General features: G+C 68.9%; 67 protein-coding genes and 2 pseudogenes (2 of these 69 cut by a window edge). 15 read left to right on the top strand and 54 right to left on the bottom strand.

The genetic code is table 11. From position 1 onward, the window contains the following. The 5 genes from ASG52_RS21215 to ASG52_RS21195 form a co-directional block, all read right to left on the bottom strand. Positions 1-263, bottom strand: partial view of a carboxymuconolactone decarboxylase family protein gene (locus ASG52_RS21215; protein WP_056247484.1) — the 5' portion only. The gene continues 355 nt to the left of window position 1, outside the view; the window shows 263 of its 618 coding nt (coding positions 1-263); its start codon is at positions 261-263; its stop codon lies beyond the left edge, outside the window. A 7-nt stretch (positions 264-270) separates the two neighbouring features. After that, positions 271-1701: a short-chain fatty acid transporter gene (locus tag ASG52_RS21210; RefSeq protein ID WP_056247482.1), complete on the bottom strand. Its 1431-nt coding sequence runs from the start codon at positions 1699-1701 to the stop codon at positions 271-273. A 91-nt stretch (positions 1702-1792) separates the two neighbouring features. After that, complete coding sequence (locus ASG52_RS21205; protein ID WP_056247480.1) at positions 1793-2467, bottom strand: metallophosphoesterase family protein; 675 nt, start codon at positions 2465-2467, stop codon at positions 1793-1795. 113 nt (positions 2468-2580) lie between these two features. Then, positions 2581-5211: an ATP-dependent chaperone ClpB gene (gene clpB, locus ASG52_RS21200; protein WP_056247478.1), complete on the bottom strand. Its 2631-nt coding sequence runs from the start codon at positions 5209-5211 to the stop codon at positions 2581-2583. Between the two features lie 226 nt (positions 5212-5437). Further along, positions 5438-6232 (bottom strand): MOSC domain-containing protein, encoded by a 795-nt coding sequence (locus ASG52_RS21195; RefSeq protein WP_056247476.1) that lies wholly within the window; start codon positions 6230-6232, stop codon positions 5438-5440. A 119-nt stretch (positions 6233-6351) separates the two neighbouring features. Here ASG52_RS21195 and ASG52_RS21190 point away from each other — a divergent pair, with 119 nt between their 5' ends. After that, entirely contained in the window at positions 6352-7128 is a 777-nt protein-coding gene (locus tag ASG52_RS21190) for an MOSC domain-containing protein (protein ID WP_056247474.1), read from the top strand. A 183-nt stretch (positions 7129-7311) separates the two neighbouring features. On the opposite strand, the gene ASG52_RS21185 is transcribed toward ASG52_RS21190, so the two are convergent. Next, positions 7312-7539, bottom strand: a complete 228-nt coding sequence (locus tag ASG52_RS21185; RefSeq protein WP_056247473.1) for a hypothetical protein — start codon at positions 7537-7539, stop codon at positions 7312-7314. Positions 7540-7772: 233 nt separating this feature from the next. On the opposite strand from ASG52_RS21185, the gene argB reads away from it, so the two are divergent. The 3 genes from argB to ASG52_RS21170 all read left to right on the top strand — a co-directional run bounded on the left by argB (position 7773) and on the right by ASG52_RS21170 (position 9951). Next, on the top strand, positions 7773-8669 hold the full coding sequence (gene argB / locus ASG52_RS21180) for an acetylglutamate kinase (protein ID WP_056247471.1): 897 nt from the start codon (positions 7773-7775) through the stop codon (positions 8667-8669). A gap of 104 nt (positions 8670-8773) precedes the next feature. Further along, positions 8774-9514 carry a pyrimidine 5'-nucleotidase gene (locus ASG52_RS21175; RefSeq protein WP_056247470.1) on the top strand — a complete coding sequence of 247 codons (741 nt, stop codon included), beginning with the start codon at positions 8774-8776 and terminating at the stop codon, positions 9512-9514. Next, positions 9511-9951 carry a metallopeptidase family protein gene (locus ASG52_RS21170; RefSeq protein WP_056247468.1) on the top strand — a complete coding sequence of 147 codons (441 nt, stop codon included), beginning with the start codon at positions 9511-9513 and terminating at the stop codon, positions 9949-9951. The genes ASG52_RS21175 and ASG52_RS21170 overlap by 4 nt, the downstream gene beginning before the upstream one ends. A 306-nt stretch (positions 9952-10257) precedes the next feature. Here the strand turns inward: ASG52_RS21170 and ASG52_RS21165 are convergent, their stop codons facing one another. Both ASG52_RS21165 and ASG52_RS21160 read right to left on the bottom strand, forming a co-directional pair. Further along, positions 10258-11502 (bottom strand): GGDEF domain-containing protein, encoded by a 1245-nt coding sequence (locus ASG52_RS21165; RefSeq protein WP_056247467.1) that lies wholly within the window; start codon positions 11500-11502, stop codon positions 10258-10260. Positions 11503-11616: 114 nt separating this feature from the next. After that, entirely contained in the window at positions 11617-11991 is a 375-nt protein-coding gene (locus ASG52_RS21160; protein WP_056247465.1) for a hypothetical protein, read from the bottom strand. A gap of 195 nt (positions 11992-12186) precedes the next feature. Here ASG52_RS21160 and ASG52_RS21155 point away from each other — a divergent pair, with 195 nt between their 5' ends. Continuing rightward, complete coding sequence (locus ASG52_RS21155) at positions 12187-12411, top strand: hypothetical protein (protein ID WP_056247464.1); 225 nt, start codon at positions 12187-12189, stop codon at positions 12409-12411. A 215-nt stretch (positions 12412-12626) separates the two neighbouring features. On the opposite strand, the gene ASG52_RS21150 is transcribed toward ASG52_RS21155, so the two are convergent. Next, positions 12627-12890, bottom strand: coding sequence for a hypothetical protein (locus ASG52_RS21150; protein WP_056247462.1), 264 nt, complete (start codon positions 12888-12890; stop codon positions 12627-12629). Positions 12891-13126: 236 nt separating this feature from the next. Between ASG52_RS21150 and ASG52_RS21145 the strand changes: the two genes are divergently transcribed. From ASG52_RS21145 to ASG52_RS21125, 5 genes are all read left to right on the top strand, one after another. Beyond that, positions 13127-13684 carry a thermonuclease family protein gene (locus ASG52_RS21145; protein ID WP_056247460.1) on the top strand — a complete coding sequence of 186 codons (558 nt, stop codon included), beginning with the start codon at positions 13127-13129 and terminating at the stop codon, positions 13682-13684. Between the two features lie 81 nt (positions 13685-13765). Beyond that, on the top strand, positions 13766-14470 hold the full coding sequence (locus ASG52_RS21140) for an SGNH/GDSL hydrolase family protein (RefSeq protein ID WP_056247459.1): 705 nt from the start codon (positions 13766-13768) through the stop codon (positions 14468-14470). A 214-nt stretch (positions 14471-14684) separates the two neighbouring features. Then, a complete protein-coding gene (locus ASG52_RS21135; RefSeq protein WP_056247458.1) occupies positions 14685-14912 on the top strand; it encodes a hypothetical protein in 228 nt (75 codons plus the stop codon). 191 nt (positions 14913-15103) lie between these two features. Continuing rightward, positions 15104-15397, top strand: a complete 294-nt coding sequence (locus tag ASG52_RS21130; RefSeq protein ID WP_056247645.1) for a hypothetical protein — start codon at positions 15104-15106, stop codon at positions 15395-15397. Between the two features lie 22 nt (positions 15398-15419). After that, entirely contained in the window at positions 15420-16352 is a 933-nt protein-coding gene (locus ASG52_RS21125; RefSeq protein ID WP_056247456.1) for an ABC transporter ATP-binding protein, read from the top strand. A 6-nt stretch (positions 16353-16358) separates the two neighbouring features. Here the strand turns inward: ASG52_RS21125 and ASG52_RS21120 are convergent, their stop codons facing one another. From ASG52_RS21120 to ASG52_RS21025, 21 genes are all read right to left on the bottom strand, one after another. Next, a complete protein-coding gene (locus ASG52_RS21120) occupies positions 16359-16823 on the bottom strand; it encodes an NUDIX hydrolase (RefSeq protein ID WP_056247454.1) in 465 nt (154 codons plus the stop codon). Between the two features lie 279 nt (positions 16824-17102). Beyond that, positions 17103-17567, bottom strand: coding sequence for a MarR family winged helix-turn-helix transcriptional regulator (locus tag ASG52_RS21115; protein ID WP_200945645.1), 465 nt, complete (start codon positions 17565-17567; stop codon positions 17103-17105). Positions 17568-17830: 263 nt separating this feature from the next. After that, positions 17831-18244, bottom strand: coding sequence for a 50S ribosomal protein L17 (gene rplQ, locus ASG52_RS21110; RefSeq protein ID WP_056247452.1), 414 nt, complete (start codon positions 18242-18244; stop codon positions 17831-17833). 234 nt (positions 18245-18478) lie between these two features. Further along, the gene (locus ASG52_RS21105; protein ID WP_200945644.1) at positions 18479-19516 is read right to left on the bottom strand and encodes a DNA-directed RNA polymerase subunit alpha; all 1038 of its coding nucleotides are present in this window, start codon (positions 19514-19516) and stop codon (positions 18479-18481) included. Between the two features lie 78 nt (positions 19517-19594). Next, the gene (locus ASG52_RS21100; protein ID WP_056247448.1) at positions 19595-20476 is read right to left on the bottom strand and encodes an MBL fold metallo-hydrolase; all 882 of its coding nucleotides are present in this window, start codon (positions 20474-20476) and stop codon (positions 19595-19597) included. 32 nt (positions 20477-20508) lie between these two features. Then, positions 20509-20898: a 30S ribosomal protein S11 gene (gene rpsK / locus ASG52_RS21095; RefSeq protein ID WP_003597118.1), complete on the bottom strand. Its 390-nt coding sequence runs from the start codon at positions 20896-20898 to the stop codon at positions 20509-20511. 171 nt (positions 20899-21069) lie between these two features. After that, positions 21070-21438: a 30S ribosomal protein S13 gene (gene rpsM, locus ASG52_RS21090; protein ID WP_056247446.1), complete on the bottom strand. Its 369-nt coding sequence runs from the start codon at positions 21436-21438 to the stop codon at positions 21070-21072. A gap of 285 nt (positions 21439-21723) precedes the next feature. Continuing rightward, the gene (locus ASG52_RS21085; RefSeq protein ID WP_056247444.1) at positions 21724-22326 is read right to left on the bottom strand and encodes an adenylate kinase; all 603 of its coding nucleotides are present in this window, start codon (positions 22324-22326) and stop codon (positions 21724-21726) included. 143 nt (positions 22327-22469) lie between these two features. After that, a complete protein-coding gene (gene secY / locus ASG52_RS21080; protein ID WP_056247442.1) occupies positions 22470-23819 on the bottom strand; it encodes a preprotein translocase subunit SecY in 1350 nt (449 codons plus the stop codon). A 114-nt stretch (positions 23820-23933) separates the two neighbouring features. Next, the gene (gene rplO, locus ASG52_RS21075; RefSeq protein WP_056247440.1) at positions 23934-24443 is read right to left on the bottom strand and encodes a 50S ribosomal protein L15; all 510 of its coding nucleotides are present in this window, start codon (positions 24441-24443) and stop codon (positions 23934-23936) included. A 13-nt stretch (positions 24444-24456) separates the two neighbouring features. Further along, the gene (rpmD, locus tag ASG52_RS21070) at positions 24457-24651 is read right to left on the bottom strand and encodes a 50S ribosomal protein L30 (protein ID WP_056247438.1); all 195 of its coding nucleotides are present in this window, start codon (positions 24649-24651) and stop codon (positions 24457-24459) included. Positions 24652-24663: 12 nt separating this feature from the next. Next, positions 24664-25242: a 30S ribosomal protein S5 gene (rpsE, locus tag ASG52_RS21065; RefSeq protein WP_056247436.1), complete on the bottom strand. Its 579-nt coding sequence runs from the start codon at positions 25240-25242 to the stop codon at positions 24664-24666. 92 nt (positions 25243-25334) lie between these two features. Next, complete coding sequence (rplR, locus tag ASG52_RS21060; RefSeq protein WP_056247434.1) at positions 25335-25697, bottom strand: 50S ribosomal protein L18; 363 nt, start codon at positions 25695-25697, stop codon at positions 25335-25337. A gap of 12 nt (positions 25698-25709) precedes the next feature. Then, on the bottom strand, positions 25710-26243 hold the full coding sequence (rplF, locus tag ASG52_RS21055; protein ID WP_056247432.1) for a 50S ribosomal protein L6: 534 nt from the start codon (positions 26241-26243) through the stop codon (positions 25710-25712). 16 nt (positions 26244-26259) lie between these two features. Next, the gene (rpsH, locus tag ASG52_RS21050) at positions 26260-26655 is read right to left on the bottom strand and encodes a 30S ribosomal protein S8 (RefSeq protein WP_056247430.1); all 396 of its coding nucleotides are present in this window, start codon (positions 26653-26655) and stop codon (positions 26260-26262) included. A 12-nt stretch (positions 26656-26667) separates the two neighbouring features. Continuing rightward, complete coding sequence (gene rpsN, locus ASG52_RS21045; protein ID WP_056247425.1) at positions 26668-26973, bottom strand: 30S ribosomal protein S14; 306 nt, start codon at positions 26971-26973, stop codon at positions 26668-26670. Between the two features lie 41 nt (positions 26974-27014). After that, the gene (gene rplE / locus ASG52_RS21040; protein ID WP_056247424.1) at positions 27015-27581 is read right to left on the bottom strand and encodes a 50S ribosomal protein L5; all 567 of its coding nucleotides are present in this window, start codon (positions 27579-27581) and stop codon (positions 27015-27017) included. Next, the gene (gene rplX, locus ASG52_RS21035) at positions 27574-27888 is read right to left on the bottom strand and encodes a 50S ribosomal protein L24 (RefSeq protein WP_056247422.1); all 315 of its coding nucleotides are present in this window, start codon (positions 27886-27888) and stop codon (positions 27574-27576) included. Before rplX ends, rplE begins: the two co-directional genes overlap by 8 nt. Beyond that, positions 27888-28256, bottom strand: coding sequence for a 50S ribosomal protein L14 (gene rplN, locus ASG52_RS21030; RefSeq protein WP_012253654.1), 369 nt, complete (start codon positions 28254-28256; stop codon positions 27888-27890). The genes rplX and rplN overlap by 1 nt, the downstream gene beginning before the upstream one ends. Positions 28257-28513: 257 nt before the next feature. Further along, entirely contained in the window at positions 28514-28759 is a 246-nt protein-coding gene (locus tag ASG52_RS27475) for a hypothetical protein (protein ID WP_156384063.1), read from the bottom strand. A gap of 185 nt (positions 28760-28944) precedes the next feature. Then, the gene (locus ASG52_RS21025; protein WP_056247420.1) at positions 28945-29184 is read right to left on the bottom strand and encodes a ribbon-helix-helix domain-containing protein; all 240 of its coding nucleotides are present in this window, start codon (positions 29182-29184) and stop codon (positions 28945-28947) included. A gap of 140 nt (positions 29185-29324) precedes the next feature. Here ASG52_RS21025 and ASG52_RS21020 point away from each other — a divergent pair, with 140 nt between their 5' ends. Beyond that, on the top strand, positions 29325-29597 hold the full coding sequence (locus ASG52_RS21020; RefSeq protein ID WP_056247417.1) for a hypothetical protein: 273 nt from the start codon (positions 29325-29327) through the stop codon (positions 29595-29597). Further along, on the top strand, positions 29594-29953 hold the full coding sequence (locus ASG52_RS21015; RefSeq protein ID WP_056247415.1) for a DUF6883 domain-containing protein: 360 nt from the start codon (positions 29594-29596) through the stop codon (positions 29951-29953). Before ASG52_RS21020 ends, ASG52_RS21015 begins: the two co-directional genes overlap by 4 nt. A gap of 130 nt (positions 29954-30083) precedes the next feature. Here ASG52_RS21015 and rpsQ read toward each other — a convergent pair whose 3' ends face one another. From rpsQ to ASG52_RS20920, 21 genes and pseudogenes are all read right to left on the bottom strand, one after another. Continuing rightward, complete coding sequence (gene rpsQ, locus ASG52_RS21010; protein WP_056247413.1) at positions 30084-30368, bottom strand: 30S ribosomal protein S17; 285 nt, start codon at positions 30366-30368, stop codon at positions 30084-30086. An 11-nt stretch (positions 30369-30379) separates the two neighbouring features. Further along, the gene (gene rpmC, locus ASG52_RS21005) at positions 30380-30595 is read right to left on the bottom strand and encodes a 50S ribosomal protein L29 (protein WP_056247411.1); all 216 of its coding nucleotides are present in this window, start codon (positions 30593-30595) and stop codon (positions 30380-30382) included. A 12-nt stretch (positions 30596-30607) separates the two neighbouring features. Further along, the gene (rplP, locus tag ASG52_RS21000) at positions 30608-31021 is read right to left on the bottom strand and encodes a 50S ribosomal protein L16 (protein WP_003597105.1); all 414 of its coding nucleotides are present in this window, start codon (positions 31019-31021) and stop codon (positions 30608-30610) included. Positions 31022-31051: 30 nt separating this feature from the next. After that, on the bottom strand, positions 31052-31798 hold the full coding sequence (gene rpsC, locus ASG52_RS20995; protein ID WP_056247409.1) for a 30S ribosomal protein S3: 747 nt from the start codon (positions 31796-31798) through the stop codon (positions 31052-31054). 10 nt (positions 31799-31808) lie between these two features. Next, the gene (gene rplV, locus ASG52_RS20990; RefSeq protein WP_056247407.1) at positions 31809-32192 is read right to left on the bottom strand and encodes a 50S ribosomal protein L22; all 384 of its coding nucleotides are present in this window, start codon (positions 32190-32192) and stop codon (positions 31809-31811) included. Between the two features lies 1 nt (position 32193). Further along, entirely contained in the window at positions 32194-32472 is a 279-nt protein-coding gene (gene rpsS / locus ASG52_RS20985) for a 30S ribosomal protein S19 (protein WP_003597098.1), read from the bottom strand. 5 nt (positions 32473-32477) lie between these two features. Next, positions 32478-33314, bottom strand: coding sequence for a 50S ribosomal protein L2 (gene rplB, locus ASG52_RS20980; protein ID WP_056247405.1), 837 nt, complete (start codon positions 33312-33314; stop codon positions 32478-32480). A 25-nt stretch (positions 33315-33339) separates the two neighbouring features. After that, positions 33340-33636 (bottom strand): 50S ribosomal protein L23, encoded by a 297-nt coding sequence (locus ASG52_RS20975; protein WP_003597094.1) that lies wholly within the window; start codon positions 33634-33636, stop codon positions 33340-33342. Beyond that, entirely contained in the window at positions 33633-34253 is a 621-nt protein-coding gene (rplD, locus tag ASG52_RS20970) for a 50S ribosomal protein L4 (RefSeq protein WP_056247403.1), read from the bottom strand. The genes ASG52_RS20975 and rplD overlap by 4 nt, the downstream gene beginning before the upstream one ends. After that, on the bottom strand, positions 34253-34996 hold the full coding sequence (gene rplC / locus ASG52_RS20965; protein ID WP_056247401.1) for a 50S ribosomal protein L3: 744 nt from the start codon (positions 34994-34996) through the stop codon (positions 34253-34255). The genes rplD and rplC overlap by 1 nt, the downstream gene beginning before the upstream one ends. A gap of 51 nt (positions 34997-35047) precedes the next feature. Then, positions 35048-35356: a 30S ribosomal protein S10 gene (gene rpsJ, locus ASG52_RS20960; protein WP_003597088.1), complete on the bottom strand. Its 309-nt coding sequence runs from the start codon at positions 35354-35356 to the stop codon at positions 35048-35050. 88 nt (positions 35357-35444) lie between these two features. After that, positions 35445-35580, bottom strand: a pseudogene (locus ASG52_RS28490) (EF-Tu C-terminal domain-related protein); the annotation flags it as partial. A gap of 1 nt (position 35581) precedes the next feature. Then, positions 35582-36451, bottom strand: a pseudogene (gene tuf / locus ASG52_RS27470) (elongation factor Tu); the annotation flags it as partial. A 1-nt stretch (position 36452) separates the two neighbouring features. Further along, positions 36453-36739: GTP-binding protein (locus tag ASG52_RS28485; RefSeq protein WP_502691097.1), on the bottom strand; the 287-nt coding region annotated here is incomplete at its 3' end. A gap of 57 nt (positions 36740-36796) precedes the next feature. Beyond that, positions 36797-38872: an elongation factor G gene (gene fusA, locus ASG52_RS20950; RefSeq protein WP_056247398.1), complete on the bottom strand. Its 2076-nt coding sequence runs from the start codon at positions 38870-38872 to the stop codon at positions 36797-36799. 60 nt (positions 38873-38932) lie between these two features. Continuing rightward, positions 38933-39403: a 30S ribosomal protein S7 gene (gene rpsG, locus ASG52_RS20945; protein ID WP_056247396.1), complete on the bottom strand. Its 471-nt coding sequence runs from the start codon at positions 39401-39403 to the stop codon at positions 38933-38935. A gap of 126 nt (positions 39404-39529) precedes the next feature. After that, entirely contained in the window at positions 39530-39901 is a 372-nt protein-coding gene (gene rpsL, locus ASG52_RS20940) for a 30S ribosomal protein S12 (RefSeq protein WP_004447775.1), read from the bottom strand. A gap of 398 nt (positions 39902-40299) precedes the next feature. Continuing rightward, positions 40300-43770 (bottom strand): SbcC/MukB-like Walker B domain-containing protein, encoded by a 3471-nt coding sequence (locus tag ASG52_RS20935; RefSeq protein WP_056247394.1) that lies wholly within the window; start codon positions 43768-43770, stop codon positions 40300-40302. A gap of 288 nt (positions 43771-44058) precedes the next feature. After that, positions 44059-45144 carry an alpha/beta fold hydrolase gene (locus tag ASG52_RS20930; RefSeq protein WP_056247392.1) on the bottom strand — a complete coding sequence of 362 codons (1086 nt, stop codon included), beginning with the start codon at positions 45142-45144 and terminating at the stop codon, positions 44059-44061. A gap of 76 nt (positions 45145-45220) precedes the next feature. After that, the gene (locus ASG52_RS20925; RefSeq protein WP_056247391.1) at positions 45221-45859 is read right to left on the bottom strand and encodes an alpha/beta hydrolase; all 639 of its coding nucleotides are present in this window, start codon (positions 45857-45859) and stop codon (positions 45221-45223) included. Positions 45860-46137: 278 nt separating this feature from the next. After that, positions 46138-47067, bottom strand: coding sequence for a VOC family protein (locus tag ASG52_RS20920; protein WP_056247390.1), 930 nt, complete (start codon positions 47065-47067; stop codon positions 46138-46140). A 111-nt stretch (positions 47068-47178) separates the two neighbouring features. Between ASG52_RS20920 and ASG52_RS20915 the strand changes: the two genes are divergently transcribed. Then, a complete protein-coding gene (locus ASG52_RS20915) occupies positions 47179-48132 on the top strand; it encodes a LysR family transcriptional regulator (protein ID WP_056247388.1) in 954 nt (317 codons plus the stop codon). 144 nt (positions 48133-48276) lie between these two features. On the opposite strand, the gene ASG52_RS20910 is transcribed toward ASG52_RS20915, so the two are convergent. Together ASG52_RS20910 and ASG52_RS20905 are read right to left on the bottom strand one after the other, a co-directional pair. Next, positions 48277-48918: a DUF4194 domain-containing protein gene (locus ASG52_RS20910; protein ID WP_056247386.1), complete on the bottom strand. Its 642-nt coding sequence runs from the start codon at positions 48916-48918 to the stop codon at positions 48277-48279. Positions 48919-48921: 3 nt separating this feature from the next. Beyond that, complete coding sequence (locus tag ASG52_RS20905; protein WP_056247385.1) at positions 48922-50340, bottom strand: Wadjet anti-phage system protein JetA family protein; 1419 nt, start codon at positions 50338-50340, stop codon at positions 48922-48924. A gap of 108 nt (positions 50341-50448) precedes the next feature. Between ASG52_RS20905 and ASG52_RS20900 the strand changes: the two genes are divergently transcribed. Continuing rightward, positions 50449-51123 carry an HAD family hydrolase gene (locus ASG52_RS20900; RefSeq protein WP_056247383.1) on the top strand — a complete coding sequence of 225 codons (675 nt, stop codon included), beginning with the start codon at positions 50449-50451 and terminating at the stop codon, positions 51121-51123. Between the two features lie 223 nt (positions 51124-51346). After that, positions 51347-51736 (top strand): hypothetical protein, encoded by a 390-nt coding sequence (locus ASG52_RS20895; protein WP_056247382.1) that lies wholly within the window; start codon positions 51347-51349, stop codon positions 51734-51736. Between the two features lie 60 nt (positions 51737-51796). On the opposite strand, the gene ASG52_RS20890 is transcribed toward ASG52_RS20895, so the two are convergent. Further along, positions 51797-52171, bottom strand: the final stretch of a protein-coding gene (locus ASG52_RS20890; protein ID WP_056247380.1) for an HpcH/HpaI aldolase/citrate lyase family protein. Its footprint extends 522 nt past the window's final position; the window shows 375 of its 897 coding nt (coding positions 523-897); its start codon lies beyond the right edge, outside the window — the gene reads right to left on this strand; it ends in the stop codon at positions 51797-51799.

Genomic DNA, 52171 nt, shown 5'->3' with positions numbered 1-52171 from the left:
GTGAACTCGCTGAGTTTCAGCGGGATCACGCTGTTGTAACGCAGGTACAGCCCCATGTTGCTGGCGTTGAGCATCAGTTGCGGGCTGCGCAGCAGCGGCACGAACGGCCCGAACACCGGCACCTTGCGCGCCGCCAGGAACTCCTCCGAGGCCTTGCGCTGCGCTTCGCTCTGCTGCGCGGCCGGGATGTCCAGCATCCGGTCCTGGGCCATCGCCCCCGTGGTTCCGAGGGCGAAGGCCAGCCCGATGAGCCCGTTGCGCATGATACCCTCAGCTCGGAATCACCGGCGGATGGTATTCCAGCGTGAAGGCCAGCGCCCAGAGCAGGAACAGCACCACCGGCAGGTGGACGACCAACTGCAAAAAGCTGAAGCCGACGATGTCGCGGGCCTTGAGGCCCAGGATGCCGAGCAGCGGCAGCATGAAGAACGGGTTGATCAGGTTCGGCAGGGCTTCCGCCGCGTTGTAGACCTGCACCGCCCAGCCGAGATGCACCTTCAATTCGTTCGCCGCCTGCATCACGTAGGGCGCTTCCAAGAGCCACTTGCCGCCGCCGGACGGGATGAAGAAGCCGAGCAGCGCCGAGTAGACGCCCATGGCGAGCGGGAACGAGCCTTGCGTGTTCAGCGACACGAAGGCGTGGGAGATCACGTGCGAGAGGCTGTCACCGGCGCCGTTCTTGGCGCCGGTCAGGATCGCCGCGATGGCGGCGTAGAACGGGAACTGGATCAGGATGCCGGCGGTCGCCGGCACCGACTTGCCCAGCGCCGCGAGGAAGCGCTTGGGCCGCCAGTGCAGCACGAAGCCGGTCATCAGGAACAGGAAGTTGTAGGTGTTGAGGCTGGAGATCGCAACCATCCAGTCCTGGCGCTGAAATTCCTGGATCAGCCAGCCCGCGGCGAGCAGGCCGATCAGCACCGTCAGGATCGGGGCGTGCTCCAGCCACTCTCCCGGCTGCTTCGGCGGCTCGACCGCCTGCTCCTCCTTGGTGACATCGACGCCGAGATCCTGCGCCGTCACCGCCGTATCCGGTCCCGGCGCCGAGGCGATGGCGATCACCGCCGAGAGGACGACGAGGATCGCCGTGATGAGCATCGACTGCCAGAGGAAGATCGTCTCGCTGAACGGGATCACGCCGGTGATCTGCAACAACCCCGGCGGCAGGCTTTTCGGATTGGCCTGAAGCTGCGCAGCGGACGAGGACAGGCCCATTGCCCATGTGGCGCCCAAGCCCAGATAGGCGGCGGCGCCGGCGGCGCGGTAATCCATCCGCAGGTCGGTGCGGCGGGCGAGCGCGCGGGCGAGCAGGCCGCCGAAGATCAGGCTGAGGCCCCAGGACAGGAGCGAGGACAGCATGGTGGCGAGCGCGACGTAGCCGATCGCGCCGCGGCCCGTCTTGGGCACCTGCGCCATGCGCTCGATCAGTGCCTGCACGGGGGCGGAGGTCGCCACCACGTAGCCGCCGATGGTGACGAACACCATCTGCATGGTGAAGGGGATCAGGCTCCAGAAGCCGTCGCCGAAGCTTTTGGTCACCGCCTGGACCGGCGCACCGTTGAGGAGCGCGGCGCCGGCTACGATCACCACCGCGATCGCCACGAACACGAAGGCATCGGGGAACCACTTCTCCGCCCAATCGGTGAAGCGCAGCGCGAGGCGTGCGAGCGCGCTGTCCTCGCGGCGTCGGCTCTCCGGCGTCATGATGGTCCTGTCCGCTTCCTCGGGCGCTCTTCGGGCGCCGACGGTCGAGGTATGCAGCGGAAGCGGGGGCGGCCTCAAGGGCGCGCGGGTTTCACCGGACCGGAATGCTCAAGATTTCCTCGGGGGGACCCTGCCGGCTCGAAAACACCCCCGCGGTCAGGGCATTGCCGTAGACCGCGCCGGTGTCGAGGTTGGTGCGGAAGCGCTTGCGCTCCGGCCCGCCGCGGGTCTGCGGCGTGTGGCCGTGGACGACGTGGCGGCCGAAATCGTGGTCCGCCGAGAGGAACGGCTCGCGCATCCACAGATGCACCTCGCGGTCGGGGTCCGGCACCTCGGCGTCCGGCCGGAAGCCGGCATGGACGTACCAGCGCTGCGCATCCGAATGCAGCGTCGGCAATTGCTCGACCCAGTCCAGCACGTCGCCGGGAATCTCTTCGGGGCCCGCCGCATCGAACGAGGTCAGCGTCGCCGCACCGCCATTGGCGAGCCAATGATCGAGGGCGCCGGGCTCCTGCAGCGTCTTCAGCAGCATCGCCTCGTGGTTGCCCATCAGACAGACCACGTCGTCGGGCTCGCGCCATTGCAGCTTGCGGAGCGTCTCGATCACCCGCGCGCTGTCGGGCCCGCGGTCGATGTAGTCGCCGAGGAACACAAGTTTTTTCGCGCGGCCCGCGGCGTGAGTGTCGATGCGCTCCAGCAGCGCGTCGAGCAGGTCGGCGCAGCCGTGGATGTCGCCGATGGCGTAGGTGAGCGTCTCGGCGGTCATGTGCCGGTTTTCGAGGGTATTCTTGTGCAGAGCAAGAGCCCTGACCGCCGCAAAGTGGAACGCCCCGGCACCTCTCGGCACCGGGGCGTTCCACATCGTAGCGCCAACGCGGATCAGTTCAGCAACACCCCCGCCGGCCGGCGCGCGCTGCCGACCACGACGCCGCCCACCGTCAGCCCGCCCGCGTCGACCCGCACCGGCACCGCCTCGCCGTCGTGGATGCGGCCGGAGAGCAGGGCCTCGGCGAGCGGGTCCTGCACGCTCTTCTGGATCACCCGCTTCAGGGGCCGCGCCCCGTAGGCCGGGTCGTAGCCCTTGTCGGCGAGCCAGGTGCGGGCCTCCTCGTCGATGTCGAGGGCGATCTTGCGATCCTCCAAGAGCTTGGCCAGCCGCCCGAGCTGGATGTCGACGATCGCCCCCATCTCCGAGCGCGCGAGGCGGTGGAACAGGATGATCTCGTCGACCCGGTTGAGGAATTCCGGCCGGAAGTGGTTTTTGACGACCCCCATGACCTCGTCCCGAACCGCATCGGTGTCCTGCCCCGCGGGCTGGTTCACCAGATATTCCGCACCGAGGTTCGAGGTCATGATGAGGAGCGTGTTGCGGAAATCGACCGTGCGGCCCTGTCCGTCCGTCAACCGCCCGTCGTCGAGCACCTGCAACAGGACGTTGAACACGTCCGGATGCGCCTTCTCGACCTCGTCGAACAGCACGACCTGATAGGGCCGGCGCCGCACCGCCTCGGTCAGCGCCCCGCCCTCCTCGTAGCCGACATAGCCCGGAGGCGCGCCGATGAGGCGGGCGACCGCGTGCTTCTCCATGTACTCGGACATGTCGATGCGCACCAACGCCGTGTCATCGTCGAACAGGAAGCCGGCGAGCGCCTTGGTCAGCTCGGTCTTGCCGACGCCGGTCGGGCCGAGGAACATGAACGAGCCGATCGGCCGGTTCGGGTCCTGAAGGCCGGCGCGCGCCCGGCGCACCGCGGTCGAGACCGCCTCCACCGCCTCGCGCTGGCCGACGACGCGACGCGCCAACGTCTCCTCCATCGCCAGCAGCTTCTCGCGCTCGCCCTCCAGCATCTTGTCCACGGGCACGCCGGTCCAGCGCGAGACGACGCCCGCGATGTGGGCCGGCGTCACCGCCTCCTCGACCATGCCGTCGCGCGAGACGGCGCTCTCGCCCGCCGCCTCGATCTCAGCCAAGCGCTTCTCCAGGCCAGGGATCAGACCGTAGGCGAGTTCGCCCGCGCGCTGGTACTGTCCCTGGCGCTGGGCCGCAGCGAGGTCGTTCCGCGCCTCGTCGAGCTTCTTCTTCAAGTCGGCAGCGGCCCCCAGCTTGTCCTTCTCGGCCTTCCAGCGGGCGGTGATCGAGGCGGATTGCTCCTCAAGGTTGGCCAACTCGCCTTCCAGCCGCACGAGGCGGTCGCGGGAGGCGGAATCCGTCTCCTTCTTCAGCGCCTCGCCCTCGATCTTCAGCCGCACGATCTCGCGATCGACGTTGTCGAGTTCCTCGGGCTTCGAATCGACCTGCATGCGAAGCCGCGAGCCCGCCTCATCGACGAGGTCGATGGCTTTGTCCGGCAGGAAGCGGTCGGTGATGTAGCGGTTCGAGAGCGTCGCCGCCGCGACGAGCGCCGAGTCCTGGATGCGGACGCCGTGGTGCTGCTCGTACTTCTCCTTGATGCCGCGCAGGATCGACACCGTGTCCTCGACGGTGGGCTCGGACACGAAGACGGGCTGGAAGCGCCGCGCCAAAGCCGCGTCCTTCTCGACATGCTTGCGGTACTCGTCGAGGGTCGTCGCGCCGACGCAGTGCAGTTCGCCGCGGGCCAGCGCGGGCTTCAGCAGGTTCGAGGCGTCCATGGCGCCGTCGGCCTTTCCGGCCCCGACCAGCGTGTGCATCTCGTCGATGAACAGGATGATCCGGCCCTCCGCCGCGGTCACCTCGGACAGCACGCCCTTCAGCCGCTCCTCGAACTCGCCGCGGTACTTCGCGCCCGCGATCAGCGAGCCCATGTCCAGCGCCAGCAGGCTCTTCTCCTTGAGCGATTCCGGCACGTCGCCGTTGACGATGCGCAGGGCCAGCCCCTCAACGATGGCGGTCTTGCCGACGCCGGGCTCGCCGATCAGCACCGGATTGTTCTTGGTGCGCCGCGACAGCACCTGGATGGTGCGGCGAATCTCCTCGTCGCGGCCGATCACCGGATCGAGCTTGCCCTCGCGGGCGGCCTCGGTGAGGTCGCGGGCGTATTTCTTCAGCGCGTCGTAGGCGTTCTCGGCGCTCGCGTTGTCGGCGGTGCGGCCCTTGCGCAAGGCATTGATCGCGCCGTTGAGCGAGGCCGCGGTGACGCCCGCCGCCGCCAGGATGCGGCCGGCCTCCGACTCCTTCTCGACCGCGAAGGCGAGAAGCAAGCGCTCGACGGTGACGTAGGAATCACCCGACTTCTCGGCGGCCTTTTCCGCGGTGTCGAACAGGCGCACGAGGTCGCGCGTCGCCTGCGGCTGCGCGGAATTGCCCGACACCTTCGGCTGCTTGGCGAGCCACTGCTCGGCCTGCGCCAGCGCGACCCGCGACTGGCCCCCGGCCCGGTCGATTAGACCGGCGCAAAGCCCCTCGGAATCGTCGAGCAGAACCTTCAGGAGATGGCCGGGCGCGAGCTGCGGGTTGCCCTCGCGGACGGCGAGATTCTGCGCCGCCTGGACGAAGCCGCGGGCGCGCTCGGTGTACTTTTCGAAATTCATTTGCGTGTCCTTCCCCGAATCGAAATTGTTCGCCCGCCTTCGCGGCACGAAAAGTCCGATGCGTTGCCCCGCGGGGTCGGCCCCGCCGGAGCACCGACGCTGTGCAAGCCGTCGGCGAGGGCTGAAGTGGGTGTTGCCTTTTCGTAACACAAGGGGCCACGGGCGACCTTGCGCGGTCGCACAGGGCGGGTCTGCACGCGCGGCAGGCCGACGGGATTTTTCGGTCTCAGGCGGCACCGGACAGGGGCGCCGGAGCGGTCACGGCATCGCCCGCGGTCACGTCGCCATCGGCCAGGACTTCGAGATAGATGCCGAGATCGACATGGCCGAAATGGCGCTTGAGGTCGCGCGGGAGGGTGGTGTGCCGCGCAGCGGTCGTCGGATCGACATCGACCGCGGCGCAGCGCGGCGTGCGGGCCAGCCCCCGGAAGCGGACGGCGCCGATGCCGACCTCCTGCCCGACCCAGTCCAGCTCGGCCCAGGGCGCGAGCCCATCGACGTAGATGTTGGCGCGAAAGCGCAGCGGATCGAGGGCCATGCCGACCCGCTCCTCCAGGGCGCGGACCGAGGCGAGGTTGACGAACGAGACCGCCCGCATGAAGGTCGGCGAGATCACGCTGCCGTCGGTGAACTTGTGCCCGTCGGCCCGCACCAGCCGCGGACGCCCCTTGGCGGCCGGGCCGATATAGGTCTCGAAGAACCGCTCAACGGCCTCACGTCCTGGATCGCTGGTGATGTCCTCCCGCAGCACGTCCTGCCCATCCTGCACGATCGTGAGCCGTCCCGTCTCCGGGTTGAGGCGGGTGCGCAATGCCGCCAGGGGCGCGTTACCGCGCAGCATCAGGAAGTAGCCCTTTTCGAGCGGCTCCGGCGCCTGCGGATCGAACGCCGTCGTGCCGAGCGCAAGCGCGTATTCGCGGTCATGCGCCAAGCCGGCCGCGCGACTGAGACTAAGCGCGGGCAGCGGCTCGGCCGAGAGCCCCTTCACGGGATAGCGGTACAGAGCGGTGACGTGTGCCATGCGAGCGGGTTCCCCAGGAAAGCTGCAGGCTCGCGGAACGGCGCGGCGGGCGCCATCCGCAGTTCGTCGTAGGTCGCAGCCGCTTGCCAAGCCCGGGCGAGCGGCTCTAGCCAGGGCGCATGACGACCGACACGCCGCGCATCGCCGCCCTCTACCGCTACCCCGTGAAGGGCCTGTCGCCGGAGGCGCTGGAGCGCGCCGAGCTGGAGACGAGCGGCTACTTTCCCGGCGACCGGCTCTACGCCATCGAGAACGGGCCCTCGGGCTTCAACGAGGTGGCGCCGCGCCACCTGCCCAAGGTCGCCTACCTGATGCTGATGCGCAACGAGGCCCTGGCGCGGCTGCGCACCCGCTTCGATGCGCAGACCCATCGACTGACCATCGAGGAAAACGGCGAAGAAGCCGTCTCGGCCGATCTGAGCACGCCGGAGGGCCGGGAGACGGTCGCCGATTTCATGAAGGGGTTCGTGCCGCACGAGCTGCGCGGCGCGCCGCGGGTGCTGGCCTCCCCGCCCGGCTACCGCTTCACCGACGCCCCCGACGGCTATGTCTCGCTCGTCAACCGGGCGAGCGTGCAGGCGGTCGAGGACATGGTCGGCGCTCCCGTCGATCCGCTGCGCTTTCGCGCCAACCTCTATCTCGACGGGCTGGAGGCTTGGGCGGAGAACGATCTGCTCGGCAAGGTTCTTGAGACGCCGGGCGGGGTGCGGCTGAAGCTGGCGCGACGCACGGTGCGGTGTGCGGCGGTCAACGTCGATCCCGAGACCGGCATCCGCGATCTCGCGATCCCGGCGGCGCTGTCGAAAAGCCTCGGCCACAGCGATTGCGGCGTCTATGCCGAGGTGCTGAACGGCGGCACCGTGCGGGCGGGCGAGGTTTTGCGCGTCGTGGGCTGAAAGCCGGACCGACGCGACGCTCTTCCCATCCTCACCCTCATCCTGAGGTGCGGAGCGAAGCGAAGCCTCGAAGGAGGGCTCCAGTCTGCTCGCGATCCCTGGAGGCCTCCTTCGAGGCCGCTTCGCGGCACCTCAGGATGAGGGGGATGGGTGGGAAGGCTCGGGCAAACGGGCCCAGTGCGCTCAGCCCCGGCGGCGCTGGCCGGCGCGGGCGGTGAGCCAGAGCGGCTCCGGCTCGGCGCAGGGCAGGAGCGCGGCGACCGCATCGAGATCGACGGCGTAGGAATCGGTCAGCTTGCGCCAGATGTCCGCGGAGGAGCCGGCGCCCTGGCCGAGGCGCTCGACGGCGCGGGCGATCAGGCCGGGATTGGTGAGGCTGGGACGCGGCTCCGGAAGGTCGGCGTTGAGCATGGTGTGTCACCCCCTGGTGACAGACTCGATCATCGGCGCGACGTGGTTAACGAACTGTTGCAATCGGTCCCTAGGCGTTCACGACTTCGTGGCCTGCAACCGGCTCCGTTCGGTGGCTTTCGCACCGCGGGCGGGCTGGGCTAGAAGCCGGTCGCGAATCCGATGGGGCGTGCCTCTCGCGGCAGAGCGTCCTTTTCCGCGGGACACCAGACTGAAGGGCAACGAGCGAGCCGATGACCGATCCGCTGCCGAACGTGCACGTGCGCGCCGAGATCCTGACCCAGGCGCTGCCCCACATGCAGCGCTACGATCAGGAGATCGTCGTCATCAAGTACGGCGGCCACGCCATGGGCGACCCGGCCGCGGCCGAAGACTTCGCCGAGGACATCGTGCTCCTCGAGCAATCCGGCCTGAAGCCGATCGTCGTGCACGGCGGCGGGCCGCAGATCGGCCGGATGCTGGCGCGGCTCGGCATCGAGTCCGAATTCAAGGGCGGGCTTCGCGTCACCGACGAGGCCACCGTCGAGGTGGTCGAGATGGTCTTGGCCGGCTCGATCAACAAGCAGATCGTCGGCTGGATCGCCGCCGAGGGCGGACGCGCCATCGGCCTGTGCGGCAAGGACGGCAACATGGTCCGCGCCAAGCGGGCTCTGCGCACGATCCGCGACCCCGACAGCGACACCGAGCAGGCGGTCGATCTCGGCCTCGTCGGCGAGCCGGAGCATGTCGAGCGCGGCGTGCTCGACGCGGTGCTGAAGGCCGAGCTGATCCCGGTGCTGGCCCCCGTGGCCTACGGCGCCGACGGCAAGACCTACAACGTCAACGCCGACACGTTTGCCGGTGCGATCGCGGGCGCGCTCAGGGCCAAGCGGCTCCTGCTGCTCACCGACGTGCCGGGCGTGCTCGACAAGGACAAGAACCTGATCCCCGAGTTGTCGATCGAGGATTGCCGCCGGCTCATCGCCGACGGCACCATCACGGCGGGCATGATCCCCAAGGTCGAGACCTGCATCTACGCCATCGAGCAGGGCGTGGAGGCCGTGGTCATCCTCAACGGCAAGGTGGCGCACGCCACGCTGTTGGAGCTGTTCACCGATTTCGGTGCCGGCACCCTGATCCGGCGGACCTGAGCGCCGACCATGCGACGAGCGCGGCGGTGTTCCGCCGCGCGTCGCTCCCTAGATCATGGAATGGAGGCGCCCTTCGCCCCCGTTCCGCCAGCAGGCTCCGCCTCGTGCTTCTGTCTCAAGAGATCCACCTCACCGCCCCCGACGCGCCGGGCTTCGCCCACGTCGACACCTGGGTGTTCGACCTCGACAACACGCTCTATCCGAGCGACGCACGGGTCTGGCCGCAGGTCGATGAGCGCATCACCCTGTTCGTGATGGGGCTCTACGGGCTCGACGGACTCTCGGCCCGCGCGCTGCAGAAATACTTCTATCACCGCTACGGCACGACCCTGAAGGCGTTGATGGTCGAGGATGGAATCGACCCCCACGCCTTCCTCGACTTCGCCCACGACATCGACCACTCGACGATTCCGCTCGACGAGGCTCTGGGTGCCGCCATCGAACGGTTGCCGGGTCGCAAGCTGATCCTCACCAACGGCTCGCGCCGCCACGCCGAGCGGGTCGCGGAGAAGCTCGGCATCTTCCACCACTTCGAGGACGTGTTCGACATCGCGGCCGCCGACTTCGTGCCGAAGCCCGAGAAGGTCACCTACGAGCGCTTCCTCGACCGCCACGAGGTCGATCCGCGCCGTTCGGTGCTGTTCGAGGACATCGCCCGCAACCTTGTGGTGCCGCACGATCTCGGCATGGGCACGGTGCTGGTGGTGCCGCCGACCCCCGATCCGTTCCGCGAGCGGTTCGAGCAGGAGGCGGTGAAAGAACCGCATATCGACCACATCACCAGCGATCTCGCCGGCTTCCTGCAAGCCTGCGTGCTGCCGGTGGCCGAGACCGCGGCGCCGTGAGCACGCCGACCGACTGGGCGAATCGACACGCCCCGAGCCTCGCCGAGATCGAGGCTTTGGCCGACGCCGCCTTCGCCGCGCTGCCGGAGGAGTTCCGGCGCCTGTGCGCCGGGGTGCGCATCCACGTCGACGACTTCCCCGACGAGGAGACGCTGACCGAGATGGACTGCGCCACCGAGTTCGACCTGCTCGGGCTGTTTCGCGGCGTCGGGCTGGCGCAATCGGGCGAGGTCGCCACCGGGCAGATGCCCAACGCGGTCTGGCTCTACCGCCGGCCGCTGCTCGACTACTGGGCCGAGCACGACGAGAGCCTGGGCCACCTCGTCACCCACGTCCTGATCCACGAGATCGGCCACCATTTCGGCCTGTCCGACGACGGCATGGCCGGGATCGAGGCCGCCGCGGACGAGATCACGGACGATCAAAGGGCTGTTTGACCGGCCCGATCCATCCCCCCCTCATCCTGAGATGCTGCGCAGCAGACTCGAAGGAGGGCTCCACCAGCCGCGCGATCCGCTGGAGCCCGTCTGCGATGGAAATGTAGCGGAACGCCTGGGGCTCTGGGCCGGGTGGCCGCCCGGCCCAGAGCTACGAACACGAGCCCGCAGAGTCCTCGGGTCGCCGCCGACGTGGCCAAGGACGCCGCCCTGGCCCGCCGCGCCGCCCTGCTGAGCTCGGCTCCCCGGCATCGGCCCCTTGGTCGCCCACGGCCTTCTGAGGGATGGATGGGAGAAAAAAGGCGCTCAGGGCGCGTCCGAAGCCGCGGAGCCGTCGGCGAGGGGCCGGTTGGTGTTGGCGGCCGGCGCCAGCGCCGCGACGCGGTCGCGACCGCCCGCCTTGGCGGCGTAGAGCGCGAGGTCGGCGGCCTTGAGCAGGTCCTTGGCCGTCACGCCGAAGGCGCGGGTCGCGCCGTGCGCCGCGGTGGCGCCGACGCTGACGGCGAGATGCGCGCCCTTCGACAGGCCGGGATGGGGCAGCGCGAGCCGCGCCACCGCGGCCCGGACCGCCTCGCCCGCCTCGATCGCCCCGGCAAGGTCGGCGCCGGGCAGGAAGGCGACGAACTCCTCGCCGCCGTAGCGCGCCGCGAGCCCGCCCCTCGCCTCGATCGCCGAGGCGAGCGCGCCGGCCACCGCGATGAGGCAACTGTCGCCCGCCGGATGGCCGGCGGTGTCGTTGAACCGCTTGAAATGGTCGATGTCGAGCAGGAGCACGCCGAGCCACCCGCCCTCCTCGGCGCTCGCCCGCCATGCCTGCTCGACGCAAGTCGCGAAGTGGCGGCGGTTGGCCAGCGCCGTCAGCGAGTCGGTCTCGGACAGGATGGTGAGGCGCGCGTTGGCGCGGGCCAGCGCTTCGGCCTGCAGCTTTTCGCGCAGGCCTAAGAGGAAGACGTTCTTGGCCTCCCATTCCCGCGAGTAGCCGAGCTTGAGCGGCACGATGATCAGGCCGGAGATGAGGAGCGGCAGCCCGGTCTGCCCCGGTCCGGCGATATCAAAGGCCAGGATCAGGCCGGCATAGAGCGCCAGCGAGGCGGTGCAGTAGGCGACCACGTGCCGGAACGGCAGCGGCGCGATCAGCCCGACCACGAGCGGCACGATCGCGGCCAGCACGATGTAGGAATCGGTATGCGCGGGCGGGGCGAGACGGGCGCTGTTGAGGACGATGGCGGTGTCCACGAGCCCCGTCGCCGAGGCCGCCGCGGTCATCCGCAGCATGGTCGGGCGCCCGCGCAGCGAGACGATCGCCAGGATCGCCACGGGGCAGAACACGCCCGTGGTGAGCAACAGCGGCACCCGGAACGCCTCCGGGCCGAACACGTCGTGGTCCATCACCAGGGACAGGACGTTGAACAACGCGAAGACGGCGAGCCAGGTCTGCACCGTAACGCCGCTGCCGCGGGCGGTCTCGGCGCGGTATTGCGCTTCGAGGGCGGGCGGAAGGCGCAGACGATACCAGGGGCGGCGCAGACCGGCTTCGATCGAGGCGTGCATGACGTGCCGGGCAAGCGACCGATCGGCCTATCCCGAAGATGTCCGGTATTTTCGCGTGGGCGTAAAGAGGTGCCGGATAGGCTTCTCGCGTCTGCCCAAAAAACGGCCGGCCGATCAGGCGCCGGTGGAGACCGGATCGCCCGCCGACCCGCAGCCGCGCCGGGCCGCGGCCCGGTTGAGCACGCCGAAGCGCAACACCGCCTCCTCCAGGTAATCGACCGCCCGCACGAGGCCGCGCCGGGCCCGTTCGCGCTCTTCCGTCTCCGCCTCCGGCGGAACTTCGGCCAGCGTCACGGCAGCGATGAGCACACGGTCGCGCTCGTCCTCGATGCGCCGGTCGCGCTCGACATGGCCGCGGATGTCGGCGTCGAACCCGGCGATCACCCGCCAGGGCAAGTCGTCCTTGGCGACCGCGCCGGGGAAGGTCGCCGCGAGCCGCCGCGCCTCGGCCGCCGCCCCGCGCATCAGCTCCGCCATGCTCGCCGCCATCCGCTCCTCCCTCACGTCGTCCCGGCTGCCAACGATCGGTGCCGCCGATGTTTCCGGACCCCGGAGCGGAGCCCCTCACGGTCGCGCGGCCACGATCTTCCCGCGCCCGTGCCTTATTGCGTTCACAGTTGCACACAACTCAAACGACACGGCCCGGACGGAGATTCGGGCCCGAAAACAGTAATGGGGGCAAACATGACGGATTTCGAAGAGCTTCCGGCCTGGGCGCGGCGGCGGCTGGCCCGCCGGTTCGAGCGCGGCGCCAGCGAGCGGATCGTGCGCTGGATGAGCCTCCCGGCCGGACGCGGCGCGGGCGCGGTCAGCACCGAGGCGACCGCCCCCGACAACATCGTCGCCTTCGTGCCGCGCCCGGAGGCGGCGCCGGTCTACGAGCGCCCCCGCGTCGCCGCAGCCGGCTGAGTCGCCGAGCATCGGCCCGAAAAGCGGGAACCGGTTTTCGGAAAAAGCCGAAGCAACACAGGATGTTGGAACTTCGACATCCGCGCCCGCTCGACAAGCTGGGGGCACAGCCGTCGAGCGGGCGCGGACGGCCGGCGCTCGGAAGCGACCGGCACGGCTGAGCTAGGGCCGTCCCGCGCCGCGGACAGGGTGTTGTCGATCGATTTCGGCGTCCGTCAGGTCCGGCGCTCGGAAAACCGGGCCGGCGGCTGCTTCAACGGGGGCGGCGGCGGAGGCATCGTGGTACGGCGGACCAGCTCGCGGCGGGCGGCCCGCAGCACCGCGGCGCGCTGGGCGAGCTGTTCCACGAGGACGTGGCCGGGCTCGAGCCGTGCCAGCGCCTGGGCCGCCTGGTCCAGCGCCCGGGGGTCCGTGCCCCAATGAAGCTGGTCCTCAGCCGTGTGCAGACACTCGCTGAAGCGGTCGGCTTCGTACGTCATCGGTGCTCCCGCCGCGCTCGATGCTGGGCCAACCGGGCCGGACCCGTCGCGTTCCGGACACACCCGCTCACGAAAGCGTGGGCGTCGGCGGCGGCTCCCGCCTCGGCCTCAAGCGCGGCCACAGAATGGGCATAAGACTCGCATAGGCCCCGGGACGGAGGGGACGCGTTCGGCAGGCGCGATGTCCGGCCGAGGGCCCGCGCGGCGACGCCGGGCAAACGCTAGGGTCTTGAGGAATGCGAGTGACGGGATCGTTCTGGTTCGGTGCGGGGATGGCCGCGAGCCTCGCCGTCCTGGCGGCGATGGGCGCCGCGACCGGGGCGCGGGCCGCCGACAGCGTGAGCGGCAAGGCGCGGGTGCTCAACGGCGACACGCTCGTCGTCGGCGGGCGGGTGATCGGGCTCTACGGCGTGGCCGCGCCCGGCCTCAAGCAGACCTGCCTCGACGGCAAGGCGCAGTCCTATTCCTGCGGCACGGTCGCGGCCAAGGCGCTCGCCGCCCACCTGCGCGAGGCGACCGTGACCTGCCGCGTCCGCGAGACCGACGGCTACGGCCGCGCCGTCTCGGTCTGCCTGCGCGACAAGGAAGACCTGAGCGCGTGGATGGCCGAGAAGGGCCTCGCCATGGCCGACCGCCGCCGCGGACAGGCGGCCTATGTCGGCGCCGAGACGCTGGCCTGGGGCAAGCGGCTCGGCCTGTGGGCGGGCTCGTTCGAGGACCCGACCAACCGCCCGCGCAGTGCCTACAACCATACCAACGCGGTCGCCGACGCCAACAAGCCCGAGGCGCACTGAACACGCCGCTCCGTTCGAGACGATCGAGGCTCCCGTGCGGTGTGCGTTGACGCCGCGGCGGACCCTCGACCACAAGTCGGAATGTCCCGAACCCGCGCTCGCATCCTGGCCGTGGCCTCCGGCGCGGTTCTCCTCGTGGGCCTCGGCGGCGCCATCGGCCATGCCGTCGCCTCGCGGACCGGCGGCTCGAAGCTCAGAATCTATGCAGAGGACCGCGCGCGGGTCGTCGCGGCGCAATCCGGCAGCCTCGCCGACGGCTTCGTGATGCTGGCGGGCGATTCCCATGCCGAGTTGGCGCTCCCCGAGCCGTTCTCCTGCGGCCGAAGGGTGCTCAATGCGGGCGTGTCCGGCGCCAAGGCCGAGGACTACCTTGCCTTCCTCGACGCGCTGCAGCTGAAGCGCCGGCCCGCTGTGGTCGTCGTGACGCTCGGCACGAACCATCTTCTGCGCAAGCGCACCCCCTCGACCCGTGACGCCCGCGACCGCTACGAGGCCGACCTCGCCGTGATCGTGACGCGGCTGTCCGCGATGGCGGACCGCGTCGTCCTCACCGCGGTGCCGCCGCTCGCGGCCACGGCCGACGATTTCGACGGTGCGGGCGTCGCGGAGCTGACGAAGCGTCAGGCGGCCGTCTGCGCGCGCCTGTCTTGCGAAACCGACGACCCTTATCGGTCCTATCGCAGCGATGATTTCGGGATCGCCCGGCCCGAAGCCACCGCCGACGGCGTTCACCTGACGGAATACGCCACTGCCTACCGGGCGATCGACCGGCAGATTTGCCGGTAGCGGCGCGGGCACGACGATTGCTTTCAACACTGGCTTAAATTTGCAACACCGGCTCGAAATCCACAGGCGACAACCGGTCCTGCCGCCGATCGGCCACATCCGGCGCTTGAGCTGACCCGATCCGGCGCGACCGGGCGGAGGCGAAGGGGCGCGAACCGCGCGGGTGCATCGGAACGAGGGGACTCAACACGAACCACGTCAGCGAGGATCGCCCATGTCGATCGAACAGGATTTCGGCTTCCGCTCCCGGCTGGTGCTGCACAAGCTCGGCCACGACCTCGGACGCAGCCTCGACGCCGACGGGGACGACAGCCTGCCGCCCTCCTGGCATGCCCTGATCGACGAGATCGGCGACCGGGCTGACCAGACCCTGACGCTGCGCCTCCACCGCAACGACGATCCCGCAATCGGCCACGACAGCATCGTCTTCGACGACGACTGACGCATCGGCGTCCTCCGAGAAGCCGGCGGTTACCTTGCCGAACCGATGCCCTGTCGACGCCTTGTCGGCGGGCCGGCGCGGTGCCACCTAGAATCCTCGCGCGGGAAGACGCCCGGTCCACCGGGCGCAAGCGGTGCTGCCCTTCGTCGGAAGGTCACCGACGGCGCAAGGACTCAGGAGTGATGACCACGATGCGACCCATTTCCGCCGTCCTCCTGCTCGCCGGGCTGATCGGGGCTGGCGCCGCGCAAGCTCAGGGTACCGCCGACACCCGGCTCACCCCCTCCGGCCGCAGCGTCACCGCCACGGGCCAGACCAAGCCGCCGCCGCCCGCCGTGGTCGGGGCCGCAACCGGCCAGCCGGGACAACTCTCGGCGGCTTCGCAGGAGCAGATGCTGAAGGCGCAGCGCGCCGCCCGCGACCGCGACAAGGCCTGGGACGCCAAGATGAACCGGACGATGGGCTCGATCTGCAAGGGCTGCTGATTGGGCTGCCGAGACCGGCGACATGATCCGGTTCGAGGGCGTCTCGAAACACTATCCCGGTGCCGACCGCCCGGCGGTGGCCGACCTCGACCTCGCCGTGGACGAGGGCACGACCTGCGCCCTGATCGGGCCGTCGGGTTGCGGCAAGTCCACGACGCTGCGGATGGTCAACCGCCTCGTCGAGCCGGATGCCGGGCGGGTGACGGTGGCGGGCCGCGACGTGGCCGAGACCGATCCGACGCGCCTGCGCCGGGGCATCGGCTACGTGCTCCAGGGCGTCGGGCTGTTTCCCCACCGCAGCGTGGCCGAGAACGTCGCCACCGTGCCGGGGCTGCTCGGGTGGAAGCGGGCGCGGATGGCGACCCGCGTCGATGAGATGCTCGATCTCGTCGGCCTCGATCCTACCCGATACGCACATCGCAAACCGGCCGAATTGTCGGGTGGACAGCGCCAGCGCGTGGGGGTCGCCCGCGCGCTCGCCGCCGACCCGGCGATCCTGCTGATGGACGAGCCGTTCGGCGCCGTCGATCCGGTCGCCCGCGACCGGCTGCAGGAGGAGATCGGCGCGATCCTCCGGACCTTGCGCAAGACCGTGATCCTCGTGACCCACGACATCGGCGAGGCGCTGCGGATGGGCGACACGGTCGCGCTGATGCGCGACGGCCGTCTCGTCCAGGCCGACACCCCGGAGCGCCTGCTCGCCGCCCCGGCGGACGATTTCGTCGAGAGTTTTTTGGGAGGGTCGCGGGCGCTGCGGCGGCTGGAGCGATTGCGGGTGCGCGATCTCGCGAGCCCGGAGCCGGCGCCCCCTCCCCTGCCGGCGATCGCGCCGGAGGCGAGCCTGCGGGAGGCGCTGGACCGGATGCTGGCGACGGGGGCGACGCGGCTCGCCGCCGGACCGGGAAGCCTCAGCCTCGACGCGGTTCGCGAGGCCGCCCGGCTTCCCGAACCTTAAAGAGAATCAGCGCTTGGGTTTCTTCTTCGGGTCGCGGTTGCCCGCGGCCCGGATCAGGCCGGCGAGCCCCGACTCGATCACGGCCTCGGCCGCGTCGGAGGGCGAGAACCAGCGCGCCTCGCGCTGGCCGCGCTCGGGAAACTTCTTGAGCAGCTTGCGCACGTCGAGGGGGAAGACCGTGACCTGGCACAGGACCGCGTCGCGGTTCTTCAGCCGCTTCTCGTAGAGGTAGAAGCCGATCGGCCGCTTGCCGACATGGCCGACGATGCCGGCCTCCTCGTAAGCCTCGCGGGCGGCCGCCTCGAAGGGTTTCCGGCCCTTCATCGGCCAGCCCTTCGGGATGATCCAGCGACGGGTCTCGCGGGAGGTCACGAGCAGCACCTCGGTCCCGCCCTCGGCAGTTCGGCGCATCGGCAGAACGCCGACCTGGGGCCGCGCTTCGCGGCTGCTCTCGATCGGACCGGCCGTCATGATCGTGCAACGCCCAACGACCAGTGCGGTTCGCGCACCGAGCCGGCCCTCGTGTCCTTCCCCATGGGGATGGGAGAAGCACCGAGGCGTTTGACGCCTTGATGACAGGCCGGCACGACGTCGCCCCCGAACACGTCCACCGCCACTTACACTGCATTGCAGCGAGAGGTGACGCGCTCCCCTAACGGAAGCAGGGGAAGGGGCTCAAGCGAAAATGATCCGGCAAAGCATTAGGATCACATTCGTCGCAGGGTCGGCCCGTCAGGCGGTCCGGCCGCCTCAGCCGCCGGTGCTCAGGTTCTCGATCAGCGCGTTGAGATCGGCCCGCATCGCCTGGATTTCCGGCTCGGACATGTTGAGCTGGCACATCACCGACTGGCGCACGGCGACCGCCTGGGCCCGGAGCGCCCGGCCCTCCTCGGTGAGCGAGATCTCGACCTCGCGCTCGTCGGACTGGCGGCGGCTGCGGCTGAGGAAGCCGCTGGCCTCCAGGCGCTTGAGCACCGGGGTCAGCGTGCCGGAATCGAGCCTCAGGCGGCGGCCGATCTCCGAGACGGTGATGCCGTCGCTCTCCCACAGCACCAGCAGCACGAGGTATTGCGGATAGGTCAGGCCCATCCGCTCCAGCATCGGCCGGTACGACTTCGTCATCCGGTGGGCGGCGGCGTAGAGCGCGTAGCAGAGCTGGTTGTCGAGGAGCAGCGGGTCCTTCAGGACCGCCTCCGTCTCCTTGGGAGCATTCACGACGCACACCATGTCGTTCGCCAAAGCCTTTCGGCCGGCAGCGTGACCGGGGCAAATGCCTCAACGGCGACGGACCGGACCCAATCACGCCGAACATACGATAACGAAGGAAAGACCGCTGGGTACAGGTTCAATTGTCCCATGCCCGCTTTTCCCGGACTTTCGTCCGGTTCAAGCCGTATCATCCGCCATCGATGGCCAATATGCAAAAAGGCGGCCTTTCGGCCGCCTTCCCGCGTCGTGCAACTGTAGGACGGAGCCGATCAGGCGGCGTCGGCCTGGGCCTGAGTCGGGCCGGAATCCTTGCCGCGGGCATCCACGTCGCGATCCACGAACTCGATCACGGCGAGCGGGGCGTTGTCGCCGTAGCGGAAGCCGGCCTTCATGATGCGGCAGTAGCCGCCCGGACGCGACTGGTAGCGCGGGCCCAGCACCGTGAAGAGCTTCTTGACCATGTCGGCGTCGCGAATCTGCGCCATGGCGAGACGGCGGGCGTGGATGCTGTCGGTGCGGCCGAGCGAGATCAGCTTCTCGACGACCGGACGCAGGTCCTTGGCCTTCGGAAGGGTGGTGACGATCTGCTCGTGCTTGATCAGCGCGGCGGACATGTTGGCGAACATCGCCTTGCGATGCTCGGCGGTGCGGTTGAAGCGGCGACCGCGGTAAGCGTGACGCATTTCTTTGGGCCTTTCCGTTGTGATCCGGCCGCCGTGCCAAGGGCCGGCCGGTGCCGCTCGATGCGGCTCTTCGTTGTGTCCGCTTGACCCCGCGGCGGGATTCTTTTGGGAGTGCCCGCCCCGGCTTCGCTGGGGCGGGAGGTAGAGCCGACCTAGCGACTCAGCACAGGGTCGGGTCGGCCAAACGAACGGCGCCGCGCAGCGCCGCCAAGTCCAGCCCGAGGCGGCCTCGCCTCAATAATGCTCTTCGAAGCGCTTGGCGAGATCCTCGATGTTCTCCGGCGGCCAGCCGGGAACGTCCATGCCGAGGTGCAGGCCCATGCCGGCGAGCACTTCCTTGATTTCGTTGAGCGACTTGCGGCCGAAGTTCGGGGTGCGCAGCATCTCGCCCTCCGACTTCTGGATGAGGTCGCCGATATAGACGATGTTGTCGTTCTTCAGGCAGTTCGCCGAACGGACCGACAGCTCCAGCTCGTCCACCTTCTTGAGCAGCGCCGGGTTGAAGGGCAGCTGCGGCGCGAGCGGCGCGGCCTCTTCCTTACGGGGCTCCTCGAAGTTTACGAAGACCTGGAGCTGATCCTGGATGATGCGCGCGGCGTAGGCGAGCGCATCCTCCGGCGAGATCGCGCCGTTGGTCTCGACCGTCATGGTCAGCTTGTCCTTGTCGAGATCCTGGCCCTCGCGGGTGGTCTCGACGCGATAGCTGACCTTCGTCACCGGGGAGAAGAGCGCATCGACCGGGATCAGGCCGATCGGCGCGTCCTCGGGGCGGTTGCGATCGGCCGGGACGTAGCCCTTGCCGGTGGCGACGGTGAATTCCATGCGGATCTCGGCGCCGTCGTCCAGCGTGCAGATCACGAGGTCGGGGTTGAGCACCTGCACGTCGCCGGTCACGGCGATGTCGCCCGCGGTGACGAGGCCGGGGCCGGTCTTCCGCAGCGTCATACGCTTCGGGGTGTCGGTCTGCGAGCGCAGCGCGATCGTCTTGATGTTGAGGACGATGTCGGTCACGTCCTCGCGCACGCCGGGGATCGAGGAGAACTCGTGCAGCACACCGTCGATCTGGACGGAGGTGACGGCGGCGCCCTGGAGCGAGGAGAGCAGCACGCGGCGGAGCGAGTTGCCGAGCGTCGTGCCGAAGCCGCGCTCCAGCGGCTCGGCCACCACGGTGGCGACCCGCTTCGGGTCGTCGCCGGCCGACACCTGGAGCTTGTTCGGCTTGATCAGCTCTTGCCAGTTCTTCTGAATGACCACGGTCCTACCTCTTGCCAAACCCGCGCCGTCGGCGTCCCGAAAGCGCTTCGGCCGGCCGGGCGCGCCGCTGGGGCGCCCGACCGGTCCCTGAAACCTTTAGACTTCGCCGCCGACCCAGAGGACGGGGACGAAGCTGTAACCCGCGCCGTCACGGGCGACGTGCCCGAGGGCCGGGAATTCGAGATGCGAGCCGGCGATCAGGCTACCCTCGCTCGCCACCTCGTCGAGGACGCGCTTGCGGGTCGCCCGCGCCTGCTCGCCATCGACGTCGAAGGCGACGCCCGCCTCGGGCTGCTTGAACTGGATCGCCGGCATGTGCACCACGTCGGTCCACATGAAGAGCGACTTGTCCCCAGACACGATCCGCATGCCGCAATGGCCGGGGGTGTGGCCGGGCAGCGGAACGGCGGTGATGCCGGGCACCAGCTCGCCGCCCTCGTGCTTGCGCAACCGCGAACCGTAGGGCGCGACCGCCTTGCGGGCGTTCTCGAAATACGGCTTGGCCGCGTCGGGGGCGCGGGAGAGCGCCGCGTCGGGCAGCCAATGGGCGGCCTCGTCGGCATGCACCACGAGTTCCGCGTTGGCGTAGGCCGCCGAGCCGTCCTGCTGCACCAATCCACCCGCATGGTCGGGGTGGAGATGGGTCAGCAGCACCGTCTCGATCTCGTCCGGGCTGACGCCCGCGAGTGCGAGGGCGGCGGGCACCCGGCCCATCGTCTCGGGGCCGAAATGGCCGTAGCCCGAATCGATCAGCACCGGCTTGCGGCCGGCGCCGGTGATCAGGAACGCGTTGAGCGTGACGACCGGAGCCTCAGGGCGGAAGCCCGCACGCTGAAGCGCGCCAGCCTCCTCCTGGGGGATGCCCGTGACGAGATCGAGCGAGCCCTGGAACCAGCCGTCGTTGAGCGCCGTGACCGTGAGGTCGCCGATGTTCCACCGCAGCACGCCGGGAAGGGGCCTGTTCGAACCGTCCGCCATGGGCTTCTCCGTTTTGCCGTATCCTCGAACGATCAGACGCGGCGGCGCTTGCGCGGGCGGCAGCCGTTGTGCGGGATCGAGGTCACGTCGCGGATCGAGGTGACGGTGAAGCCCGCCGCCTGGAGCGCGCGGAGCGCCGACTCACGGCCGGAACCGGGGCCCGACACCTCGACTTCGAGGGTGCGCATGCCGTGCTCGGAAGCCTTGCGGGCGGCGTCCTCGGCGGCGACCTGGGCGGCGTACGGGGTCGACTTGCGCGAACCCTTGAAGCCCATGGCACCGGCGGACGACCACGAGATCGTGTTGCCCTGAGCGTCGGTGATGGTGATCATCGTGTTGTTGAACGAGGCGGCGACGTGCGCCACGCCCGAGACGATGTTCTTGCGTTCGCGCCGGCGGACGCGGGTCGGTTCCTTGGCCATCTTTTCGCTTTCGTCCTTCAATCACGCCCGTATTTCCAGGCGCTCGGGATTCTTTTGGGAGTTGGCCGGACCGCTCGTGGAGTGCCGGCCTGTCACACCGGCATCCTCAGCGGGACACCCAGCGCGACGCGAAGGAGGCCGAGCGAAGCACGGCCTCCCAAACGCAAAAAATTACTTCTTCTTGCCGGCGATCGGCTTCGCCTTGCCCTTGCGGGTGCGGGCGTTGGTGTGGGTGCGCTGGCCGCGGACCGGAAGTTGCTTGCGGTGACGCAGGCCGCGGTAGCAGCCGAGATCCATCAGGCGCTTGATGTTCATCGACACGTCGCGGCGAAGGTCGCCCTCGACCATGTAGTCGCGGTCGATGGTCTCGCGGATCTGGAGCACCTCGGCGTCGGTGAGCTGATTCACGCGGCGCTCGGCCGGGATGCCGACCTTCTCGGTGATCTCCTCGGCCTTCTTCGGGCCGATGCCGTGAATGTACTGGAGCGCGATGACGACGCGCTTGGCGGTCGGGATGTTGACGCCTGCGATACGGGCCAAGATGTTCTCTCCATGAGCGGACGGATCGACCGCCGCTATGCGATGACGGTGCGCGTCCGGTGGAGGCCGGCCCCTGCGCACCCGCCCGAAACGACAAATCGGCCCGCCAGCGACCTCAGCGAGGCGCTTTCGGACCAAATCCCGTTTGGACGAAGGGGGCCCGCCTAGCGCAGGCGAACCCCCTTGTCAACGATGCCGTAATATTTCCGTCGGATCGAGCCGGTGCTCGCAGGCATTCCCTCTCCCCGCATGCGGGGAGAGGGGGCAACCCGCGGCGAGCTGGACTTAAGAAACCGCCTTCTCGCGAAACCCGTCGAGCAGGGTCACGACCTCGCCGGTCACGGTATCGATCGGCTGCATGCCGTCGATCTTCCGCAGCAGGCCGGTGCCGGCATAGTAGTCGGACAGCGGCGCGGTCTGCTTCTTGTAGGCATCGAGGCGGGTCTTGAAGACCTCCGGCGTGTCGTCCTTGCGGACCGGCTGGCCGCGGGCCGCGGTCTCCTCGGCACGCTTGGCGATCCGGCCGACCAGCGCGTTCTCGTCCACGACGAACTCGACCACGGCGTCCAGCGCGATGCCCTTCTCGGCCAGCATCGAATCGAGGGCCTTGGCCTGCTCGACCGTGCGGGGGAAGCCGTCGAGGATGAAGCCGCGCTTGGCGTCGGCCTCCTCGACGCGGTCGGCGACGATGCCGACCACCACCGCGTCCGGCACGAGGCCGCCGCTCTCCATGATGGACTTGGCTTCCAGGCCGACCGGCGTGCCCGCGGCGACCGCGGCGCGCAGCATGTCACCCGTCGAGAGCTGCGGGATGCCGTAGCGCTCCACGATACGCTCGGACTGGGTACCCTTTCCCGCTCCCGGCGGTCCGAGCAGGATGATCCGCATGGCGTCTCCTCGTCATCAGGGCCCGGCGCCGGGCTCGTTCTTCACTATGGGCGCCCTCCTTACACGGGCGCCCCGATCGCACCGACGTTGATGCGAGAATTCGCAAGGCCCGTCCACCGAACCTTTGACCGAGAGATGACGATTCAGCGACGCCGTGGCGCGCCCGCGGAGGCCCCGCGCAGCTTCGCCTTCTTCACGATGCCCTCGTACTGGTGCGCCATCAGGTGCCCGTGGATCTGCGCCACCGTGTCCATGGTGACCGAGACGACGATCAGAAGCGAAGTGCCGCCGAAGCCGAGCGCCGCCGAGGTGTAGGAGGCGACGATCTCCGGCACGAGGCAGACGAAGGTGAGGTAGGCCGCGCCGATCACGGTGATGCGGGTCAGCACCTTGTCGATGAAGGCAGCGGTGCGCTCGCCGGGGCGGATGCCGGGGATGAAGCCGCCCTGCTTCTTCAGGTTGTCGGCCGTCTCCTGCGGATTGAAGACAACGGCGGTGTAGAAGAACGTGAAGAAGATGATCATGCCGGCATAGGCCAGCATGTAGAGCGGCCGGCCGTGGCCGAGATAGGTCGTCAGCGTGCCGAGGATGCCGGTCGAGCCCTGGCTCGCCGAGAAGCTCGCGATCGTGGTCGGCAGCAGCAGCAGCGAGGAGGCGAAGATCGGCGGGATGACGCCCGAGGTGTTGAGCTTGAGCGGCAGGAACGAGGACTGGCCCTCGTACATGCGGTTGCCGACCTGGCGCTTGGGGTAGTTGATCAGCAGGCGGCGCTGGGCGCGCTCCATGAAGACGATGAAGTAGACCAGCCCGACCGCGGCAAGGCCGGCGCCGAGCAGCACGGCGGGGGAGAGCGCGCCGGTGCGGGTGAGTTCGAGCGCGCCGAAGATCGAGGCCGGCAGATGGGCGACGATGCCGGCGAAGATGATGAGCGAGGAGCCGTTGCCGATGCCGCGCGCGGTGATCTGCTCGCCGATCCACATCAGGAACAGCGTGCCGCCGGTCAGCGTGACGACGGTGGAGAGGATGAAGAACGGGCCCGGGTTGATGACCGCGTTCGAGCCCTGCAGGCCGAAGGCGATGCCCCAGGACTGGACCAGCGCAAGCACCACGGTGAGGTAGCGGGTGTACTGGTTGATGACCTTGCGGCCGGACTCGCCCTCCTTCTTCAGCGCCTCCAGGCTCGGCACCACCGAGGTGAGGAGCTGAACGATGATCGAGGCCGAGATGTAGGGCATGATGTTGAGCGCGAAGACCGCCATGCGCTCGACCGCGCCGCCCGAGAACATGTTGAACAGGCCGAGCACGCCGCCCGCCTGATTCTGGAAGTTCCGCGCGAACTGCTCCGGATCGATGCCGGGGATCGGGATGTAGGTGCCCAGGCGAAACACGATGAGCGCACCCAGGGTGAACCAGATGCGCTTCTTGAGTTCGTCGGCCTTGGCGATGGCGCCGAAGTTCAGGTTGGCGGCGAGCTGCTCGGCGGCTGAGGCCATGTCATCGATCCCGAATAAATGCCGTCGGGACGCGTCGAGGCGGTCCCTGAAAGCGGAAGCGGCGGCCACGTGCGAGCACGGGCCGCCGCTTCGGCGTTGGATTTAAGGGTCGGCTCAGGCCGACGCAACCGCGTCCTTCGGCGTGCCGCGATGGGCCGCGCCCGCCGCGTAGGCCGTCGTGACCGAACCGCCGGCCTTCTCGACGGCCTCGACGGCCGACTTGGAGGCGCGGGTGACCTCGAAGCTGAGCTTCGCCGTCAGCTCGCCGACGCCGAGCAGCTTCACGCCGTCGCGGGCGCGGGAGATGATCCCGGCCTGAACGAGCGAATCGACCGTCACGGTGGCGTTGGCGTCGAGCTTGCCGGCATCCACCGCCTGCTGGACGCGACCGAGGTTCACCTCGTTCAGGTCGTGGGCGTGGATGTTGTTGAAGCCGCGCTTCGGCAGGCGACGGTGGAGCGGCATCTGACCGCCCTCGAAGCCCTTGATGGACACGCCGGTGCGGGCCTTCTGACCCTTCACGCCGCGGCCCGCGGTCTTGCCCTTGCCGGAGCCGATGCCCCGGCCGACGCGCATCCGGTTCTTGGTCGCGCCTTCGTTGTCGCGGATCTCGTTGAGCTTCATGATTGAGCCCTCCTCACGCCGCGGCGTCGTCGAGGACGCGCACGAGATGCGCGACCTTGCGGATCATGCCGCGCACCGAGGGAGTGTCCTCCAGCTCGGAAACGCGGTGCAGCTTGTTCAGCTTCAGGCCGACCAGCGTCGCACGCTGGGAGGCCTCGCGGCGGATCGGCGAACCGATCTGCTCGACGCGGACAGTCTTGGTAGCCATGCTGCCCTCCCCTTACGCCACGGCGGCTTCGGAGGTGTCGGCCGGGTCCGCGTCGCGACGGCGCGACTGGATGGCGGAGACCTTGAGGCCACGACGGGCCGCGACGGCGCGCGGGCTGTCCTCGTTCTTGAGCGCGTCGAAAGTGGCGCGCACGAGGTTGTAGGGGTTCGACGAGCCGAGGCTCTTGGCGACCACGTCCTGCATGCCGAGCGTCTCGAACACGGCGCGCATCGGGCCGCCGGCGATGATGCCGGTACCCTGCGGGGCCGCCCGGAGGATCACCTTGCCGGCGCCGTGACGACCGTTGACGTCGTGGTGGAGCGTACGGCCCTCGCGGAGCGACACGCGGATCAGGCCGCGCTTGGCCGCTTCCGTTGCCTTGCGGATCGCCTCCGGCACCTCACGGGCCTTGCCGTGGCCGAAGCCGACGCGGCCCTTCTGGTCGCCCACGACGACGAGCGCCGCGAAGCCGAAACGACGGCCACCCTTCACCACCTTGGCGACGCGGTTGATGTGGACGAGCTTGTCCACGAACTCGCTGTCGCGCTCCTCGCGGTCGTCGCGACGACGACCCTCGCGTTCACGTGCCATTCTGTTGTTCCTATGATCTCACTGACGCGAGCCCGAAGGCCCGCTCGCTCGATGGCTCCCCTCCCCGCTCAAGGGGGAGGGAAGACGCGTCCTCAGAAGTCCAGGCCACCCTCGCGTGCGGCGTCGGCGAGAGCCTTGACGCGGCCGTGGAAGATGTAGCCCGAACGGTCGAAGACGACCTTGGTGACGCCCGCGGCCTTGGCGCGCTCGGCGACGAGCTTGCCCACCGCCTCGGCCGCCGCCTTGTCGGCACCGGTCTTGAGGCTGGCCTTGAGATCCTTCTCCAGGCTCGACGCCGAAGCGAGCGTACGGCCCGCGGCGTCGTCGATGACCTGGACGTAGATCTGCTTGGACGAGCGGAACACCGACAGCCGCGGACGGCCGTTGGCGGTGGCTTTAAGGGCCCGACGGACCCGCGCCTTGCGGCGCAGGAGGGCTTCGTTCTTGTTCGACATGAATCGCCCTCCTTACTTCTTCTTGCCTTCCTTGCGGAAGATGAACTCGCCAGCGTACTTGACGCCCTTGCCCTTGTAGGGCTCGGGGCCACGATACTCGCGAATCTCCGCCGCAACCTGCCCGACGCGCTGCCGGTCGATGCCCGAGATCACGATCTCCGTGGGCTTGGGCGTCACGATGGTGATGCCGGCCGGGATCTCGTACTCGATGTCGTGGCTGTAGCCGAGCGACAGCTTGAGCGCCTTGCCGGCCATCGCGGCGCGGTAACCCACGCCGGTGATCTCCAGCTTCTTCTCGAAGCCCTTGGAGACGCCCTCGACGAGGTTGGCCACCTGGGCGCGCGAGGTGCCCCACAGGGAGCGCGCAACCTTGGACTGGTCCTTGGGCTGCACCGAGACGGCGCCGTCCTTGAAATCGACGATGACCTGGGGCGGAACCACGAACTTCAGCTCGCCCTTCGAGCCTTTCATCGTCACCGTCTGACCCGTGACCGTGGCGGTGACGCCGCTCGGGACGGGGACGGGCTTCTTGCCTACGCGAGACATGTCGCTGCCCTCCGGATCAGAACACTTTGCAGAGCACTTCACCGCCGACGTTGCGCTCGCGCGCCTCGTGGTCGGCCATGACGCCCTGCGGGGTGGAGACGATGGTGACGCCGAGGCCGTCGGCGACCCGCGGCAGCTCGCCGACCGACGAGTAGACGCGGCGGCCGGGCTTCGACACGCGCTTGATCTCCCGGATGACCGGGCGACCGTCGTAGTACTTGAGTTCGATCTGGAACTCGGTGCGGCCGTTGCCGAGGTCGGACACCGCGTAGTCGCGGATGTAGCCCTCGGACTTCAGCACGTCGAGAACCGAGGCGCGCAGGCGCGAGCCGGGGGTCTGGACGACGTTGCGACGGCGCGACTGGCCGTTGCGGATGCGGGTGAGCATGTCACCCACGGGATCGTTCACCATGGATGCCTCCCCTTACCAGCTGGACTTCACGAGACCCGGGATCAGACCCCGGTTGCCGAGTTCCCGCAGGGCGACGCGCGAGACGCCGAGCTTGCGGTAATAGGCACGCGGGCGACCGGTCATCTCGCAACGGTTGCGAATGCGGGTGGCCGACGAGTTGCGCGGCAGCTCGGCGAGCTTGAGGCGGGCCTCGAAGCGCTCCTCCATCTCGCGGGACTCGTCGTTGGCGATCGCGAGCAGGCCCTTGCGCTTCTCGGCGAAGCGCTTGACCAGCTCCTTGCGGTGGTTGTTCTTCTCGACTGAGCTTTTCTTAGCCATGTCTTTCTCCAGTGTCCGCGTCTAAGCGGCGTTGCCGCCGCTTACTGCCGGAACGGGAATTTGAAGTGGGCGAGGAGAGCCTTGGCCTCTTCGTCCGTGGTGGCGCTCGTCTGGACGACGATGTCCATGCCCCAGGTCTGCTCCGCCTTGTCGTAGGAGATCTCCGGGAACACGAGGTGCTCCTTGAGGCCCATGGCGTAGTTGCCGCGGCCGTCGAAGGAGCGCGGGTTCAGGCCGCGGAAGTCGCGGACGCGCGGCAGCGCGATCGTGACGAGGCGATCCATGAACTCGTACATGCGGGCCTTGCGAAGCGTCACCTTGCAGCCGATCGGCATGCCCTCGCGGACCTTGAAGGTCGCGATCGCCTTGCGGGCGCGGGTGATGACCGGCTTCTGGCCGGCGATCAGGGCGAGGTCGCCCGCCGCCACGGTGGCCTTCTTCGAGTCGGCGGTGGACTCGCCAACGCCCATGTTGATGACGATCTTCTCGATCTGCGGCACCTGCATCGGGTTCTTGTACCCGAACTGCTCGATGAGCTTCTGCCGGACGACCTCGTCGTAGTGCTTGCGCAGACGCGGGACGTAGGCGTTCTTGTCGGCCTCAGCCATCGATCTGATCCCCCGTCGTCTTGGCGAAGCGGACCTTGCGGCCGTCATCGAGGATGCGGAAACCCACGCGGGTCGGCTTGCCGTTGGCGTCGGCCACCGCGATGTTCGAGAGTTGGATGGCGGCCTCCTTCGAGATGATGCCGCCCTCCTGGGTGTTGGTCTGCTTCTGGTGCTTCTTCACCAGGTTGACCCCGCGCACGAAGGCCTTGCCCTCCTTCGGCATCACCTGGATGACCTCGCCGGAGCGACCCGAGTCGCGACCGGTGAGGACGACGACCGTGTCGCCCTTCTTGATCTTGGCGGCCATCACAGCACCTCAGGAGCGAGCGAGATGATCTTCATGTGGTTGCGGGCGCGCAGCTCGCGCGGCACCGGTCCGAAGATACGGGTGCCGACCGGCTCCTTCTGATTGTTGATCAGGACGGCGGCGTTCTTGTCGAAGCGGATGACGGAGCCGTCGGCGCGCTTCACGTCCTTGGCGGTGCGCACGACGACCGCCTTCATGACGTCGCCCTTCTTCACGCGGCCGCGCGGGATCGCCTCCTTGACGGAGACGACGATGATGTCGCCGACGCCGGCATACTTGCGCTTGGAGCCGCCGAGCACCTTGATGCACATCACGCGGCGCGCACCCGAATTGTCGGCGACGTCCAGATTCGTCTGCATCTGGATCACGGGAGTGACCTTTCCTTGTTTCAGGCGGGTTTCCGCACGCGGACGGTATTGCCCGGCGGACGACGCCTGATGGGGATCTGACGTCCCCGGATGTAACGAACCGCGCCACGGCGTCGTGAGACGCCGGCGCGGTCACCGCGTGTGCAAGGGTGAAAACACCCCGGCCGAATGTCGCGAAGACGGGCCGCTTACACCGGTCTGGGAGGGAGCGCAAGGCCATGCCGAGGAAGACCTCGACAACCGAACGGCCTTGCGCATCATTTGCGAGCGATCACGGCTCGAACACGGTCGCGCAGATCGGGCTCACTGTGATCCTTGAACGCCTCGAACACCCGGCGCGAACGACGCGCCACGTTGGCCAAGCCACCTTCGCCCTGATGTAGATGTTTGAAGTTGCCTTCGCGCATTCTCAGAGAACCTTCGGACATACCGAGACGCTTGGCGATTTCCTCCCGCCCGACCGGCAGTTGGGCATCCCCGTACAAAGATAGATACAGAGCCACGACATCGTCCTCATCAGACCAACGATGGCACCCGACCATTGCCCGAGACCACTCTATCTTATCGATCTCGCGGGCTTTACTATCCTCAATCAATCCTGCCAAAACCCGCCCCCCCAAGAAGCGTCAGAGTACAGATAGCAAGCACGATCAATTCACCAGAATAGGAACGACGGGCTTGTCCCGCATCACCGCGTCGGCGTCCGCCCGGCCCGCTCACGCAACTCGCGGAAATACGCTTCGTCGGCGGGCGCCGTGGCGGGCGAGCGTGCTCCATCGAGCAACTGGGCCCGCAGGCGCTGACGGTCCTGATCGGCGCGGATCAGATCGATGAGGCAATCGCCGCTCGTATCGTAGCCCCGTCCGGCGACCTGCTGATCGACGAAGGTGCTCAGCGTGTCGGGGAGCGAGAGGGTCACCGTGCTCATGGCGACAGGCTAGGGGCACTGTACTGCCCGGGCAAGCTCGTTGGAGAGGAAGCAGATCGGGGTCTGATCGACCCGACCGGATATGCGCCTCGTCGGCAGGACGCGTTGGCAAGCGGACCCGCCGGGCGCATAGTCCCGGCATGTCCGGCCGAAGCCACACCATCAGGCGAGACGAGTCTTGGCCCGAGAGACGCTCGGCGCCACCGGCGGCGTTCCGTGAACTCGACCGCGTCCGCACGCTGGAAGTCGTCGCGGGCGAGGACGGCGAGACCGTGCCCGTGGGCAGCGAAGGGACCGTCGTCGCCGTCTGGAACGGCGGCGAGGCCTTCGATGTCGAGTTCGTACGGCCGGTCGAGACCCTGGCGGCGATCCTGCCGACGGCGTTGCAGCTGATCGAGCGCAAAGACGGGTGATCGGGCCGACGCCGATCCCGACGCGGTTCGTCATCGAAGACGCCAAGGTGCGTGCGTATCTCCTCGATCCGAGTCACGAGGAAGGCGGCGCCAAATGCGCCTTCCTCGTCAGCGTCGGCTTCTCCATCGACGATCCGGCGACCCTCAAGCAGGCGCTCCTGCGTCATCCGACGTCTGATCGCCTGGTACGCACCGTCGTCACGCCGTTCGGGCGCCGGTTTCACTTCGACGGTCCCCTCCCCTGCCCCGGCGGAGCCTTTGCGAATGTCCGGACCGTCTGGCAGGTGGACCGCGACCCGTTGGCGGACGTCGCCCGGGTCATCACGCTCAAGCCGCTGCCGAAGCCGAGTCGATGACGGAGATCGAACCGGCATGCCGAGCCGCCGAGGGCGCGAGGAACAGGTCCGCCGATACGCAAAGAACAAACGAAAAAGGCGGGCGCCGCAGCACCCGCCTCTCACGATTCCAAAAACCCGACGAAGGCGATCAAGCCTCGACGGTGGCCTCGACGCCGGTGCCGGAGGCTTCGGCCGCGGCGGCCTGGTCCTCGACCAGCTTCCAGGTCTTGGTCTTGGAGAAGGGCCGCGACTCCTCGATGAACACCGTCTGGCCGACCTTGGCGACGTTCGCCTCGTCGTGCGCATGGTAGTTCTTGGAGCGGCGGACCGTCTTCTTCATCACCGGATGGGTGAAGCGGCGCTCCACCTTCACGACGATGGTCTTGTCGGTCTTGTCGCTGACGACGACGCCTTGCAGGACGCGCTTGGGCATGGGCTGACTCCTCAGGCCTTGGCCGCGTCGAGCGTCTTCTGACGCTGCAGCGTGCGGACACGGGCGATGTCGCGGCGGACCTCACGGACCCGGGCGACGTTTTCGAGCTGGCCCGTCGCGCCTTGGAAGCGCAGGTTGAACTGCTCCTTCTTCAGGTTGACGAGCTCGTCGGAAAGCTGATCCGCCGACAGAGCGCGCAGATCAGACAGTCTCTGTTCGGACTTCATGATCTCTTCCTATCAATCAGCGATGCGCTGGATGACGCGGGTGCGCACCGGCAGCTTCGCAGCACCGAGGCGCAGGGCCTCGCGGGCAATGTCCTCGGCGACGCCGTCGACCTCGAACATGATGCGGCCCGGATGGACACGCGCCGCCCAGTATTCGGGAGCGCCCTTACCGGAGCCCATGCGGACCTCGGTGGGCTTGGCGGTGACGGGCAGATCCGGGAAAACCCGGATCCACACGCGGCCCTGACGCTTCATCTCGCGGGTGATCGCGCGGCGGGCCGCCTCGATCTGCCGCGCGGTGATGCGCTCGGGCTCAAGGCACTTGAGACCGAACTGGCCGAAGTTCAGCTCGAAGCCGCCCTTGGCCGCGCCGCTGATGCGCCCCTTGAACTGCTTACGGAACTTGGTCTTCTTGGGTTGCAGCATGGCAGCCTCTCAAATCCTGCGGTGGCCGGATCACGCGTTGGCGTGATCGCGGCGGCCACGGCCCCCGCGGTCGTCGCCGTCACGCTCGCGGCGCCCGCCGGAACGGCCGCCCTCTTCCTGGGCCTTCTTGTCCTGAGCCATGGGATCGTGCTCGAGGATCTCGCCCTTGAACACCCACACCTTGATGCCGCAGGTGCCGTAGGTCGTGAAGGCCGTGGCGGTGCCGTAATCCACGTCCGCACGCAGGGTGTGCAGCGGAACGCGGCCCTCGCGGTACCACTCGGTGCGGGCGATCTCGGCGCCGCCGAGACGGCCGGCGCAGTTGATCCGGATGCCCTCGGCGCCCAGACGCATGGCCGACTGCACGGCGCGCTTCATGGCGCGACGGAAGGCGACGCGGCGCTCGAGCTGCTGCGCGATGGACTCGGCCACCAGCACCGCATCGACCTCGGGCTTGCGCACCTCGACGATGTTGATCGTCACGTCGGCCTTGGTCATCGTGCCGACGAGCTTGCGCAGCTTCTCGATGTCCGCGCCCTTCTTGCCGATCACCACGCCCGGACGGCCCGAGTGGATGGTGACGCGGCACTTCCGGTGCGGTCGCTCGATGACGATCTTCGAGACGGCGGCCTGCTTGAGCTGTTTCATGAGGGCGGCGCGGATGGCCACGTCCTCGTGCATCAGCTTGGCGTACTCGCCCTTCTCGGCGAACCAGCGGGAATCCCAGGTCCGGTTGATGCCGAGACGCAGGCCGATCGGATTGATCTTCTGACCCATGATGGTCTCCTCAGGCCGCTTCAGCGCGCACTTCGCGAACCACGATGGTGAGGTTCGAGAAGGGCTTCAGGATGCGCGCGCCGCGACCGCGGGCACGGGCGTGGAAGCGCTTGAGCACCAGCGCCTTGCCGACGAAGGCCTGGGACACGACGAGATCGTCCACGTCGAGGTCGTGGTTGTTCTCGGCGTTGGCGATCGCGCTCTCCAGACACTTCTTCACATCGCGGGCGATGCGCTTGCGGGAGAATTCGAGGTCGGCGAGCGCCGACTCGACCTTCTTGCCGCGGATCAGCGCCGCCACGAGGTTGAGCTTCTGGGGCGACACGCGGAGCATCCGCGCGACGGCCTTCGCCTCGTTCTCGGGGAGCGCGCGGGGGGTGGCAGCTTTGCCCATCTCAGCGCCTCTTCGCCTTCTTGTCGGCCGCGTGACCGGGGAAGGTACGGGTCGGCGAGAACTCGCCGAACTTGTGACCGACCATCTCTTCGGTGACGTAGACCGGGATATGCTTGTGTCCGTTGTGCACACCGAAGGTGATGCCGACGAACTGCGGGAGGATCGTGGAGCGGCGGCTCCAGATCTTGACGACCTCGTTACGGCTTCCGCCGCGCGCGGCGTCGGCCTTCTTGAGGAGGTAGCCGTCGACGAACGGCCCTTTCCAGAGGGAACGTGCCATGGCGGTTACTTCTTGCGGTTATGGCGGCTGGACAGGATGAAGGTGTCGGTCCGCTTGTTGGACCGGGTCTTCTTCCCCTTGGTGGGCACGCCCCAGGGCGTGACCGGGTTCCGGCCGCCCGAGGTGCGACCCTCGCCGCCGCCGTGCGGGTGGTCGACCGGGTTCATCGCGACGCCGCGAACGTGCGGGCGCTTGCCGAGCCAGCGGTTGCGACCAGCCTTGCCGAGCGAAATGTTCATGTGGTCCGGGTTCGACACCGCACCCACGCTCGCGAAGCACTGGCCGTGCACGAGGCGCTGCTCGCCCGAGTTCAGGCGCAGCGTCACGTAGCCCTGGTCGCGGCCGACGATCTGGGCGTAGTTGCCCGCGGACCGCGCGATCGCGCCGCCCTTGCCGATCTTCAGCTCGACGTTGTGGACGATGGTGCCCACCGGCATCGAGCCGATCGGGCCGGCATTGCCCGGCTTGATGTCGACGCTCTCGCCGGCCACCACCTTGTCGCCCGGCTGCAGGCGCTGCGGAGCCAGGATGTAGGCCTGCTTGCCCTCGGGGAAGGTGATGAGGGCGATGAAGGCGGTGCGGTTCGGATCGTACTCGATCCGCTCCACGGTCGCCGCCACGTTGAGGTTCTCGCGACGCTTGAAATCGACGTTGCGCAGGACCCGCTTGTGACCGCCGCCGCGGAAGCGGACGGTGATGCGACCCAGGTTGTTGCGGCCGCCCGAGGAGCTCTTGCCCTCGGTCAGCGACTTGACCGGCTTGCCCTTGTAGAGCTCACGGCGGTCGACGAGCACGAGCTGGCGGAGGCTCGGCGTGACCGGTTTGAATGTCTTCAAGGCCATCGGCTTGATCCTAACGCTTCTCGTCTCAGAGGCCGGTCGTGACGTCGATGGTGTCGCCCTCGGCGAGGGTGACGATCGCCTTCTTCACGTCCGAACGCTGCCCGCGCTGCCCGCGGAAGAACTTCTTCTTGCCCTTGGTCGTGAGCGTGTTCACGCCCGTGACCTTGACGTCGAACAGACGCTCGACCGCTTCCTTGATCTGCGGCTTGGTGGCCTTCGGGGCGACCCGGAAGACGACCTTGTTCTGCTCGGTGAGGTTCGTCGCCTTCTCGGTGATGACCGGGGAGACGATGATGTCGTAGTGGCGCGGATCGGCACTCATTTGAAACGCTCCTCCAGCGCATCGACGGCCGCGCGCGTCAGGACGAGCGTGTCGCGGCGCAGGATGTCGTAGACGTTGATGCCCTGGACCGGCAGCACGTCGATCTTGGCGACCGAGCGGGCGGCGCGACCGAAGTTCTCGTCGACCTCCGGGCCGCCGATGATCAGCGCGCTCGACCAGCCGAGCTTGCCCAGGCGCTCGACCATCGCCTTGGTCTTGTGGTTCTCGACCTTGAGGTCGTCCACGACGATCAGGGTCGAGGTCTTGGCCTTCGACGACAGGGCGTGCTTGAGCGCCAGGGCGCGAACCTTCTTGGGAAGGTCGTGGGCGTGGTCACGCACCACCGGACCGAAGGCCCGGCCGCCGCCGCGGAACTGCGGAGCGGAGGCGGCGCCGTGACGGGCGTTGCCGGTGCCCTTCTGCTTGTACAGCTTCTTCGAGGTGCGATCGACGTCCGAGCGGTTCTTGACCGCATGGGTGCCGGCGCGCCGCTTGGCGAGCTGATAGCGCACCATCCGGTGCAGGATGTCGGCGCGCGGCTCAAGGCCGTAGATCGCCTCGTTCAGCTCGACCGAGCCGGCGGAGCCGCCGTCGAGCGTGGTGACATCGAGTTTCATCACGCGTTCTCCTCGGTTGCCGGAGCCTCGGGAGCCGCCTCGGTCTGAGACGAACCATTGGCCGAACCGTTCTCACGGAACTTGCCCGGCAGCGGCACCTCGGCGGGCAGCTTGCGCTTGACCGCATCGCGAACCTGGATCCAGCCGCCGGCGACGCCGGGGACGGCGCCCTCGACTAGGATCAGGCCGCGCTCCGGATCGGTGCGCACGACCTTGAGGTTCTGCGTGGTGACACGCTCGACGCCCATGTGGCCCGGCATCTTCTTGTTCTTGAAGGTCTTGCCCGGATCCTGGCGGCCACCGGTCGAACCGATCGAGCGGTGGGAGACCGACACGCCGTGAGTGGCGCGCAGGCCGCCAAAGTTCCAGCGCTTCATGCCGCCAGCGAAGCCCTTACCCGAGCTGGTGCCCGTCACGTCGACGAACTGGCCTGGGATGAAGTGATCGGCTGTGATCTCGGCACCCACCGGGATCAGCGCGTCCTCGGACACGCGGAATTCGGCGAGCTTCTTCTTGGGCTCGACCTTGGCGACCGCGAAGCGGCCACGCTCGGCCTGCGACACGTTCTTCACCTTGGCCTTGCCGACACCGAGCTGGAGGGCGACGTAGCCGTCCTTGTCGCTGGTGCGGTGTGCCACGACTTGGCACTGATCGATCTGGAGCACGGTCACCGGGACATGCTCGCCTGCGTCCGTAAAGACGCGGGTCATGCCGACCTTCCGTGCAATGACGCCTGAGCGCATAGGTCACTCTCCTCGCGCGATGAAACGGTAAGCTCTAAGCCCCGGATGGGCTCAGAGCTTGATCTCCACGTCCACGCCAGCGGCGAGGTCGAGCTTCATCAGCGCGTCCACGGTCTGCGGCGTCGGGTCGACGATATCCAGCACCCGCTTGTGCGTGCGCATCTCGAACTGTTCGCGCGACTTCTTGTCGATGTGCGGCGAGCGGTTGACCGTGAACTTCTCGATGTGGGTCGGCAGCGGGATCGGGCCCCGAATCTGCGCCCCGGTGCGACGCGCCGTGGAGACGATCTCCTTGGTCGACGCGTCGAGGATGCGATGATCGAACGCCTTAAGGCGAATGCGGATGTTCTGACCGTTCATGACCTGACCTCGGCGGAAACGTTGGGAAGGGCGGGCGCGAGGGCCCGCCCCTCTGACGTCCCCTGTCGATGATGCCTTCGAGGGGCTGTTAGTCGTTGATGGCGGCGACGACGCCGGCACCGACGGTGCGGCCGCCCTCGCGGATGGCGAAGCGCAGCTTCTCTTCCATGGCCACCGGCACGATCAGGACCACGTCCATCGTCACGTTGTCGCCCGGCATCACCNACCATCTCGGTGCCCTCGGGCAGCGTGCAGATGCCGGTCACGTCCGTGGTGCGGAAGTAGAACTGCGGGCGGTAGTTGGTGAAGAACGGCGTGTGGCGACCGCCCTCCTCCTTCGTCAGGATGTAGGCCTCGGCCTTGAACTTGGCGTGCGGCTTCACCGAACCCGGCTTGCACACGACCTGGCCGCGCTCCACGTCCTCGCGTTTGGTGCCGCGCAGCAGCACGCCGACGTTGTCGCCCGCCTGGCCCTGGTCGAGCAGCTTGCGGAACATCTCGACGCCCGTCACCGTCGTCGTGGTGGTCGGACGGATGCCGACGATCTCGACGGACTCGCCGACCTTGACGATGCCGCGCTCGACGCGACCCGTGACCACCGTGCCGCGACCCGAGATCGAGAACACGTCCTCGATCGGCATCAGGAACGGCATGTCGATCGGACGCTCCGGCTGCGGGATGTATTCGTCCACCGTCTGCATCAGCTTGAGTACGGCGTCGTGGCCGATCGCCTTGTCGCCGTTGTCGAGGGCGACCTTGGCCGAGCCCTTGGTGATCGGGATGTCGTCGCCGGGGAAGTCGTACTTCGAGAGGAGCTCGCGCACCTCCATCTCGACGAGCTCGAGGAGCTCCTCGTCGTCGACGAGATCGACCTTGTTGAGGAACACGACGAGCGCCGGCACGCCGACCTGGCGGGCGAGCAGGATGTGCTCGCGGGTCTGCGGCATCGGGCCGTCGGCGGCCGACACCACCAGGATCGCGCCGTCCATCTGGGCGGCACCGGTGATCATGTTCTTCACGTAGTCGGCGTGGCCGGGGCAATCGACGTGGGCGTAGTGGCGGTTGGTGGTCTCGTACTCGACGTGGGCGGTCGAGNGCACCGGTGATCATGTTCTTCACGTAGTCGGCGTGGCCGGGGCAATCGACGTGGGCGTAGTGGCGGTTGGTGGTCTCGTACTCGACGTGGGCGGTCGAGATCGTGATGCCGCGCGCCTTCTCCTCGGGGGCCTTGTCGATCTGGTCGTAGGCCGTGAAGGTCGCGCCACCTGACTCGGCCAGCACCTTGGTGATCGCCGCGGTCAGCGAGGTCTTGCCGTGATCGACGTGGCCGATCGTGCCGATGTTGCAGTGCGGCTTATTACGGGAGAACTTTTCCTTGCCCATCAGAGGCTCCTCAAGTCGAATTCGGTTGCGGAAGAAGAAAGCGCTTCGGCGTGAGCCTTAGGCGTACTTGGCGATGACCTTGTCAGCCTCGCCGCGCGGCACTTCCTCGTAGTGATCGAACTGCATCGTGAAGTTGGCGCGCCCCTGGGAGAAGGAGCGCAGCTGGTTCACGTAGCCGAACATGTTGGCCAGCGGCACCATCGCGTTGATGACGTTGGCGTTGCCCCGCATGTCCTGGCCCTGGATCTGGCCGCGGCGGGAGTTGAGGTCGCCGATGACCGAACCGGTATACTCTTCCGGCGAGACGACCTCGACCTTCATGACCGGCTCGAGCAGGACCGAGCCGCCCTTCTGCAGCGCCTCGCGGAAAGCGGCGCGGGAGGCGATCTCGAAGGCCAGCGCCGAGGAGTCGACGTCGTGGTAGGCGCCGTCGATCAGCTCGACCTTCACGTCCACCACCGGGAAGCCGGCGAGCACGCCCGCGCCGAGGACCGAATTGAGGCCCTTCTCGACGCCGGGGATGTACTCCTTCGGCACCGAACCGCCGACGATCTTCGACTCGAAGGCGAAGCCGGCGCCCGGCTCGTTCGGCTCGACGATGAACTTCACCCGGGCGAACTGACCGGTGCCGCCGGTCTGCTTCTTGTGGGTGTAGTCGATCTCCTGACGGCGGGTCAGCTTCTCACGGTACGCCACCTGCGGCTGGCCGATATTGGCGTCGACCTTGTAGGTGCGGCGCAGGATGTCGACCTTGATGTCGAGGTGCAGCTCGCCCATCCCGCGAAGGATGGTCTGGCCGGATTCCTGGTCGGTCGAGACGCGGAAGGACGGGTCCTCGGCGGCGAGCTTGGCGAGCGCGATGCCGAGCTTCTCCTGATCGGCCTTCGACTTCGGCTCGACGGCGATCTCGATGACGGGCTCGGGGAACTCCATCTTCTCGAGGATGACGGCGTCCTTCGAGTCGCAAAGCGTGTCGCCGGTGCGGGTGTCCTTGAGGCCGGCCAGAGCGACGATGTCGCCGGCGAAGGCTTCCTTGACGTCCTCGCGGTTGTTGGCGTGCATCAAGAGCATGCGGCCGACGCGCTCTTTCTTGTCGCGCGACGAGTTGATGACGTTGGCGCCCGACTCGACCTTGCCCGAATAGACGCGGCAGAAGGTGATCGTGCCGACGTGGGGATCGTCCATGATCTTGAAGGCGAGCATGGAGAAGGGATCGCTGTCGAGCGGACGACGGACGGTCTCTTCCTCGGTCTTGAAGTCGATGCCCTTGATCTCGCCGCGGTCGGCGGGGGACGGCAGGTAATCGACGACGGCGTCGAGGAGCGGCTGGACGCCCTTGTTCTTGAAGGCCGAGCCGCAGAGCACCGGGTGGAAGGCGCGCAGCTGCACGGCGCGGCGCACGAGCTTGCGCAGCGTCTCCTCGTCCGGCTCCACGCCGTCGAGGTAGGCGGTCATGGCGTCGTCGTCGAGCTCGACGCAGGCCTCGATCATCTTGGTGCGGTACTCGGCGGCCTGATCGGCGAGATCGGCCGGGATCTCTTCCTCGGTGAAGTTGGCGCCGAGCGCCTCACCGGACCACACGATCGCCTTCATCTTGATGAGGTCGACCACGCCGCGGAAGGTGTTCTCGGCACCGATCGGCAGCTGGAGGCAGACCGGCTTGCCGGCGACGCGGGTGATGATGTCGGCGACGCACTTGAAGAAGTCGGCGCCGATCTTGTCCATCTTGTTGACGAACACGACGCGCGGCACGTCGTACTTGTCGGCCTGACGCCACACGGTCTCGGTCTGGGGCTCGACGCCCTGGTTGCCGTCGAGCACACACACGGCGCCGTCGAGCACGCGGAGCGAGCGCTCCACCTCGATGGTGAAGTCGACGTGGCCGGGGGTGTCGATGATGTTCAGGCGCTTCTCGCGCCAGAAGCAGGTCGTCGCCGCCGACGTGATGGTGATGCCGCGCTCCTGCTCCTGCTCCATCCAGTCCATCGTGGCGGCGCCCTCATGGACCTCGCCGATCTTGTGGGACTTTCCGGTGTAGTAGAGGATCCGCTCGGTCGTCGTGGTCTTGCCGGCATCGATGTGGGCCATGATGCCGAAGTTACGGTAGTCCTCGATCGCATGCGTGCGGGGCATCGGGGTCTCTCCGGGAGAAGGTCGGACGGGGCGCGCCGCGGTCGGCGCGCCCGAAGCGAATTACCAGCGGTAGTGCGAGAAGGCGCGGTTGGCCTCGGCCATCCGGTGGGTGTCTTCGCGCTTCTTGACGGCGTTGCCGCGGTTGTTGGCGGCGTCGATCAGCTCGGCCGACAGGCGCTCGATCATGGTGCGGTCGTTGCGGCCGCGGGCGGCCTGGATCAGCCAGCGGATGGCCAGAGCCTGACGGCGCTCGGTGCGGACCTCGACCGGGACCTGATAGGTCGCGCCGCCGACGCGGCGGGAGCGGACCTCGATCGCCGGGGCGACGTTGTCGAGGGCAGCACGGAACACCTCGATCGGGTTGGCGCGGGCGCGGTTCTCGACGATGTCGAAGGCGCCGTAGACGATGCGCTCGGCGGTCGACTTCTTGCCCTCGTACATGATCGAATTCATGAACTTGGTCAGGACGACATCGCCGTACTTCGGATCGGGGATGATCTCGCGCTTCTCGGCAGAGTGACGACGGGACATCTTTTTCGCTCTCGAAAAATTTGACTTAAGCGCCCCACGCAGGCCGCCTTACCTCTGTGAGGCGGCGACATCCTTGTGAGGCCGTGGAAAACCTTCGGTCCGAAAAACTTATTTCGGACGCAGTTCTTACTTCGGACGCTTGGCGCCGTACTTCGAGCGGCGCTGCTTGCGGTTCTTGACGCCCTGCGTGTCGAGCACGCCGCGCAGGATGTGGTAGCGCACGCCGGGAAGATCCTTCACGCGGCCGCCGCGGATCATCACCACGGAGTGCTCCTGAAGGTTGTGGCCCTCGCCGGGGATGTAGCCGATCACCTCGAAGCCGTTGGTCAGGCGCACCTTGGCGACCTTACGAAGCGCCGAGTTCGGCTTCTTCGGGGTCGTGGTGTAGACGCGGGTGCAGACGCCGCGCTTCTGCGGGCAGGCGTTGAGCGCCGGCACCTTGTTGCGCGCCTTCTGCGCCTTGCGCGGCTGGGCGATCAGCTGGTTGATCGTCGGCATCCTGTGCCCTCTTCATCCGGCCGCGACTTGGCGGCCAAAGTCTGAACTCGATGCCCCTTGCGGGGCGCCCGTACCGCGAGCGAGCCCGCGGCAAAACGAATAGCGCCAGAGGCCGATGAAGGCCTTTGGCGATGGTGAGGCAGAGGATCACGCCGTGACGGCGCGTTCGTACCCGCTGATCTGACGAAGTCGCCAGGATATGATGCCGGTATCGGTCTGACGACGGTCGCCGAAGCCAGTCGAAGCCCCTGGCTTCGACCCGAAAGCGACTCTCGATCCACCGGAGTGGCGCGCTTCTAGACGGGGGGCTCCGAGGCGTCAATGCCCGCGGGGCATAAAGTTCGATGAAGAACCGGCCCGATTTGCCGCCAAGCTCGCGCTTTTCGCGAGAGCCTCTTCTACTCAGCGGCATCCGAGACGCGAAACGCCTCGATTCCCTGGCGCTCGGGATTGATCGCGGCGAGCGCGCGCTTGGCGGTCTCCAGCGGATGCTCCGATTCGATTCGCACCGAGGTCAGGTCCGGGCTCTTGTAGACCGTCACCACGGTGTCCATCACCTCGGTGAGCGTGGTGCGCTTGTCCTCGGGGGCGGCGATGAGGAGCTGCAGGCCCCAGCCGCCGAATAGATCGACCAGCGACTGGCTGTTGCGTACGTCGAGCTTGGAGAAGGCCTCGTCCAAGAGGCAGAGTCCCAAGCCCGGCGCATCCTCGCCGGGGCGGTCGCCGGGATAGTAGGCGGACGCCATGGAAGCGGCGATCGCGACGTAGAACGGCGCCTGTGCCTCGCCGCCCGATCCCCGCAGCGCCCGGCTCGACAGGGTGGTGCGGTTGCCCGCGCGATCCCGCATGCCGATCTCGTAGACGAAGTAGTTGCGGTAATCGGCAAGCCGCGCCGCGTTCTCCTCGCCCTCGATCAACGCGGTGATCTCCGCGAGTGCCGCCGCGAGGTGCCCGCCCTCCGTCGATGTGTCGTCGCCCCCCGGCAGCACCGCCTGCGCGGCGTCGGGCGAGCGGGCGACTTCGGTGGCGAGCTGGTGGACGGCGGCGTAGCGGCGATCCACCGCCGCCTCGAAGGCGTAGGTCTGGCCGGTGAAGGTCTGGGACGACAGGCGCTCGTTGAGCGCGTCGAGGCGCGCTTGCATCCGCTCGAACTTGTCGGCGAGCCGCGTCAGCAGATCCTCGGTCATGAGGCGGCGCATCTCGGCCTCGGCACGGAGCGACTGGTCGCGGTAGCGGCGGAGTTCGTGGCCCGCCACCTCGTCGCGGGCGCGCACGGCCCAAGCATAGCCGAACGAGGCCGGCGTCTCGCCCGATCCCAGCGGGTTCTCGACGCGCCACGCGGCGCAGTATTCGGCGAGGTCGCGCTCGGCGGCACGGCCCTGGTGGCGGGCGGTCTCGGTCGCTTCGCGGGCGGCGTTGCGGGCCTGCGTGGCGAGGGACGCCAACGCCTTGGCGTCGAGGTCGGCCCGGTCGGCCCGCGCGCCCGCGATGCCCGCGAACACGCCGGGCGCGTCGGCGGGAGCGGGGCCGGCGAGACGGATGCGCACCGTGTCGCCCGACGACCAGCGCTTGACCGCTGCGCGATAGGCGCCGAGCGCCGTGCGGGCGGCCTCGCGCCCCTGCGCCAGCCGCGCCTTCAGCCCGGCTTCCTCGGCGAGCAGGGCGTCGCGCTTGGGCTCCAGCACCTGCACCAGTTCGGTGAGGTAGGCCGAGCGTTCCTTCGCCAGTTCCTTCAGCTCCGCCTCGATCGTGCCGTTGTCGGCCTTGGCGACCGCCTCCTGCTCGGTCGTCAGCGTGCGGCGGCGGCCCTCGATGGCGTCGGCCTCGGCGCGCAGCGCGGCCACGTCCACCGGGGTCTCGGCCAGCCGCGTGCGCAGCTGTGCGGCGATGCGGGCGGCCTCGCGCATCACGTTGGCCTCGGAGCGCAAGGCTTTCGCCTCGATCTCCGCCTCTTCCAGGCGGCGGCGGGTGTCCATGGTCGGCCCGCGCTGGCCGCGGGTCATCATCAGCGGCACCGGGCGCACCACCGAATAGGCCATGCCCGAGGTCGAGCGCCCGCTCGGGGCCACCGCCCGGCCCATCCGAGCGAGCGCGGCGTCGTCCGGCGCGAGGTCGTAGCCGCCGAGCCTTGCGGCCAAAAAAGCTTCGGCGTGCGGGCTGTCGGTCTCGATCAGGCCCATCGGCCCGTCGTCGATGCGCCGCGCCGCGCGCCGCGACGTGTCGGTGGTCTTCACCAGCAGGCAGCGGAAGAACTGGTTCTTTTTCGCGTCCAGGAGTGCGAACGCCCTGTCAAGGCGGTCCGGCTCGACGACGAGCGCTTCGCGGGCTCGCCCCAAAAGGCCTTCGAGGGCCGGGCCCCATTTCGGATCGACGATCTCGGCGAGTTCGCAGACGGGCACGGCGTCGATCCCGAGCCGGCTCAATTCCTCGCGGAACGCTTCCGTATCGGCCGAGAGCCGGGCCGCGTTGTTGCGGCCGGACTGGACCTGGCCCGAGAGGCTGCGCACCTCGTTCTCGCGCTCGCGCGCCCGGTAGCCGAGGTCTTCCGCCGCGCTTTCCAGCGAGAGCGTCACGTCGGGCATCTGCGCCAGTGCGTCGAGCAGCCCGGCGAGCGGGCCGCCGACTCGAAGAATCTCGTCCGGCGGGGCCTCGCGGCGGAGCCCCGAGCGGGCGCAGGCCTCGACGATGCGAATCGCATCGGGGGCGACCTTGCGCAACGTTGCGGCGACGCCCGCGAGCCGCCCGGCCTCCTGCACGAGGCCGACCACGTTCCCGAGGCGCACGGTCAGGTCGCGCCGGTCGCGAGCCAGCATGGCGAGGCCGGCATTCGAGGCGGCGAGTCGCGCCTCCGCCGCGCTGCCCGAGAGCATCGCCTTGCGGGCGGCGATCTCGGCATCGATCTCGCGCACGAAGCCCTGGCTGGTGGCCACGCTCTCGCGGGCGATGCGCAGGCGCTCGACGACATCGGCCAGAGCCGTGCGGGTGCCGGCCCAGTCGAGGACGCGGCGGCGCAGATCGGCGCCGGCCGCCCGCAGATCGTCGAGGGCGGCATTGAGGCTCGCCCGCGCCCATTCCTCGTAGCGCCCGCACAGGCGGGTGAGGTGGGCCAGCCGCTTCTCCAGCTCCTCGATGGTCTCGAGCAGGCGCCGCCACGTCTCGATCGACTGGCGGATGCGGGCGACGTCCAGCGGCTCGGGCTCCAGCACGAAGGAGCGGACGAAGGCGCTGGTGTCGAAGATCGGCTTGAACGCGACCGCGTTGGAGAAGGTGCGCAGGAACTGGCGCGGATCGGGCACCGGCGCGCCCTCGCGCAGCGTCGCCAGCACGGCCGCCGTGAAGCGCTCGCCGGAAGTGCGGTATTCCTCGAACGTCTCCGAGCGGCGGCGCAGGTCGGCGGCGATCTCGGCCCAGGGGGCGACGAAGCTGCCCTGATCGGTCTCGCGCACGTAGTCGGCGATCTCGAAGCGGTGGCCCACCGCGACGAAGCGCGAGAGCGTCTCCTCCTTCGGTTCCTCGGCCCGCGCGGCGAGTGCCAGCCCGACCGTGACGATGCGCCCGCTGCCGGCATGCTCGAACACCAGCGCGATGACGGTCTCGCAGGCCTCGCGGGTCGGGCGCCCCCCTTCGGCCGGGTCGCTGATCCAGCCGAGGCAGTAATCGCGCACGGTGCGGGCCGAGCGCCCCGAGGCGGACGCGTTGAGCGCGAGCCGGCTGGCGTTGTTGCCGGCCAGCACCGTGCCGACGGCGTCGAAGATCGTGGACTTGCCCGCGCCGGTCGGACCGACGAGCGCCGCCGCGCCCCGGATGCGAATCTGCTCGCGCCGGATGAGGTACCAGTTCGAGATCGCGATGTCGGTCAGGCGATACACTACGAAGCCGCCGGGTCCCGAGGTTTTGGTCGAGCGGGGGGAATGGACGCTGGGGGGCCGGGGCGCAAGGGTGGCTGGGTTCGGGGAGGGCTGCGGACGGGGAGTGAGGGTGGTTCGATGGGGACGCACCACCCTCACCGCCGTCATTCCGGGGCCGCGCAGCGGAACCCGGAATCCACCCGTGATGCGCGGCCTCACGAGGCGTCGCGGCCGGTCGTGGATTCCGGGTTCGCTTCGCGCCCCGGAATGACGGTAGAGGAGTGAGGGAACCTTACCGCCGACGGCCGCCTATCTCACACCGCGCGGCGGGCTGTGCGCCATCAAGGCGTCGATGGCCGCCTCCACCTTCGCCCGTCCGGCGTGATGGATCATGTGGCCGAGGCCGGGCAGGACGGTGAGCGTGCTGTCGGGCAGGACGCCGTGCAGGCGCATCGACTGGGTGCGGTGATCAACGAGGCCGTCGGCGTCGCCGGTCAGGATCGCTACGGGGAGATTCAGGCGGCCGTAGCCGGCCTGGAGGCGGGAGACGGCGGCGTTCATGGAGGCGGCGTCTTCGCTGACCGCGCGCAGTTGCTGCGAGGCGACCGCGACCTCGACGGGAAAGCGCTCCGAGAACTTCGCGGGCACGGCCTGCGGCCAAAACACCTTGCGGAACGATTGCTCGGCCAGCGCCCGGTTGACCCGGTCGGGCACGAGGGCGCGGGCGGCATCGCCCAGGCCCGGCATGGCGAGCGCGTTCGCCAGCGTCGTGTCGGCCCGGTTCTCCGGGAAGTAGAACCCCGACAGCAGCACCAGACCGCGTAAGGGGCGGCGCGGCTCGGCCGCCATGGCGAGCGCGACGATCGTCCCCCAGGAATGGCCGACGATCAGCGGGCGCTCGGCGTTCAGCGCGTCGAGCACGCGGTGGATCAGAGCGGCTTGCGCGGCGGCGGTCCAGATGCGGGCGCGCGGCCGGTCGGTGCGACCGAAGCCCGGCCGGTCGAGGGCGATGACGCGGTAGCGGGCGGCGAGCCGGTCGATCAGGCCGCTGATGGAAAAGTCCTCCGCCATGGTGCCGTTGCCGTGGATCAGCACCACCGGCCGGCCGCGGCCCTTGACGATGACGTGGACGGGCAGGCCGTCGACGGTGACGAAGCGGCCGGCCTGCGCCCGCCGCACGGGTTTCGGGGCGGGCCGGCTCGCCTGCGCGACGGTCCGTCCGACCTCGCGGGCGGCGTCCTGCGCCACGTCCCGGACAACCGCCTTGGCGGTCTTGTCGGCCTGCCGCAAAGCCGCCTGCGTGGTCCGCGTCGCGGCCTTGAGGGCCTTCTTGATCTGCGCCGCCTGCCGCCGCTGGAGGCTCGCGATCCCGCGCTTGGAGAGGAACGGGAACACGGCATCTCCTCGGCAATCGGCGCGCCCGGCTCCGGCCCTCCCTGCCACGAGGGTGGGCTGGAACCAAGGCGCGCCGTCAGGCTGCACGGCTGTGAGTCAGCCTTGCAAGCCACGCGCCCGCCGCCGCGAGATCGGCCTGCGACAGGTTGTGGCCCACCGGCTGGACCGTGTGTGTCACAGCCGCCCCCGCCGCCTCCAGCCCGGCGGCGAGCCGGGCGGCGTTGTCGGCGGGCACGATCGGATCGAGGGCGCCCGACAGCAGCAGGACCGGACGGCCGGCGAGGTCCGCGGGCGGCGGCGCCTTCAGCGGCACCATTGCCCGCAGTAGCACCGCGCCGGCCAGCGCCTCGGGATGCAGGAACAGCGTCGCGGCGGCGATGTTGGCGCCGTTCGAGAACCCGACCGCCACCGGCGGGCCGATGCCGTAAGCCTCTCGCGCCTGTGCGACGAACGCCGCCAGTTCGCCCGCGCGGCGAACGACGTCGGCCTCGTCGAACACGCCCTCGGCCAGGCGCCGGAAGAAGCGCGGCATCCCATTCTCCAGCACCGGCCCGCGCGGCGAGATCAGCGCGGAGCCGGGCGAGAGGGCGCGCCCGAGGCCGATCAGGTCGTTCTCGTCGCCGCCGGTGCCGTGGAGCAGCAGCAGCGGCGGGGCGGCGGCGTCCGTGCCGGGCTCGAAGCGGTGCTGGAAGCCGGCGAGGTTTTTGGGAGTCATGGTGGCCTCCTTGAACGAAAGATTGGCGGCTTAAGACCGATGCCGGCCGACGCCCGCGCATCCCCTCTCCCCGCACGCGGGGAGAGGGCTCGGCCGACCTTGTCGTCGGCAGAGCGAGGCGGCAGCCGAGGTGTGAGGGGGCTTCGACGGATAGACTCATCCTGAGTCGCCCCCTCACCGCCGCTTCGGCTACGCCTCCGCTTCCCGCATGGACGACGAGGTCCATGCAGGCCTCTCCCCGCGTGCGGGGGAGAGGGGGAGCGGCGGCTCTTTGCGCGCTACGCCACCTTCGGCAGCACCGCCTCGATCCGCCCGCGATGCGGCTCGAGGAAGGGCGGGAGCTTCAGCGCCGTGCCGAGCGCGTCGGCGGGCTCGTCCACGGCAAAGCCCGGCGCGTCGGTGGCGATCTCGAACAGCACGCCGCCCGGCTCGCGGAAGTAGATCGAGCGGAAATACTGGCGGTCGCGCTGCTCGGTGACGTCGAGGCCGTGGTCGCGCCGCAGGGCCTCGGCCATCGCCGCCTGCGCCGCATCGTCCGCGGCCCGGAAGGCGATGTGGTGGACCGAGCCCGCCCCCTGGCGGCCGGGCAGGAAGTCGCCCACCGCCCGGATCGTCACGAAGCCGCCCAAAGCCGCATCGCCCTTGAGCCGGACCGCGCTGCCCTCGGTGCCGACCTCTTTGAGGCCGAGCGCGCCCGTCAGGATCGCCACGGTCGGCCCCGCCTCGCGCAGGAGCAGGTTGACGCCGTGGAAGCCGCGGATCGCCTGCTCGGGGGCGATGTCGGAAGCAGCCCAGGCGGCTTCCGCCTCCGCGCCCTCGACGCCGACAAGCGCCAGCGGCATCCCGTCGGGATCGCGGAAGCGCAACACCGTCTCGCCGAATGCTGTGACCGGCGCCTCGTGGGCGACGTTCATGGCGACGAAGCGGTGGGTCCAGGCGCCGATCGACGCCTTGGGCACCCGAAACGCCGTCTCTGACACCTGCCCGATGCCGACCCGGCCGGGGGCGGCGTGCGCGATGGGGAAGAAGGTCAGGATCGTGCCGGGGGTGCCGGCCTCGTCGCCGAAATAGAGGTGGTAGGTGCCGGGATCGTCGAAGTTGACGGTCTTCTTGACGAGCCGCAGGCCGAGCACGCGGGTGTAGAAATCGACCGTGCGTGCGGTCGGACCGGAGAAGGCTGTGACGTGGTGGAGGCCGTGCTCGGACATGGGGTGAACTCCTCGTTTGGGATCGTCACCGATCCGCGTGGGCCCAATCTGGTCCTTGCCAAGCCGCGATGAAACGGAAACGATCGAAACGCATCGTTTCGGATCTTGCCCATGACGCGTCTTCCCGATTTCGAGGCCTGGGCGGTGTTCGCCTCTGTGGCCGAGGCCCTGTCCTTCTCCCGCGCGGCCGACGATCTCGGCCTGTCGAAGGCGACCGTCTCCAAGGCGGTGGCGCGGCTGGAGGCGCGGCTGGGTGCCCGGCTGTTCCACCGCACCTCGCGACGCCTCGCGCTGACGGAAGCCGGCCGGGCCGCCCGCGAGGATGCCGCGGCCTTGCTCGCTGCGGGCGAGGCCGCGGAGGCGCGCGCGCTCGACGCCAACGGCGCGCCGCGGGGGCGGGTGCGGCTGGCAGCCCCCATGTCGTTCGGCGTCGCCCACGTGGCGCCGGTGCTGCCGGAGTTCTTGAAAACCCACCCGGAGGTCTCGGTCGATCTGCATCTGTCCGACGCACAGGTCGATCTCGTCGGCGGCGGGTTCGATCTGGGCCTGCGGATCGCGGCGCTCGCCGATTCCTCGCTGCGGGTGCGGCGGCTCTGCGGCGTGCGCCGCTCGCTCGTCGCCACGCCCGAATACTTGGACCGCTACGGCCGACCGGAGCATCCGGACGACCTCAAGCGCCACGCCTGCCTCGGCTACGCCTACCTGCCGACGCCCGACCGCTGGCAGTTTTCCGACACCTCCGGCGCCACGGCCTCGGTGGCCCCCGAGGGGCCGCTGCGGGCCAACAACGCCGACGCGCTGGCGCCCGCGCTCCGGGCCGGGCTCGGGCTGGCGGTGCAGCCGGACTTCACGGTTTGGGACGACCTGCGCTCGGGCCGGCTGGAGCGGGTGATGCCCGTTTGGCAGCCGCCGCCGATTGCGCTGAACCTCGTGATGCCGCCGGGCCTGCCGCGGCCGGCGCGGGTGAGCGCACTGATCGCCTATCTGGAGCGGGCGTTCGCCGCCGTGCCGTGGGCGCAGGAGGTGGAGCCAGCCGCGATTCTCCCACCCACACCCTCATCCTGAGGCGGCGACGCGAAGCGGCGCCCTCGAAGGAGGGCTCCAGCGGATCGCGCGTTCCGTGGAGCCCTCCTTCGAGGCCCGCCGAGGCGGGCACCTCAGGATGAGGGTGTTGGGTGGGATGAAGGAGGTATGGACAGGCCCGCGATCTCAACCCGCGCCGCCCCTCCCCTCCCCCGCCGCCGCCCAGGCCCGCACCTGATCCATCCAGGCATCCGGCGAGAGCACCGCGATGCCGGGCATCACGGTGAGCGGCGTCACGCGGTCCAGGCGGTCGCGCTCGCCCAGCCGCAGGGCGCCCTTGCGCGAGAACAGGCGCAGGATCTCGATGAGGCGGGCCTCGTCGGGCGGGTCGGAGCGGGCGGCGGAGCGGATCGAGTCGGCGATGTCGTCGGTGGTGCAGTCCACCGTGCCGTCGGTGGCGACGCGGGAATCGCGCAGGCCCTCCTCGTAGGCGAGCCGCAGCGCCAGCAGCACCAGGGTCTCGTCCTTGCGCAGCCGCTCGCCCTGCGCGTCGTGGCGCACGCCGTCGGGCGGCAGGCTCAGAAAGACCATCTGGTCGCGGTGGGCGACCTCGAAGCGGTAGCCGAGGCAGGCGAAGTAGTCGCGGAAGAACGGCGCGTAGTGGCGGGCCAGCTCGTAGGAGCGGCCGATGCCGGGCGTGGCCGCGTAGACGCACTGGCCCTTCAGCATCACCTGAAGCGCGCGGGTCAGTTCCTCCTCGCTCGGAGCGGGGCTGCCGGGCGGGGGCGGCTCGTCCCCGTCGAGGATGGCGCGGAAGGCATCGAGCATGGGCTATCGGGTCTCGGCGAGGCCGGGCCGGCGGGTCTTCGCCTCGGCGACGCGCTCGATGGAAAAATCCGGACAGTCGATCCAGCCGTTGGAGAGCCGGCCCTCGCCCGGTGCGAGGCGATAGCGGTCGCGCAAGCTGCCGTCGAACAGCACGTCGATCTCGCGCAGGCGCTGGAACACGACGAAGGCGTCGACATCCGAAATGACGATGTCGGAGCCGAGGAGCCGGCGGCCGGGCTTCAGCCGCGCGTCGAGGAAGGCGGTGATGCGCTCCGGCGTCACGGTGGTGCGGCGGCGGAAGGCGTCCTTGGCGACGACGAAGGCCTCGATCGCCGGATCGGTCTCGATCTCCGGCAGCGGCTCGGATTCGATGGCGCGCCGCGGTATCCGAGGGTTGGTGAGCTGCGGCGGGCCGATGGGCGGGCGCAGCAGCGACACCTCCGGGGCCGGCATGGCGGGAAACGTGTCCTCGGGCGCCGTGCCCGCCGCGCGGAGGGCCGCGGCGGCGCGCTCGATCCGGGCGGAATCCCGCGGCTCGCGGTAGCGCAACGTCGCCGCCATGCGCCGCTCCAGCCGGGCGACGACTGAGGCGACCGCATCGAGATGCGGATCGAGCCCCTCGAAGATCGCCAGGATCTCGACGAGGTCGGTGCGCACCATCCGTTCGGCGGCGGCCAAGTCCCCGGCGCGCCCCTCGCGCAGGTTGCCCTCGGCGAGCGCCCTGAGCGTCAGCGGATCGCGCAGGGCCCGGCCCGCCTCGCGGACGATGCCGGAGCGGAAGCGGAACGGGTTGAAGCGCGTGTGCAGGGTCCGGTAGTCGGAGACGAGGTGGCGCTCGACGAATTCCTCGAAGTAGAGCCGCAGCGCCGCGCCGACGTTCTGCTCGCGCAGGATGCGCTCCTCGACCTTGCGCAGGCCGCCGGCGAGCCCGCGCAGATGGGCCAGGAAGGTGCGGGCGGCTTTGGCCGCATTGCGCAGGGCCTCGGAGCGGTCGGCCGGGTTGGCGGTGGCGCTTTCCAGCGCGCCCAGGACTTCCAACACGGCGCCGCCGTAGGAGCGGGTCTCGCCCCGGTCGATCCGGGCCAGCTCCTCGATCAGCAGGCGGGCCTCGGGGTCGAAATCCACCACCGGCACGTAGCGCTCGCGCCGCTCCACCAGCCATCCGGCCTCGACCAGCCGGCGGTAGACGTAGGAGCGGCGCTCGATGGGGTCGGCCGGCGCGGTCTCGTCGTCGGCGATCTCGGCCTGCGACCAGCCCGACGAGAACTCGCCGATGGCCACGATCAGGTCGGCCTTGCGCAGGGGCTCGGCGGCATCGCCGAACACCGTGGCGTGCAGGTGCAGCAGCAGGCCTGCGTTGAACACGCGGCTCGGCGCGGCGAGCGGGCGGAAGAGGTCGTCGGCGAGGTGGGTGAACAGCATGTCGGGCCTGACGGGGAGCCAAAGCCCGGCTGGTCCCGCGGGTCAATGCCGTGCAGGTGCATCGCCTTCGCCTGCCATCCGTTGTCCCGTGAGATTGCGGAGGCCACCATGCGCATCGAGACCGTCTTCCTGTTCGACCTCGACGGCACGCTCGTCGACAGCGTCTACCAGCACGTCCTGGCCTGGAAGGAGGCGCTCGACGACGAGGGTATCCCGCTCTCGGTCTGGCGCATCCACCGCAAGATCGGGATGAGCGGCGGGCTGTTCACCAACCAGCTCCTGCGCGAGACCGGGCTCGACATGGACCCCGCCCGCATCGACCGGCTGCGCCGCCTGCACGCGGAGGCCTATGGCCGGCTCTCGAAGGGCGTGGTGCCGCTGCCCGGTGCCAGGGAACTGCTGGCGACGCTCACCGACAACGGCATCCCCTGGGCCATCGCGACCAGCGGCCGGATGGAGACGGCCGGGCACAACCTCGTGGCGCTCGGCGTCGATCCCGGCAAAGTGCCGGTGGTGACCCGCGACGACGTGAAATACGCCAAGCCCGATCCCGACCTTTTTCTTGCCGCGGCCGAGCGGCTGAACGCGCCGATCGAGCATTCCGTGATCGTCGGCGACTCGATCTGGGACATGCTGGCGGCACGGCGCTGCCGCGGCCTCGGGGTCGGCCTGCTCTCGGGCGGCTACGGCACGGAAGAGTTGGAGCGCTCCGGGGCGGTCCGGGTCTACGACGATCCCGCCATGCTGCTCGACCATCTCGACGAGGTCGGCGGACGGCGCTGAGACGTACCGGTACAGCCAAGATTAATCCGGTGCGCGGGCGCACGTTCCGATGCACCGAACCTCGTTCGGCCAAGCTGACCATTGGCTGAACGTCCGGTTGAACGGTCATTCATGCGGCAGGACGTAGCATCAACTTCATCGACACGGGAGTGAACCGATTCCGCTGCGCCGCCGTTGGGGTGCCAGCGGATCGATGATCCACCCTTATGGAGAAGCCTTCCCCATGAAGAAGCTCGCAATCCTCTCCGCCGCCGCCGTGCTGGGCGTCGGCGCCCTCACCTCGACCGGCGCCGAGGCGCGCTGGCGCGGCGGTGGCGGCGGCGCGATCGCCGCGGGCGTGATCGGCGGCCTCGCCGCGGGCGCCCTCGTCGGCGCCGCAGCCTCGAACAGCTACGGCTACGGCGGTGGCTATTACGGTGGCGGCTATGGCGGCGGTTACGGCTACGCCCCGGCCTACGGCGGCTATAGCTACGCCCGTCCGGCCTACGGCTACCGCTCGGTCGGCTATTACGACGACGGGTACTACGCCCCGCGCCGCGCCTACCGCCGCTCCTACTACGATGGCGGCTACGGCTACGGCGGTGGTTACGGCGGCTACGGCTACGGCTGGTAAGACCGCTCACGCCCCGGCGTGAAGCAGGCCGTGTCCCGCGAGGGGCACGGCCTTTTTCGTTCAGACCTTCACGCCACCGTCGCGGGCCGCGATCGTCTCCGACCACACCACCGAGCGGCGGGCCATGCCGATATGCTGGCGCTCGTACATGCGGCCCTCGACCTTGATCGCCGCGCGCTTGGCGTTCTCCGGCAGGTTGAAGGCCTCGATCACGAGGCGGGCGCGGCGCACCTCCTCCTCGGTCGGGGCGAACGAGGTGTTGGCGGGCTCCAGCTGATTCGGATGGATCAGCGTCTTGCCGTCGAAGCCGAGGTCGCGCGCCTGTCGGCACTCGGTGCGGCAGCCGTCCACGTCGGAGATGTCGTTCCACACGCCGTCGAGGATGGTCAGGCCCTCGGCGCGGGCGGCGGCGAGCGTCAGCATGATCCAGGGCAG

The organism is Methylobacterium sp. Leaf456 (assembly GCF_001425465.1).
Taxonomy (GTDB): Bacteria; Pseudomonadota; Alphaproteobacteria; order Rhizobiales; family Beijerinckiaceae; genus Methylobacterium.
The sequence above is the reverse complement of the archived record's forward strand: the minus strand, read 5'-3'. Positions and strand labels throughout refer to the sequence as shown.

What these genes read in the sequence shown, in the direction of transcription:
- ASG52_RS21210 (WP_056247482.1), bottom strand. Translation starts at nt 1,701, where the DNA reads ATGACGCCGGAGAGCCGACGCCGCGAGGACAGCGCGCTCGCACGCCTC.
- ASG52_RS21205 (WP_056247480.1), bottom strand. Translation starts at nt 2,467, where the DNA reads ATGACCGCCGAGACGCTCACCTACGCCATCGGCGACATCCACGGCTGC.
- clpB (WP_056247478.1), bottom strand. Translation starts at nt 5,211, where the DNA reads ATGAATTTCGAAAAGTACACCGAGCGCGCCCGCGGCTTCGTCCAGGCG.
- ASG52_RS21195 (WP_056247476.1), bottom strand. Translation starts at nt 6,232, where the DNA reads ATGGCACACGTCACCGCTCTGTACCGCTATCCCGTGAAGGGGCTCTCG.
- ASG52_RS21190 (WP_056247474.1), top strand. Translation starts at nt 6,352, where the DNA reads ATGACGACCGACACGCCGCGCATCGCCGCCCTCTACCGCTACCCCGTG.
- ASG52_RS21185 (WP_056247473.1), bottom strand. Translation starts at nt 7,539, where the DNA reads ATGCTCAACGCCGACCTTCCGGAGCCGCGTCCCAGCCTCACCAATCCC.
- argB (WP_056247471.1), top strand. Translation starts at nt 7,773, where the DNA reads ATGACCGATCCGCTGCCGAACGTGCACGTGCGCGCCGAGATCCTGACC.
- ASG52_RS21165 (WP_056247467.1), bottom strand. Translation starts at nt 11,502, where the DNA reads ATGCACGCCTCGATCGAAGCCGGTCTGCGCCGCCCCTGGTATCGTCTG.
- ASG52_RS21160 (WP_056247465.1), bottom strand. Translation starts at nt 11,991, where the DNA reads ATGGCGGCGAGCATGGCGGAGCTGATGCGCGGGGCGGCGGCCGAGGCG.
- ASG52_RS21155 (WP_056247464.1), top strand. Translation starts at nt 12,187, where the DNA reads ATGACGGATTTCGAAGAGCTTCCGGCCTGGGCGCGGCGGCGGCTGGCC.
- ASG52_RS21150 (WP_056247462.1), bottom strand. Translation starts at nt 12,890, where the DNA reads ATGACGTACGAAGCCGACCGCTTCAGCGAGTGTCTGCACACGGCTGAG.
- ASG52_RS21145 (WP_056247460.1), top strand. Translation starts at nt 13,127, where the DNA reads ATGCGAGTGACGGGATCGTTCTGGTTCGGTGCGGGGATGGCCGCGAGC.
- ASG52_RS21140 (WP_056247459.1), top strand. Translation starts at nt 13,766, where the DNA reads ATGTCCCGAACCCGCGCTCGCATCCTGGCCGTGGCCTCCGGCGCGGTT.
- ASG52_RS21135 (WP_056247458.1), top strand. Translation starts at nt 14,685, where the DNA reads ATGTCGATCGAACAGGATTTCGGCTTCCGCTCCCGGCTGGTGCTGCAC.
- ASG52_RS21130 (WP_056247645.1), top strand. Translation starts at nt 15,104, where the DNA reads ATGCGACCCATTTCCGCCGTCCTCCTGCTCGCCGGGCTGATCGGGGCT.
- ASG52_RS21125 (WP_056247456.1), top strand. Translation starts at nt 15,420, where the DNA reads ATGATCCGGTTCGAGGGCGTCTCGAAACACTATCCCGGTGCCGACCGC.
- ASG52_RS21120 (WP_056247454.1), bottom strand. Translation starts at nt 16,823, where the DNA reads ATGACGGCCGGTCCGATCGAGAGCAGCCGCGAAGCGCGGCCCCAGGTC.
- rplQ (WP_056247452.1), bottom strand. Translation starts at nt 18,244, where the DNA reads ATGCGTCACGCTTACCGCGGTCGCCGCTTCAACCGCACCGCCGAGCAT.
- ASG52_RS21100 (WP_056247448.1), bottom strand. Translation starts at nt 20,476, where the DNA reads ATGGCGGACGGTTCGAACAGGCCCCTTCCCGGCGTGCTGCGGTGGAAC.
- rpsK (WP_003597118.1), bottom strand. Translation starts at nt 20,898, where the DNA reads ATGGCCAAGGAACCGACCCGCGTCCGCCGGCGCGAACGCAAGAACATC.
- ASG52_RS21085 (WP_056247444.1), bottom strand. Translation starts at nt 22,326, where the DNA reads ATGCGGATCATCCTGCTCGGACCGCCGGGAGCGGGAAAGGGTACCCAG.
- secY (WP_056247442.1), bottom strand. Translation starts at nt 23,819, where the DNA reads ATGGCCTCAGCCGCCGAGCAGCTCGCCGCCAACCTGAACTTCGGCGCC.
- rplO (WP_056247440.1), bottom strand. Translation starts at nt 24,443, where the DNA reads ATGAAGCTCAACGAGATCCGCGACAACGAAGGCGCGACCAAGAACCGG.
- rpmD (WP_056247438.1), bottom strand. Translation starts at nt 24,651, where the DNA reads ATGGCTACCAAGACTGTCCGCGTCGAGCAGATCGGTTCGCCGATCCGC.
- rpsE (WP_056247436.1), bottom strand. Translation starts at nt 25,242, where the DNA reads ATGGCACGTGAACGCGAGGGTCGTCGTCGCGACGACCGCGAGGAGCGC.
- rplR (WP_056247434.1), bottom strand. Translation starts at nt 25,697, where the DNA reads ATGTCGAACAAGAACGAAGCCCTCCTGCGCCGCAAGGCGCGGGTCCGT.
- rplF (WP_056247432.1), bottom strand. Translation starts at nt 26,243, where the DNA reads ATGTCTCGCGTAGGCAAGAAGCCCGTCCCCGTCCCGAGCGGCGTCACC.
- rpsH (WP_056247430.1), bottom strand. Translation starts at nt 26,655, where the DNA reads ATGGTGAACGATCCCGTGGGTGACATGCTCACCCGCATCCGCAACGGC.
- rpsN (WP_056247425.1), bottom strand. Translation starts at nt 26,973, where the DNA reads ATGGCTAAGAAAAGCTCAGTCGAGAAGAACAACCACCGCAAGGAGCTG.
- rplE (WP_056247424.1), bottom strand. Translation starts at nt 27,581, where the DNA reads ATGGCTGAGGCCGACAAGAACGCCTACGTCCCGCGTCTGCGCAAGCAC.
- rplX (WP_056247422.1), bottom strand. Translation starts at nt 27,888, where the DNA reads ATGGCCGCCAAGATCAAGAAGGGCGACACGGTCGTCGTCCTCACCGGT.
- ASG52_RS21025 (WP_056247420.1), bottom strand. Translation starts at nt 29,184, where the DNA reads ATGAGCACGGTGACCCTCTCGCTCCCCGACACGCTGAGCACCTTCGTC.
- ASG52_RS21020 (WP_056247417.1), top strand. Translation starts at nt 29,325, where the DNA reads ATGTCCGGCCGAAGCCACACCATCAGGCGAGACGAGTCTTGGCCCGAG.
- rpsQ (WP_056247413.1), bottom strand. Translation starts at nt 30,368, where the DNA reads ATGCCCAAGCGCGTCCTGCAAGGCGTCGTCGTCAGCGACAAGACCGAC.
- rpmC (WP_056247411.1), bottom strand. Translation starts at nt 30,595, where the DNA reads ATGAAGTCCGAACAGAGACTGTCTGATCTGCGCGCTCTGTCGGCGGAT.
- rplP (WP_003597105.1), bottom strand. Translation starts at nt 31,021, where the DNA reads ATGCTGCAACCCAAGAAGACCAAGTTCCGTAAGCAGTTCAAGGGGCGC.
- rpsC (WP_056247409.1), bottom strand. Translation starts at nt 31,798, where the DNA reads ATGGGTCAGAAGATCAATCCGATCGGCCTGCGTCTCGGCATCAACCGG.
- rplV (WP_056247407.1), bottom strand. Translation starts at nt 32,192, where the DNA reads ATGGGCAAAGCTGCCACCCCCCGCGCGCTCCCCGAGAACGAGGCGAAG.
- rpsS (WP_003597098.1), bottom strand. Translation starts at nt 32,472, where the DNA reads ATGGCACGTTCCCTCTGGAAAGGGCCGTTCGTCGACGGCTACCTCCTC.
- rplB (WP_056247405.1), bottom strand. Translation starts at nt 33,314, where the DNA reads ATGGCCTTGAAGACATTCAAACCGGTCACGCCGAGCCTCCGCCAGCTC.
- ASG52_RS20975 (WP_003597094.1), bottom strand. Translation starts at nt 33,636, where the DNA reads ATGAGTGCCGATCCGCGCCACTACGACATCATCGTCTCCCCGGTCATC.
- rplD (WP_056247403.1), bottom strand. Translation starts at nt 34,253, where the DNA reads ATGAAACTCGATGTCACCACGCTCGACGGCGGCTCCGCCGGCTCGGTC.
- rplC (WP_056247401.1), bottom strand. Translation starts at nt 34,996, where the DNA reads ATGCGCTCAGGCGTCATTGCACGGAAGGTCGGCATGACCCGCGTCTTT.
- rpsJ (WP_003597088.1), bottom strand. Translation starts at nt 35,356, where the DNA reads ATGAACGGTCAGAACATCCGCATTCGCCTTAAGGCGTTCGATCATCGC.
- fusA (WP_056247398.1), bottom strand. Translation starts at nt 38,872, where the DNA reads ATGCCCCGCACGCATGCGATCGAGGACTACCGTAACTTCGGCATCATG.
- rpsG (WP_056247396.1), bottom strand. Translation starts at nt 39,403, where the DNA reads ATGTCCCGTCGTCACTCTGCCGAGAAGCGCGAGATCATCCCCGATCCG.
- rpsL (WP_004447775.1), bottom strand. Translation starts at nt 39,901, where the DNA reads ATGCCGACGATCAACCAGCTGATCGCCCAGCCGCGCAAGGCGCAGAAG.
- ASG52_RS20925 (WP_056247391.1), bottom strand. Translation starts at nt 45,859, where the DNA reads ATGACTCCCAAAAACCTCGCCGGCTTCCAGCACCGCTTCGAGCCCGGC.
- ASG52_RS20920 (WP_056247390.1), bottom strand. Translation starts at nt 47,067, where the DNA reads ATGTCCGAGCACGGCCTCCACCACGTCACAGCCTTCTCCGGTCCGACC.
- ASG52_RS20915 (WP_056247388.1), top strand. Translation starts at nt 47,179, where the DNA reads ATGACGCGTCTTCCCGATTTCGAGGCCTGGGCGGTGTTCGCCTCTGTG.
- ASG52_RS20910 (WP_056247386.1), bottom strand. Translation starts at nt 48,918, where the DNA reads ATGCTCGATGCCTTCCGCGCCATCCTCGACGGGGACGAGCCGCCCCCG.
- ASG52_RS20905 (WP_056247385.1), bottom strand. Translation starts at nt 50,340, where the DNA reads ATGCTGTTCACCCACCTCGCCGACGACCTCTTCCGCCCGCTCGCCGCG.
- ASG52_RS20900 (WP_056247383.1), top strand. Translation starts at nt 50,449, where the DNA reads ATGCGCATCGAGACCGTCTTCCTGTTCGACCTCGACGGCACGCTCGTC.
- ASG52_RS20895 (WP_056247382.1), top strand. Translation starts at nt 51,347, where the DNA reads ATGAAGAAGCTCGCAATCCTCTCCGCCGCCGCCGTGCTGGGCGTCGGC.